Below are 57,671 nucleotides of genomic sequence, written 5' to 3'. Positions count from 1 at the left end.
ACTTCTTTGATAGTTCAGAAAAGCAAACCATCGAACTGGTTGCAAGAAAGACTATTGAGCATGGTTTTACTGGCCGAATGGGAGTCGGACATCTCACTAGTTTAGGAGATTGCTCTGGACAGAAGTTAGAAGAAATTATTGCTCTAATGTCTGGAGCAGGCATTAGTGTCATGAGCCTTCCTATGACAGATCTGCATTTAGGAGGACGCTCTGATGAGAAAAATGTGAGACGCGCTGTGACGCCAATCCGTAAATTGCGTGATGGAGGTGTCAATGTCGTTCTTGCTTCCAATAATATTCGAAATCCCTTTACTCCTTATGGAAATGGTGACTTGCTACAAGTCGCTATGCTAGCTATTCCAGTAGCTCATTTAGGTGGAGCGGATGATTTACCAACTGTCCTTCCAATGATTACCCATAAGGCTGCAGAGGCGATAGGAATCACCAACTACGGCTTTACCGTTGGCAATCCTGGAACAGTAGTTGTCCTCGATACGAAGAGATACCAAGATGCCATTATCGATATACCAAAGCGCCTATTGTCTATTTTCAAAGGAAACATCATCTTAGAAAATAAGGATCAAGTTTATTTAAATCTTCCTTAACGATAATGGCAAAAATATAATGGATGTATGACTGTTTGGACGATAAGTTTTTCCTAATTCTTGAATAAGACATAAGCGGAAAGGAATAGTGTATGAGTCAAGAAGAAATGTTATTAGTCACGATACAGGCCGAAGAACTACATGAATTGATTAAGAAAAAATTAGTTTCGGCTGGTCTAGAAGCTTCGCAAGCGGATGAAGTAGCCAATCACTTGGTTTATGCCGATTTGTCTGGTATTCATTCCCATGGTGCTGTCCGTGTAGAATACTATGCAGAGAGAATTAGCAAGGGAGGTGTCACTCTTCATCCTAAGATGCATTTTGAGCAGACTGGAGAGAGTACGGGTATCTTCCACGGTGATAATGGGATTGGTCAGTATGTCGTCAATGAAGCCCTAGAACCTATAATTGACATGGCCAAAAAATCTGGATTGGCAGTTGTAGGTATTTCAAAAATGAGTCATAGTGGCACCATGGCTTACTATCTCGAAAAAGTTGCCCGAGCAGGATTAGTTGGCATCTCTATGTGCCAATCCGACCCGATGGTCGTTCCATTTGGTGGACGAGAAAATTACTTCGGAACAAATCCAATTGGATTTGCAGCGCCACGTTCTGGTCACGAACCGATTGTCTTTGATATGGCAACAACCATTCAAGCCTGGGGTAAAATTTTGGATGCTCGCTCAAGAAATCAAGATATTCCTCCTACTTGGGCGGTTGATAAAGATGGTCTTCCGACCACTAATCCTCATGAAGTACAGGGGCTATTACCCATTGCAGGACCCAAGGGCTATGGTCTGATGATGATAGTCGATATTTTGGCAGGTAGTCTCCTTGGCCTACCTTTTGGTAAACACGTGACTTCCATGTATGCAGACCTGACCAGTCCACGAAACCTAGGTCAACTCTTTATCATCATTGATCCAAGCCGCTTTACAAATGCAGATGAGTTTTCAGAGCAGATAAATCGAATGGTAGAAGAGCTACATTCCATCGAACCTGCCGAAGGTTTTGAATCTGTCTTATATCCAGGCGAACGAAATAAACTCGTCTATTTGAAAAATCAAGAAAATGGTATTCCGATACCGAAATCAATTATTGACTATCTCAAATCGAATCAGGTACACAATGATCAATTTGGAGGAAAGGGTGCTTTTGCCTGATAGTAGAAAAAAGAGGAGGAGTGTATGCCACATAAAATTCTCGTTGCATTGGGTGGAAATGCTATTTTAACGGATGACCCGACAGCCCAAGGCCAGATTTCTGTTTTGGAAGCAACAGCAAACCAATTAGCAAAATTTGTTGAAGCGGGCTATCAATTGATTGTTACCCATGGTAATGGACCACAGGTTGGTAATCTTTTACTTCAACAGGCTGCGGGGCATTCTCAAAAAAATCCAGCACTTCCTCTTGACACCTGTGTCGCCATGACACAAGGTAGCATTGGCTACTGGTTGCAGAATCGTTTAAAAGAAGCACTGACAAAGAAAGGAATCCAACAGCCAGTTGTCAGTATTATTACACAGGTTGAGGTATCTCAAACTGATCCATCTTTTTCCAAACCTAGTAAACCAATTGGCCCCTTTTTTAGCAAGGAAGATGCAGAACAAATGGCTAAAGAAACAGGTGATACCTTTTTAGAAGATGCTGGTCGTGGTTACCGAAAGGTTGTTCCATCACCAAAACCAGTTTCTATTGTCGAATTTCCTATTATCCGCAATTTGGTAGAAGATGGAGTAATCACTATTGCTTCAGGTGGTGGGGGTATCCCTGTCATTCAAAACAATGGTACGACTTCTGGTGTCGAGGCAGTCATAGACAAGGATTTTTCCTCGGCAAAGTTGGCAGCGATGTTAGAAGTTGAACAGTTCATTATTTTGACTGGGGTAGACAATGTCTATGTTCACTACAATCAACCCAACCAAGAGAAACTAGAACAAGTCACAGTGAGTCAATTAGAACACTATATTCATGAAAATCAATTTGCTGCTGGTTCTATGCTTCCAAAGGTTGAAGCAGCTATTGATTATTTGAGACATTACCCAACAGGGAAAGCCATTATCACTTCATTGAACAATATTGAAAACTATCTGAATGGTGGAACAGCTACCATCATATCAGCTGATGAAGCGTCGAAAGGAGAAAGCTATGACGAAAATTCCAAATAAAGTCAACAATCGCTATTGTTCTTTCTATTACAAGGATGATCCAATCGATTATCAAATGGTGCTCGATAAGAGTAGAACAGCTCTTATGCTGATTGACTTGCAAAATCATTTTGTTTATGCACCTGAGGATGAAAGTCCAACCCATCAAAAAGACTGGCAGCCTTACTATGACCGTGTTCAACAAGTAGTGGTTCCTAATAGCCAACGCTTGCTAGAAAAATTTCGACAAGAATCTATGTACGTTGTGCATGTGATTATCCAATCCCATCTATCATCCGGTAAGGACCGCTCTCAGTCTCATCTGAGAGGACAGTTTAATGATATTCATCTGCTGAAAGACGGGCAAGGAACGATGATTATTCACGAATTGACTCCTGTAAAAGATGAAATTATTGTTACTAAAACAACTCACTCAGCACTAACTGGAAGCAATGTTCGTTTGATTCTAAATAATCTACAAATTACGGATGTAGTGGTAGGTGGCCTATTAACAGATCAATGTGTATCCAGCACAGTTCGTTCTCTCTCAGATGAAAATTATAAAGTATGGGTAGTAGAAGATGCTTGTATGGCAGGAAATTTAGAGCTCCATGAGCATGCCCTTGAAATCATGAACAATACTTATTGTAATGTTGTGAATACAGATGAAGTTTTATCTGTTTTATAGAGCAGAAAACCTCGTTTCATTTGAAACGAGGTTTTTGTCATTATTATTTCGCACCGACAATGCCGATGATGACATCAACAGCTTTCTCCATGGTCTGGAGACTAACAAATTCAAAGCGGCCATGCATATTCTCTCCGCCAGCAAAGAGGTTTGGCGTAGGAATTCCCATGAAGGAAATCTTGGAACCATCAGTTCCACCACGAATCGGTTCAATAATGGGCTGGATATCCAAGTCTTCCATGACTTTTTTGGCAATTTCGATAGGAGTCATATCCTTCTCAATTACTTTTTTCATATTGTAATATTGGTCATGAAGATGAACGATGATGCGCGGTGTATCGAAGGCAGCATTCATCTGGTCAGCAACGTCCAACAACAGCTGCTTACGAGCTTGGAAATCTTCCTCTTCAAAATCACGCACAATATAGCTGCTTTGCGCCTGATCGACACTGCCAGATAAGTCCATCAGATGGAAGAACCCTTGATAGCCTTCTGTTTTTTCAGGGCGATCAGCTTCTGGAAGTGCATTGTGAAAATCAATCGCTAATTGGAAGGCATTGATCATCTGGTCTTTGGCTGAGCCAGGGTGGACATTACGTCCTAGAAAATCAATTTTAGCCCCAGCCGCGCTGAACGTCTCATATTGGAGTTCGCCGAGCGGACCACCATCAACAGTATAGGCAAAGTCAACATCAAAATCTTCAACATCAAACTTATCTGCACCGATACCGATTTCCTCATCTGGACCAAAACCAACACGAATTTCACAGTGCTTGATTTCTGGATGTTGGACCAAATATTCGATAGCTGTCATGATTTCAGCGATACCTGACTTGTCATCTGCTCCTAAGAGAGTTGTTCCGTCTGTAGTAATCAGAGTTTGTCCGTGATAGTTATTTAACTGAGGGAAATCCTTTGGATCTAGAGAAAAGCCTGAAGTGCCCAGTTGGATAGGTTGACCATCGTAGTGTTCGATAATCTGCGGACTAACTCCATCAGCATTAAAATCAGCTGTGTCCATATGGGAAATAAAGCCGATTTTACGCGTTAAACTAGGGTCGTTAGCAGGCAAGGTTCCGATGGCAAAGCCATTTGGCAGATAATGCACATCCTGCAAACCAATTCGCTTCATTTCTGGCAACAAAATATTTTGAGCAAACTCAACTTGGTTTTGAGTGCTAGGTGTAGTAGTTGACCGTTCATCTGAACGGGTATTTTCTTTGACATAAACCAAGAAACGGTCTAATAGTGTAGGGTATTTCATCCTATCTCCTTACTTTTTTATAATCTATTTGTAGATGATGGTAGCGATGCTGTCCTCCTTGCAATAAGTGCAATATGCCAGGTTAGAGTTTTGGTATTGGTAGGACTATTCTACTTCCTATTACAGAGCATCCTACCATCTTTCATAAGGCTGGCAACAGTATTACAAGAACTTTCACATAGCTAGGCTATGACTAGAGAAGCCTAGCCTTAGTATATCACATTTTTAGGAATGCTTACAGCCTATCTCCAACTTTTTACGACAGCCTCTTTTTTTGGTATACTAGCATAGTAGACTCAGATATATTGTGAAATGAGGAAAAATATGTAGCGAATGATGAAAGTAGCTGACATATGTGAATAACTGACTGCCAATCAAGGTCATAGTCAATATCTGCATGCAAAGGAAAAAGATATGAATCAAATCAAATGCCCCCATTGTGGAACAGTTTTTCAAGTAAATGAAACAGAATACAGCGAGTTGTTAAGTCAAGTTCGTACCGCTGAATTTGAAAGTGAGATCCATGCCCGCCTGACCCAGGAGTTAGCTCTAGTAGAAGCACGAGCAAAGAATGAACAGCAGAAAGCCCTAGAGGAGAAAAATCTGGAAGTGCAGGCTCTAAAGCATCAAGTAGAGCAGTTTGAAGCGCAGAAAGAGTTGGTAAAAAAGACAACAGAGCAAGATATGTCTGCTCTGTTAGCTGAAAAGGACAAGGAAGTACAAGCCTTGCAAAACCAATTAGAGCAAGCCCGTCTCGAACACCAAAATGAACTCCAACGTAGCCTCACTAGTCTCGAGAGAGAGCGAGATTCAGTCAAAAACCAGCTAGCTCTCCAAGAAAAAGAAAGTGAGCTGGCCCTGTCTTCTGTTCGCAGTGATTATGAAGTCCAGCTTAAAGCAGCCAATGAACAAGTTGAGTTTTATAAAAACTTTAAGGCTCAACAATCCACCAAGGCTATCGGGGAAAGTTTGGAAATTTATGCTGAAACTGAATTTAATAAGGTCCGTTCCTACGCTTTTCCTCGTGCTCGTTTTGGCAAGGACAACGAAGTTTCAGCATCGGGTTCTAAGGGAGACTTTATTTTCCGTGATTTCGATGATACAGGCTTGGAATTTATCTCCATCATGTTTGAGATGAAAAATGAAGCTGATACCACCAAGACCAAGCACAAAAATACAGATTTCTTGAAAGAACTGGATAAGGACCGTAAGGAGAAAAAGTGTGAATATGCGGTCTTGGTAACCATGCTCGAGGCGGACAATGACTATTACAATACAGGTATTGTCGATGTCAGCCACGAATATGAAAAAATGTATGTTATCCGCCCACAATTCTTTATCCAATTAATTGGTATTTTACGCAACGCAGCTCTCAACAGTTTGCAATATAAGCAGGAACTAGCCTTGGTTCGAGAGCAAAATATTGACATTACCCATTTTGAGGAAGACTTGCAAATTTTTAAAAATGCCTTTGCCAAAAATTACCATTCAGCTTCGACAAACTTTAAAAAAGCCATTGATGAAATTGATAAGGCTATCAAGCGCATGGAAGAAGTCAAGCGATTCTTGACCACTAGTGAAAACCAACTCCGCCTAGCCAACAACAAACTTGACGATGTTTCTGTGAAAAAACTGACCCGCAATAACCCTACTATGAAAGCCAAGTTTGAGGAGTTGAAGGAAAGTAAGGAAAACTGATGACCGTAGAAAGCAGTATAGAAGAAAAGATTACTATTCGCCCTTTCCAAGTTAAAGATTGCCAAGCTCTTTCCTCAACTCAAATAGTAATAAACTACGTCATGCTCAATCAAATATAGCATAAGGGAGTCTCGTATGAAAAAAAGGATAGCAGGAATTCTCTTTAGTCTGATTGCTCTTTCCAGTCTGTTTATCTTTTTGCTGTTTCTTAAGACACCTGGAAATAAGCAAGTTGATTTTGGCTTGGACGACCAACTATATGGCATTACCATCGATGATTCGTGGTATGACAGTGTGGAGCTGGATGATATTGTCGCAGCAATTGAGGATATGCCAGTTAAGCCGATTGTTAGAATTGTCATGTCAAACGATACGGAGGCAAAAGACTATGTTGACTTATTCAAAAGGCTTCATCAGGTAGCCTATATTATGGCCTGTCCTGTCGATTCATACGATATGAATCAATATGACAGTGTCATCTCCTATCAAAAGCGGTTTGAGGATTCGTTTTCTCATCTATCAGACTACACAGACATATGGGAAATCGGAAATGAAGTCAATGGACTGGAATGGATTCAACAAGAGAATTCGTTAATTACCAGTAAATTAAAAGCAGCCTACCAAACTATAGTAGCTGCAGGTGGTCAAACTGCTCTGACTTTTTACTATGAAAAACCAAATAGTCAAAAAAGTATGTTTAACTGGATTGAAGAGAACATTCCCAATTCTATGCGACAAGGTCTTGATTATAGCTTTATCAGCTACTATGAAGACGATAATGATGGATTCCAACCACAATGGCAGTCAGTATTTGAGCAATTTCAGGTTCTCTTCCCATATTCAAGAGTTGGCATTGGTGAATGTGGCAAAACTGCCCTAAATGCGAGTGTGGAAAGCAAGATTGCCATGGTGGAGGAATATTATTCCATGCCCAAGTATACAGAAAATTATATTGGTGGCTATTTCTGGTGGTACTGGGTGCAAGATTGTCTTCCCCACCAAAGAAACCGTATCTATAAGGCAATCAATGAGCATATGAAATAGGCAAGACGACTGATTCTGGTTGTCTTTTTCTCTTGAAACCAGTATAATAACCCTATGCTAACAGGAATTATCAATTTGAAAAAAGAGGCTGGGATGACCAGCCATGATGCAGTGTTTCAGCTACGCAAGATTTTACAGGAAAAAAAGATTGGCCATGGTGGGACTCTGGATCCGGATGTGACGGGAGTATTGCCCATAGCGGTTGGCAAGGCTACTCGCATGATAGAGTACATGCAGGATGAAGGTAAAATCTACGAGGGAGAGATTACGTTAGGGTATTCAACAACGACCGAGGATGCTAGCGGTGAAGTAGTAGAGAAAACTCCAATTTCTGCTGATTTGACCTCTGAAATGGTGGATGAAGCGATGGCTAGCTTTATCGGTGACATCGTGCAGGTTCCGCCCATGTACTCAGCAGTCAAGGTAGATGGACGTAAACTCTATGAATATGCTCGAGCTGGCCAGAAAGTCGAGAGACCAAAACGTAGGATTCATATCTATTCCTTTGAGCGCACCAGTCCCTTGGAACGAGAAGGGGAGCTAGTTCGTTTTAGTTTTCGAGTGAGGTGTGGAAAAGGTACCTATGTCCGTACTCTTTCAGTGGATTTGGGTGTCAAGTTGGGTTACGCTAGCCACATGTCCCAACTAGAACGAACTGGTTCAGCCGGTATGACACTCATGGATGCCCTGACCTTGGCAGAGATTGTAGATTTGGTAAATAGGGATGACTTTTCTTTCCTTCGGCCGATTGAGCAAGGTATTGGAGACTTGCCAAAATATGAATTAACGAATGAACAAGTGAGAGAAGTTAGCTTTGGCAGACGAGTATTCTTAGATACCGATGTAGAGTTGCTAGCTGCATTTCATCAAGGCCAACTGGTGGCTATTATGGAAAAACGAGATAATCAATACAAACCTCGTAAAGTCATGCTGTAAGTGGACCTATGGTACGCTTTTTAAACTGTAATCTTGCTATAATAGCCTGAAAAAGATATAATGAATTGTTATGGAAATTGTACGAATAGATGATAAAAAAAAGATAGGCAAGACTCAGGATACTGTTTTGGTCTTGGGATATTTTGATGGTCTGCACTTAGGGCATAAGGCGCTGTTCGATCGAGCACGAGCAATTGCGGATGAGCGCGGTATCTCTGTGTCGGTGCTAACCTTCCCAGAAACACCGAAACTAGCATTCGTTCGCTATCACGCAGACTTGCTCTTGCAACTGACCAGTCCTGAAAAGCGTTTTGCCCTCATGGAGTCTTACGGTGTAGATCGGTTGTATCTGGCCGATTTTACTAGTTCTTTTGCTAAGCAATCTCCAGGGGAGTTTCTGGAAAATTATGTGTCGCCCCTACAAGCCAGTGTCGTGGTGACTGGTTTTGATTACCACTTTGGCAATAGCAGAGCAGATGTCAGCGTTTTGCAAGAACTTTTTGATGGTCAAGTAGAGGTGATTGACGAGGTTCAGCTGGATGGGGAGAAGATTTCCTCCAGTCGTATTCGGAAGGCTGTGAAAGAGGGCAATATTGCAGAGGCAAATCGTTTGTTAGGCTATAAGTTTACGACAGAAGGTATCGTCGTGCATGGAGATGCTAGAGGACGAACGATTGGTTACCCTACAGCCAACTTAGCTCCCTTTGAGCGAGTTCATCTGCCGGGTGAAGGAGTCTATGTAGCTGATGTGCTAATCGGTAGCAAACGTTACCGCTCTATGGCGAGTGTAGGCCGCAATGTGACTTTTGATGGTACGGAGATGCGGATTGAAGCCCATATTTTTGATTTTAACCAAGAAATTTATGGTGAAAAAATTACCATTATCTGGTTGGAAAAAATCCGAGATATGATTAAGTTTGACGGAATCGAATCACTCATGCTACAAATGCAGAGAGATGAAGAGGTTTCCCTGACTTGGGGGGAATAGTGAAATAGTTTGACCGGCCTCTGGCTGGTCTTTTTTCCTAGAAAAAATTATGCTATACTAATGAGAAATATTGTTGGGAGCGAGATATGGACTATCAAGAGAGTTTAGATTGGATTCACAGTAAACTAAAATTTGGGATAAAACCGGGTATTGAGCGAGTCAAGTGGTTACTCAATGAATTAGGTAATCCTCAGGAAAAAGTAAAAGGAGTCCATGTTATTGGCACAAATGGAAAGGGCTCTACAGTCAATTACTTACAACATATCTTTACGGCATCAGGCTATGAAGTAGGAACCTTTACTTCTCCTTTTATTATGGATTTTCGTGAACGTATCAGTCTGAATGGTCAGATGATTTCCAAGGAAGAATTGACCGAGATGGTGAATCGTATCGAGCCTATTGTTGAGCGCCTTCCCAAGGAGACTTCTTGGGAAGCTGCAACTGAGTTTGAAATTATCACAGTTCTCATGTTTCTCTACTTTGGAGAAGTGCATCCAGTAGATATAGCTTTCATAGAGGCAGGTATGGGTGGTCTCCATGACTCAACAAATGTCTTTCAACCTTTAGTTATTGTCTGTCCTTCTATCGGTTTAGACCATCAGGCCTATCTAGGAGAAGATCATGCGGCTATTGCCCGCAATAAGACAGGTGTTATGAAAGCAGGAGTACCAGTAGTTTATGCTACTGAGCGTCAGGATGTTGTGGGGGTTTTTGAGGAAAGAGCAAACATGTTAGCTAGCAAGACCTACCTACTGGAACGTGACTTTTCTTACCAAGAAAGGGGAGAGAAGTTTGATTTTATATACCAAGACGAGCGGGTTGACTCTATTCAGCTAGCTATGCCTGGTCAACACCAAAAAGCCAATGCCAGTCTAGCTATCATGACTACACTTTTGCTCAAGGAGAACTATCCAAACATTAGCAAGACTAAGATTTTATCTGCCTTGTCCACCAGCCGATGGTTAGGTCGGACAGAGTTTATCAGACACAATCTCATGATTGACGGTGCCCATAACAATGAAAGTGTCCAGGTCTTGGTGGATTTGCTGAAGTCTTCTTATTCTGACAAGGATATCCACATTCTTTTTGCAGCCATCGAAGGCAAGCCTGTCACGGATATGTTGGAAATGTTAGAAGAGTTTGCCAGCCTGACGGTGACCAGCTTTGATTTTCCTAAAGCCCTCCCCTTAGAGGCTTATCCCAGTCAGTACATCCGAGTTCCTTCTTGGCAAGAATGGGTTACGCAGATGGAGCCAGATGAGCAGAGACTTTACATCGTGACAGGTTCTCTCTACTTTATCTCAAACATTCGCCAAGCCCTATTAGAAAAAGACAAATAACTCAATTTTAAGTCTTTTGTGAAAAAAAGTACAGATTTGTGCACCTTGTCTATCAATTTCAACTTGTCAACAGGTCTATCCTAGTGTATAATAGATTTGAGAAAATTCTAGAAAGGGATGCTTATGATTACGTTATTTTTATCACCGAGCTGTACAAGTTGTCGCAAAGCGCGCGCTTGGTTAACAAATCATCAAGTACCTTTTACAGAGCACAACATTATGACCAGTCCCCTAACGGCGGATGAGTTAAAAAGTATTTTAGCCCTGACTGAAAATGGAACAGATGATTTGATTTCTACACGTTCAAAGGTTTTTCAAAAGCTCAATGTTGATGTGGATGAACTCTCTGTTTCTCAGTTGATTGATCTCATTGAGACTTATCCAAGTTTGCTTCGTCGTCCTATTATCTTGGATGATAAACGGATGCAGATTGGTTTTAACGAAGATGAAATTCGAGCATTTTTGCCACGAAATTATCGAAAACAGGAGCTGAAGAACGCAACGTTGAGGGCAGAGATAGGATAGATTAGATATGAACAAACAATATTCATATCCACTTGATTTTTCGTGGAGCACAGAGGAGATTTCCTCCGTGCTTTCTTTTTTAAATCAGGTGGAAAAAGCTTATGAGGGCGGTGTGAGTGCAGAAGCCCTTTTGGACCGTTATCAGCGATTTAAGTCCGTTGTAAAAAGTAAGTCACAAGAGAAGCAAATCGACCGTGATTTTGAAGCAGTGTCAGGTTATTCGACCTATCGGGCAGTGAAAGCTGCCCAAGAAAAGCAACAGGGGGTCATAAAGCTTGGACACTAAGTACACTTTTGCTAAAAAAATTGTAGTGGAAGCTGGTGAGTTTTTACGTCAGCATCTTTATGATAGTCTAGATATTCAGGTCAAGTCCCATTTTACAGATCTGGTCACCCAATTGGATCAGCAAGTAGAAGAAGACTTGAGTTGTAAAATTTTAACCCGTTACCCCGAAGATAAGATTTTAGGAGAGGAAGGTCATTCTCAGCCTTCTGTTTCAGAGGGAAATGTGTGGATTATTGACCCTATAGATGGAACAACCAACTTCATTGTTCAACAGGAAGATTTTGCAGTCTTATTGGCCTATTTTGAAAATGGTGTTGGAAAATTTGCCATCATCTACGATGTCATGAAGGATGAGATGATTCATGGAGGCTCACACTATCCGGTCTATCTCAATGATCAGCCGCTTGTGGCTTTTCAAGACAAGGAGCTAAAGGAAAGTTTGATTGGTCTCAATACAGGCCTTTATGCCCAAAATGTTGATGGGCTAGCCAATTTAGCCAACCATACTTTAGGAACCCGTTCCTTTGGTAGTGCGGGTATTGGTTTTGCGCGTGTGCTAAAGGGGCAGCTCTTGGCACAAGCATCTTATCTCTACCCTTGGGATTATGGAGCAGCCGCTATTTTAGGCGAATCGCTAGGCTATCATCTCATCACGACTGATGGTGGGCAACCTATATTTCAGGGGCGTGAGATGGTCATTTTGCTCCCTAAAGCTAAGGAAAAGGAAATTATAACCTTATTAGAATGATGATATTAAAAAAAGATTTTATAGAAAAATATACGGATTTGCTGGCTGCGGAAGCACCGGCATTTTTTGAGACATTTGAAAAAGAACCTGTTACTGCCTTTCGGACCAATCCACTCAAAGAAAGACAACAGGAATTCCCTGACAAGATACCCAATATGTCCTGGTCTTACTATGGAAAAATATCTGGTAAATCTCCTGAGCATGTCAGTGGACTAATATACTCTCAAGAGCCTGCAGCACAGCTGGTTGGTCACATAGCTAGTCCCCAAAAGGGTATGAAAGTTCTAGATTTGGCAGCGGCACCAGGTGGTAAATCGACTCATCTTCTGTCTTATCTAGACAATACGGGTCTCCTTGTCAGTAATGAAATATCCAGTAAGCGAGCAAAGATATTGGTTGAAAATATTGAGCGTTTTGGAGCTCGAAATGTAGTTGTAACAAACGAATCAGCAGAACGTCTAGCCAGTGTATTTTCAGCTTACTTTGATATGATTGTTTTGGATGCCCCTTGCTCAGGTGAAGGTATGTTCCGCAAAGACCCAGCAGCTATGGATTATTGGCATGCGGACTATCCAGCCCAATGCGCTCAATTGCAAAAAGAGATTTTAGCTTCTGCCATGAAGATGTTGGCGCCAGATGGGCAGTTGATTTATTCAACCTGTACTTGGTCACCCGAAGAAAACGAAGAAATAGTGTCTTGGCTCCTTGAACAGTATGACCTTGAATTGATTCCGATTGATAAAATCAATGGTATGGTAGACGGGATTGGCTATCCTGAAACCGCTCGGATGTATCCCCACTATTTCAAGGGAGAAGGCCAGTTTGTAGCTAAGTTTCGCAATCTTGCTGCACCATCCGTAAAGAAAATCAGACAGGGGAAATCAAACCTTAATAGGGAACAGGTCCAACTCTGGCAAAACTTCTGTAAGGACAACCTAAGAACCAACTTGGAGGGGGTCTTACAGGTCTTTGGAGAACAACTCTATCTTTTGCCACAAGGTTTACCAGATTTATCCAAGCTGAAAATCGCACGTAATGGTCTTCACTTAGGTACATTCAAAAAAAAGCGCTTTGAGCCAAGCTTTGCTCTAGGACTCGCTCTCATCAGTAAAGAAGTTGTGCATCGAGTCGAGATTTCTGAGGCAGATTTTGTCCAGTATGTTGCAGGAAATACAGTATCCGTCCCTAAAGAGTTGCCGAATGGCTGGTACCAAATTACCATTAAAGAAAATGGTTTAGGCTTTGCAAAAGTTGTGTCAGGCGTCCTGAAAAATAACTTTCCAAAAGGCCTTCGCTTCCGGTCATAATGGTGGATGAAAATAGTTTGCAAGTTACTACTGTATATGTTATATTTGAATTGTTAATTTTTATAAAAAACTAAATATTTTTTAGGAAAATTAGCATGTTAAAATGAAAAGGATTAAAAATATGAAGAAAAAGCATAAGCTTGGAATGGCAGCTCTATTTCTAGCGGCAAGCCTTTCATTATCAGCTTGTTCCTCTTGGATTATTCGTGGAGAATCCATTACTGCAGTTGGGTCTACTGCACTGCAGCCACTGGTAGAAGCAGCAGCGGATGAGTTTGGGAGTGTCAATGTCGGAAAAACTGTTAATGTACAAGGAGGAGGTTCTGGTACAGGACTTTCTCAAGTTCAATCAGGAGCTGTTCAAATTGGTAACAGTGATGTTTTTGCCGAGGAAAAGGAAGGAATTGACGCATCTATTCTCGTTGACCATCAAGTAGCGGTTGCTGGTCTAGCAGTCATTGTCAATAAAAAGGTTACAGTGGATGATTTGACAACAGAAGAACTACGTAAAATCTTTACTGGTGAAATCACAAACTGGAAAGAATTGGGTGGTAAAGATCTGGAAATCTCTATCATCAACCGAGCTGCTAGTTCTGGTTCTCGCGCCACCTTTGACAGTGTGATTATGGATGGTCACGAAGCAACACAAAGCCAAGAGCAGGATTCAAACGGAATGGTAAAATCTATCGTAGCTCAGACTCCAGGCGCTATTTCCTATCTCGCTTTTGCCTATGTTGATGACTCTATCAAATCAATCAAACTTAATGGCTTTGAACCAACAGCCAAAAATGTTGCCACCAATGACTGGCCAATATGGGCATACGAACACATGTATACAAAGGGTGAGCCAACAGATTTAACCAAGGAATTTTTGGACTACATGTATTCAGATGAGGTTCAAAATGGTATTGTCCAGACCATGGGGTATATCTCTATCCGTGATATGAAGGTGATCAAGGATGCCGAAGGCATGGTAACACCAAAAGAGGAGTAAGTATGAAAAACGAAGATTTAGCCAAAAAATTAGTTTCTCCTTCTAAAAATTCTCGCTTGGAGAAATTTGGAAGGATAATCACTTTTCTTTGCTTGGCCCTGATTGTCTTTATTGTAGCCATGATTTTGCTCTTTGTAGCTCAGCGTGGTCTATCTACTTTCTTTGTAGACGGTGTCAGCATCAAAGATTTCTTGTTCAACACTAAGTGGGAACCAAATTCCAAGTCATTCGGTGCTTTACCGATGATTGCAGGCTCCTTTATTGTTACGATTTTATCAGCCTTGATTGCAACACCAGTTGCGATTGGTGCAGCAGTCTTCATGACAGAAATTTCACCACGTTATGGAGCTAAAATTTTACAGCCTGTTATCGAATTATTGACGGGTATCCCATCTGTTGTTTATGGATTTATTGGTCTTCAAGTAGTAGTACCTTTTGTTCGCTCTATTTTTGGTGGTACAGGTTTTGGTATCTTATCGGGTGTATTTGTTCTGTTTGTCATGATTCTACCGACAGTGACCTTTATGACAGTGGATAGTTTACGAGCCGTTCCACGCCATTACCGTGAAGCTAGTTTGGCAATGGGTGCGACTCGTTGGCAAACGATTTGGCGCGTCATTCTTAATGCTGCCAAGTCAGGTATCTTCACTGCTGTTATCTTTGGGATGGCCCGTGCCTTTGGTGAGGCCCTTGCGATTCAGATGGTAGTCGGAAACTCAGCTGTCATTCCTCAATCATTGACAACACCGGCAGCTACTTTAACATCTGTTCTTACCATGGGGATTGGTAATACGGTTATGGGAACAGTACAAAACAACGTATTATGGTCTTTGGCACTGGTCTTATTGATTATGAGTTTAGGTTTCAACATGTTGGTCAAATTTATTACGAGAGAGAGAAAGAGAAACTATGCACGCTAAAAAATTTGATAAACTGGCAACTGGTGTTTTGTACACGATTGCAGGGGTTATCGTCACTATCTTGGCTTCTTTAATCCTCTATATCTTGGTACGTGGTTTGCCACATATTTCTTGGAGTTTCTTAACTGGAAAATCTTCTTCGTATCAGGCTGGTGGTGGTATTGGAATTCAATTGTATAATTCCTTCTTCCTTCTCGTCATTACCTTGATTATTTCTATCCCTTTATCAACGGGAGCTGGAATTTACTTGGCAGAGTATGCCAAGAAGGGACGCTTAACTGATTTCATTCGGACCTGTATCGAGATTTTGTCCTCCTTACCATCTGTTGTCGTTGGTTTGTTTGGTTACTTGATTTTCGTAGTTCAGTTTGAATATGGATTTTCTATTCTTTCTGGTGCCTTAGCTCTGACCGTTTTTAACTTACCGCAGATGACTCGTAACGTAGAAGATAGTTTACGCCATGTGCATCACACTCAACGCGAAGCAGGACTTGCTCTAGGTATTTCACGCTGGGAAACAGTCCTACACGTTGTTATCCCTGAAGCACTACCTGGTATCGTAACGGGTATTGTCTTAGCTTCTGGGCGTATTTTTGGTGAGGCGGCGGCCTTGATTTATACCGCTGGTCAGTCAGCACCAGCTCTTGATTGGTCAAACTGGAATCCTTTCAGTGTCACCAGTCCCATCTCTATCTTCCGTCAGTCAGAAACTCTAGCTGTGCATATTTGGAAAGTGAACAGCGAAGGAACTATTCCAGATGGAACTCTTGTCTCTGCAGGAAGTGCAGCTGTATTGCTTATCTTTATTTTGATGTTCAACCTTGCAGCTCGCCGTATCGGTAAGTTCTTACATAAGAAATTAACATCTGCTTAATAATCATAGCGCTAGTTTTTGAAGAAAAAACCAATCATAAACAACTAATTAATAGGAGAATACATGGCTGAATACAATTGGAATGAACGCCATATCATCACCTTTCCGAAAGAGATTGTAGCACTTGAGACCAAAGATCTCCATGTCTACTATGGTCAAAAAGAGGCAATCAAAGGTATTGATATGCAGTTTGAAAAAAATAAAATCACAGCCCTTATCGGTCCTTCAGGATGCGGGAAGTCAACGTTTTTACGTAGTCTAAACCGAATGAATGATACAATTGACATAGCAAAAGTTACTGGAGAAATTCTCTATGAAGGGATTGATGTCAATGCCCCTAACATCAATGTCTATGAGATGCGTAAGCACATTGGCATGGTTTTCCAGCGTCCAAATCCGTTTGCTAAATCCATTTATAACAATATTACATTTGCCTATGAGCGTGCTGGTGTTAAGGATAAGAAAGTCTTAGATGAGATTGTTGAAACCTCACTCAAGCAAGCAGCCCTTTGGGAGCAAGTTAAGGATGATCTGCATAAGTCAGCCTTCACTTTATCAGGTGGTCAACAGCAGCGTCTATGTATTGCACGTGCTATCTCTGTAAAACCAGATATCTTGCTCATGGATGAGCCAGCTTCTGCTTTGGACCCAATTGCCACCATGCAGTTGGAAGAAACCATGTTTGAGCTGAAGAAAAATTATACCATTGTCATCGTCACACACAATATGCAGCAAGCAGCCCGTGCGAGTGACTATACAGGCTTCTTTTATCTGGGTGACTTGATTGAGTATGATAAGACAGCCAACATCTTCCAGAATGCGAAATGTCAATCGACTAGTGATTATGTATCTGGACGATTTGGATAGGAGGAAGCCATGACAGAACCAATTGTACAAGTGAAAGACTTGTCTGTTTATTACAATAAAAAGAAAGCCTTGAACAATGTGTCGATAGATTTCTACCCTAATGAAATCACAGCCCTCATCGGACCATCAGGATCTGGCAAATCCACTCTCTTGCGTTCCATCAATCGTATGGGAGATTTGAATCCTGAAGTAACCTTGACAGGCGCTATCACTTATAATGGACACAATATTTATAGTCCACGTACAGACACAGTTGATTTACGTAAAGAAATCGGTATGGTCTTTCAGCAACCAAATCCATTCCCTATGACCATTTATGAGAATGTTGTCTATGGACTCCGTATCAAGGGCATTAAAGACAAGCAGGTTTTGGATGAGGTTGTCGAAAAATCTTTAATCGGTGCATCTATTTGGGATGAGGTTAAGGATCGGCTTCATGATTCAGCCTTGGGGCTATCAGGTGGTCAGCAGCAGCGTGTTTGTGTGGCCCGTGTACTAGCAACCAGTCCTAAAATCATCCTTCTGGATGAACCTACTTCAGCCTTGGATCCTATTTCAGCAGGAAAAATTGAGGAAACTCTTTATAATCTGAAAGATATGTATACTATGGTCGTGGTCACTCGTTCTATGCAACAGGCATCACGGATTTCTGATCGAACTGGCTTCTTCTTAGCCGGTGATCTGATTGAATACAATACCACTAAGGAAATGTTTATGGGACCAGTGCACAAGGAAACAGAAGACTACATTACAGGTAAGTTTGGATAGGCTTTTTGCTTTTCCGACTAAGAAAAGAGGTTATTATGTTACGAACTCAATTTGAGGAAGAATTAGATAAATTGAACAACCAGTTCTATGCAATGGGAAATGAGGTGTTGGGACAAATCAACAAGACTGTCCGTGCCTTTATCACTCATGACCGTGAATTGGCCAAAGAAATCATTGAAGCAGATGCTAAGATCAATGAGTTTGAATTGAAATTAGAGCAAAAATCACTAGAAATTATTGCTTTGCAACAACCTGTTTCTGCGGATTTGCGCACTGTTATCACCGTTTTGAAAGCTACAAGCGATCTTGAGCGGATGGGTGACCATGCAGTTTCTATTGCAGAAGCAACCATTCGAATGAAGGGCGAGGTTCGTATCCTATCAGTCGAAGCAGAAATCAACAAGATGGGCCGTCAAGTGCGTCAACTGGTGGAGTCTGTATTGGAACTCTACTTGCACAAGGGAGATAGTGATCAGGCTTACGATATTGCTGCAAAAGATGAGTTGGTTAACCAATATTTCGAACAAATCCGTGAACTAGCAACGGAAGAAATCAAAAAGGATCCGGATTTAATTGTAACTGGTCGTGATTATTTCCAAGTTATTTCATCCTTAGAACGTATCGGCGACTACGCTAAAAATATTTGTGAATGGGTTGTGTATCTCAATACAGGAAAAATTACTGAATTGTAGAGCTAAACATACACTACATGAGAGGACGAAGATTTTCGGCCTCTTTTTTAGTATTGTTTAAGGAAGTTGACTTATACTAAGGAAAGTCAGAAAGAGCTGGAAACATTTTGAATGGCCTAGCAGCTGTCAGTAGACAGCACTAGTAGAAGATTATCTAGTATAGTCAACTAATATAATTTTATGAAAGAAAAATGTTTCATGATATAATAGAAAGTACTAGTCAGTAGAAGGAGTAGCCTATGATAAAGATTTTGCTCGTGGAAGATGATCTCAGTTTGTCCAATTCAGTCTTTGATTTCTTGGATGATTTTGCAGACGTCATGCAGGTTTTCGATGGGGATGAAGGATTATATGAAGCAGAGTCTGGTGTTTATGACTTGATTCTGCTAGATTTGATGTTGCCAGAGAAAGATGGTTTTCAAGTTTTGAAAGAATTGCGAGAAAAAGGCATAACGACTCCAGTCCTCATCATGACAGCTAAGGAAAGCCTGGATGATAAGGGGCATGGCTTTGAATTGGGAGCGGACGACTACCTGACCAAGCCATTCTATCTAGAAGAGCTTAAAATGCGTATTCAGGCTCTTTTGAAGCGCTCTGGGAAGTTTAATGAAAATGTCTTAACATATGGAGATGTGACGGTCAATTTAGCTACGAATACAACTTTAGCAGGTGAAGAAGAAGTGGAGTTGCTGGGAAAGGAGTTTGATTTGTTGGTCTATTTCTTGCAAAATCAGAATGTCATTCTACCTAAAACTCAGATTTTTGACCGTATTTGGGGATTCGATAGTGACACGACTGTCTCAGTAGTAGAAGTTTATGTATCAAAAATCAGAAAAAAATTGAAAGGAACGGCATTTGGTGAGAATCTTCAAACCCTTCGCAGTGTCGGCTATATCCTAAAAGATGCTTAGTAGATTGAAACGCCTATACGGAACAGAAAATTTCTCTTATTTCATCCGTTACTTTGCAGTTTTTACATTGATTTTTAGTTTAATGACAATGATTATTTTTCAGCTGATGCGATCAACCATGTACCAGCATTCAGATGAAAATTTTAAGGAGTTTCGTGAGGAACCGAGTCTCATTGTTAATTTCGCTCTAGCAAGAGGGATTTCTTCCAATGCAGAAGTGATTTTGGAACAGGAGGGAAAAACGGTTGATGCTGACCAATCGGGTCAAGCAGATGGCAATTTCAAACCCTTTAAGCCATCGAAGTTACGTTTGAATACTAATTATCATGTTATCCTCTACGATAAAAAAGGCAATATCATCAATAATCTCGACACTATGTCTGGCCTAGCCAGCATTAAACCAGAAATAAAAAAATTAAATGAAATCGTCGAATCAACTGTAACAACTGCCTTTGGTGATGATGAAACTTATCGGATGATGACGATAGATATGTCCAACGAAGAAAGTGTGAGAAGTATGGGGATAGATATCCAATATGCGACCATTCTCTTCAACACAACTCAAATCAGAGACTCATTGGTTCGTTATGAGTCAACTGTCTTCTTGGTCATGGTTAGTTTTTGGCTCATCTCTATCTTTGCTAGTTTCTATCTCGCTCAGATCAGTGTCAAGCCGCTCCTGATTAGTTTTCAGAAGCAGAAAGATTTTGTAGAAAATGCTAGCCACGAACTACGTACACCACTTGCTGTGCTACAAAACCGTTTAGAAAGTCTGTTTCGCAAACCAGAAGCTACCATCCTCGAATCTAGCGAAAAGATTGCATCTAGCCTAGAAGAAGTCCGTAATATGAGGCTGCTAACAACAAATCTCATGAACCTAGCTAGACGAGACGATGGGTTAAAATTAGAAATTGTACCTATTTCTCCAAGTTACTTTGATACGATTCTTGAAAATTATAAAATTATAGCCAAAGAAAATAACCGTCAACTTACTGCTCAAAATCGTATCCACCAAACAGTTTATACAGATAAAACATTATTAAAACAAGCGATGACTATCCTCTTTGATAATGCCATTAAATATACAGAAAATGGTGGTCATATTCAGATTGACTTGGTCCTTCGGGATAAACAACTCTTTTTTTCTGTTACAGATGACGGTCTTGGTATCAGTGATAGTGATAAGAAGAAAATTTTTGATAGGTTTTACCGAGTGGATAAGGCAAGGACAAGGCAAAAAGGTGGCTTTGGCTTGGGGCTTTCTCTTGCCAAGCAGATTTTAGATAGCCTAAATGGTAGTATATCTGTCAAGAATAACCAGCCTAAAGGTTCTATTTTTGAAATCCGTTTGCCTATTAAGACAAAATAATAAATAGCCAGAGTTACGAACTCTGGCTATTTTAGATGCCTCATAAAGTTATCTATCTCTTTTTGGGAATGTAGAACAATGATTTTTTTGGAATAAGTTTGACAAATTTGTTGGTACATTTTCTTGCGTTTTGGTTGGCGTGATGTGAAAAGGACGAACTTGACGAAGGGCCAATCTAGCTTTTCCTGACAACCAACTGGACCAGATGGTCGAATCGTCCCTCGAAAGCAAAAGTAGCGCTTGAGGATTCTCCCAAATGTTCTCCATCTAGGAAAGTCAAGGAAGATAATCTGATCAGCAGCTTCTAATCTTTCTCGAAAAAGAAAACGGCTAAATACCCCATCTATGATCCAATCTTGATTAGACTGTAAAAAGGCCTGTAGGCGATTAGTAAAGTCTATTTCAGTGCGTGGCTGCCAATTTTCCAGAAAAAATAGTTGGTCTAAATGGAGTTTTGGAATCTGATAGTAATCTGATAGTAGCTGTGTTAGTGTGGACTTTCCACTACCAGAATAACCAATAACCGAGATTTTCATAATATCTTTTCCCTTCTGTGAAAAGAAAAAACGACCGAAAAAGGTCGTTTAGTCATTAAGCAAGTTTAGCAGCAAGACGTGCCTTGTCGCGGCTCGCTTTGTTTTTGTGAATCAAGCCTTTTGTTTCTGCTTTATCGATAGCTGAGCTAGCAGCACGGTAAAGTTCTTCAGTAGGATTTGCTTCGAATGCTTTGATTGCAGTACGCATAGCTGATTTTTGAGCTGAGTTTTTTTCGTTTTGTTTTACGTTCAATTCAGCACGTTTAATAGCTGATTTAATGTTTGCCAATGGTTTCACCTCCACCTTTTCTATACTAACCATACCATTATATCTGAAAATCGATCGTTTGACAAGAGAAATTTATTTTTTTAGATAAATTTCATCAATTTCATGGTTGTGTCCCTTATGAAGGATAATATCTGCTCGACTCCGAGTTGGCTCAATGTATGTTTCTAAATTAGCTAGGTTGATATTTTTCCATGTATCTTGCGCAATGGCTAAGACCTGATTGAAAGGCATTTTAGTAAAACGGTGGTAGTAGTTGTTAGGATCCTTTTCAGCAAGTTTTAGTAAGGTTTGGAAGCGTTCCAGATACCAGGTCTCGATATTGGCGACATCAGCATCTACATAAATTGACAAATCGAAATAATCACTGACATAGAGAGTTTGGTTTTGCGGATTTTGAAACACATTGATTCCCTCGACAATTAAAAAGTCTACTGGCTGAATAGTCACTTTCTTATCTGGTATAATGTCGTAGACCTCATGAGAGTATACCGGAATTTCAAATTCTTCACCGTTTTTGATGGAATCTAGGAAATCCAACAAAAGTTCCATGTCATAGGATTCGGGAAAACCCTTTCGATCCAGTATATTTTTTTCTTCTAAAATTTTATTTGGGTACAGAAAACCATCCGTAGTCACCATTTCAACAGTAGCCCATTTGAAACGTCGTGATAAAAGGATTTGCAACAGCCGACTAGTTGTTGATTTGCCAACAGCCACACTGCCTGATATACCGATGATAAAGGGGCGCGTACGATTTTTTTCCTGTAGAAAGATACTTTTAAAGAAAGACAGGTCTTCACTAGATTTTTTGTAGATGGAAATAAAGTTAAGGAGAGGGAGATAGATATCTAGGACTTCCTTGAGGCTAATTTTATCGTTCAAACTCTTGATAGAATTGAGTTCTTCCTGGGTTAAGGGGACAGTAGTATCCCGATGCAATCTTTGCCAGGTTTGACGGTTAATTTTTTCAAAATTAATTAATTCTTGTTTCATAGCCCTATTCTAGCACGAATTTTTAGATTTGAGAAGAAATAACCAGTCATATTCATGCAGAAATAAAACTTTGAAGCGTATAATAAAAAGTGTTGAAAACGTTTTTTCATAGTGGTATAATAAGAACATGACAAATATGTACTATGAGAAAAATCCTACAGCAGACCATGATATTCATGAGCTGCATGTGCGATTATTGGATACTCCTATGGTCTTCCTCACGGATGCTGGGGTATTTAGCAAGAAGATGGTGGACTATGGCAGTCAGGCCTTGCTCAACACCTTAAACTTAGAATCAGGTAAAACATTATTGGATGTGGGCTGTGGATATGGCCCACTTGGTTTGACTTTGGGCAAAGTTTTTGGAGTTCAAGCTACTTTGATTGATATCAACAGTCGTGCCGTAGATTTAGCAAAAACCAATGCGGAAAAAAACTGGGTTGATGCCAAGGTTTTTCAGTCCAATATTTATGAAGATGTGGAAGGGAAATTTGATTATATCATATCCAATCCACCCATTCGTGCAGGAAAAGTTGTAGTACATGAGATAATAAAAGGCGCCTTTCATCATTTGGAGGACCGAGGTAGTCTAACCATTGTTATCCAAAAAAAGCAAGGGGCACCGAGTGCCAAGAGCAAGATGGAAGAAGTTTTTGGAAATTGTCAAATTCTTAAGAAAGACAAGGGTTACTATATCCTTGAAAGCGTGAAAGAATGAGAGCAGTTGACCTTATTCAAAAGAAAAGAGATGGGCTCGAATTAAGTAAGGCAGAAATTGAATGGCTCATCAATGGTTACGTAGCAGGAGATGTCCCAGATTACCAAATGTCAGCCTTTGCTATGGCTATCTATTTCCAAGGTATGACAACGAGGGAAATTTCTGATTTAACCATGGCTATGGTAGCAACTGGTGAGCAGATTGATTTGTCAGCAATTGCTGGTATAAAAGTTGACAAGCATTCAACTGGTGGTGTTGGAGACAAGGTAACTTTAATTCTAGCACCTCTAGTAGCGAGTTTCGATGTCCCAGTCGCCAAGATGAGCGGTCGAGGGCTAGGACATACAGGTGGTACGCTAGATAAGCTTGAATCAATCAAAGGATACCAAATCGAAATTGAGCAAGAGCAGTTTATCAAGCAGGTTCAAGATATTGGTGTTTCGGTCATCGGGCAATCTGACAAGCTAGTAAAGGCGGACAAACTTCTCTATGCCTTGCGTGATGTAACAGCTACAGTAGACACCATCCCGCTTATTGCTAGCTCGGTGATGTCCAAAAAGATTGCTGCAGGGGCTGATGCTATTCTCCTTGATGTAACCGTTGGGGAGGGAGCCTTTATGAAGAATATCGAGGATGCGAGACAGTTGGCTCAGACCATGGTGGAATTGGGTAAGGCAGTTGGCCGTAAGACTGTTGCAGTTTTGACCGATATGTCCCAACCAGTAGGCACTAGTATTGGAAACCGTCTGGAAATATTGGAAGCCCTGGATATTTTACAGGGGAAAGGCCGTGAAGATGTTACTCATTTTATCTGTGAGTTAGCACAAATCATGCTTGGTCTAGCCAATATTGAGAAAAGTATTGACGAAGTACGCCAGCATTTGGAAAATGGAGCTGCACTCCAGAAATTTGAAGAGATGGTTGCAGCCCAAGGTGGAGACCTTGACGATCTTTACCGTCCAGTGAACGTGGCATATCAAGTAGATATTTTGGCAGAGCAAGTAGGGACAATCTCTGCTCTACCAGCTTTAGAATTCGGTTTGTTTGCCATGAAATTGGGCGCAGGTAGAGCTGTCAAGACAGACCAATTAGATTACGAATCAGGAATTGTATTCGCTAAAAAAGTCGGACAAAGCATTAAGAAAAACGAAAAAATTGCAACCATTTTCAGCAATATCAAAATTTCGGATGAAATGCTTTCCGAATTTCAAAAAAATGTTAAAATAGAAGATGTTGTGGTAAAGACGAAAGAAATATTAGAAATCGTCTCATAACGTACGGAGAAAAAAATGGAATTAAACAAGTATATTGATCATACCCTTTTGAAGCCAGAAGCAACTGAAGAGCAGATTCTAACTTTGATTGAGCAGGCTAAAAAATATGATTTTGCAAGTGTCTGTGTCAATCCAACTTGGGTTTCTCTGGCTGCACATGAATTAAACGGAACAGATGTCAAAGTCTGTACAGTGATTGGCTTCCCCTTGGGAGCAACTACTTCAGCAGTCAAGTCATTTGAAACAAAAAATGCGATAGAAAATGGCGCTGATGAAATTGATATGGTTATTAATATTGGTCGCCTTAAAGATGGAGATGATGACTTTGTTGAAGCAGACATTCATGCTGTTGTCAAAGCTAGTGGTGATAAGCTAGTGAAGGTTATCATTGAAACATGTCTTTTGACAGATGAAGAAAAAGTACGTGCATGCAAGCTAGCTCAGCGTGCTGGTGCCGACTTTGTCAAGACTTCAACAGGCTTCTCTACAGGAGGTGCTACGGTAGCTGATATAGCACTTATGCGCCAAACAGTTGGTCCAGAAATGGGTGTCAAAGCCTCTGGAGGTGCTCGCTCCCTAGAAGATGCTCTTGCTTTTATTGAAGCAGGTGCGACACGTATTGGTGCCTCATCAGGTGTTGCTATCATGGAAGGACAAAAAGCAGATGGCGGATACTAAACTGATTGATTTAGCCATCGAAGCTAGTAAATTTGCCTATGTTCCTTATTCCCATTTTCCAATTGGTGCAGCCTTAGTAGCAGCAGATGGTCAAGTTTTCACAGGATGCAATATTGAAAATGCCTCCTATCCTCTAACAAACTGTGGGGAACGCACAGCCATTTTCAAAGCCATTTCAGAAGGCGTAACTGATTTCAAAGAGTTGGTTGTGTATGGGGAAACGCAAAAACCTATTTCGCCATGTGGTGCTTGTCGCCAAGTTATGGCAGAATTTTTTAAACAGGATTTACCAGTAACATTAGTTGCTAAAGATAAATCGACAGTCGTGATGACAGTCGGGGAATTACTTCCATATTCTTTTACAGATTTGAAATAATCTGTGAACAGTCCTCAGACTGTAAACTTTATATTACGCAACAGTAGTTGCAAAAAATTATTAGGAGGTTCAGAAATGAACAAGAAACTTGTCGGACTCGGTTTGGCTACAATCGCAGCATTGTCACTTGCTGCATGTGGAAGCCGTACTGCAAAAAAAGATGCAGGCTCTTCAGATAGCGCTGATTCAAGCTTGAAAGTAGCTATGGTTACAGACATCGGTGGTGTTGATGACCGCTCCTTTAACCAATCTGCTTGGGAAGGCCTTCAAGAATGGGGTAAAGAAGCAGGACTTTCAAAGGGTAAAGGCTTTGACTACTACCAATCAGCATCAGAATCAGATTATATTACCAATCTTGATTCAGCAGTAGCAGGTGGCTACAACCTTATCTTTGGTATTGGTTTTGCATTGGAATCTTCCATTGCTGAAGTAGCTCCAAACAACACTGATACTCACTATGTCATCATTGACAGTGTTGTTCCAGACCAAGACAACGTAGTGAGTGTTGGCTTTGCCGATCATGAAGCATCTTACCTTGCCGGAGTGGCAGCTGCTAAAACTACCAAAACTAAACAAGTTGGCTTTGTTGGCGGTATGAAAGGTGAAGTTATTGACCGCTTTGAAGCTGGATTTGTAGCTGGTGTTAAATCAGTTGATGATTCAATCAAAATTGACATCCAATATGCAGGTTCTTTTGGTGACTCAGCTAAAGGTCAAACAATTGCAGCAGCACAATATGCAGCAGGTGCAGATGTAATCTTCCACGCATCAGGTGGTACAGGTAACGGTGTCTTCGCAGCAGCAAAAGCTGAAAACGAAACTCGTAATGAAGCGGATAAAGTTTGGGTAATCGGTGTTGACCGTGACCAATCAGCAGAAGGTGCATACACTTCTAAAGATGGTAAAGAGTCTAACTTTGTATTAGCATCTACCTTGAAACAAGTTGGTGCAGCTGTAAAAGACATTTCAACTAAAGCTGCTGATGGCGAGTTCCCTGGAGGTGAAGTTGTTCGTTACTCACTTAAAGATAAAGGTGTAGAATTGGCTGAAACAAATCTTTCAGAAGATGCCGCTAAGGCAGTTGCTGATGCTAAACAAGCTATTCTAGACGGAAAAGTAGAAGTTCCAGAAAAACCATAAAAATACAATGAACCGAAAAGGCGACTAAATCGGTCGCTTTTTTGGTAACTGGGAGATTTTCTCTCAGTAAAGCCTATCAATTTTGGTAGGTTTTACTGACAAAAAATGACAGTTTTGAAAGGAATAGATTATGACACAGGATTATGTCATCGAGATGCGAGACATAACAAAGAGATTTGGTGAATTTGTTGCAAATGACCAAATCAATTTGAATGTCAAAAAAGGCGAAATCCATGCCCTCCTCGGAGAAAATGGTGCGGGTAAATCGACCTTGATGAATATGTTAGCAGGACTTCTCGAGCCAACAAGTGGTGAAATTGTAATCAATGGGCAAACTGTTACCATTGAATCACCATCAAAAGCTGCCCAATTGGGGATTGGCATGGTGCACCAGCACTTTATGTTGGTGGATGCTTTTACTGTTACTGAAAATATTATTCTGGGTAGCGAATCAACCAATGCAGCTGGCATGATTGATTTAAAAAAAGCTATGGAAGAAATCACAGATCTTTCTAAAAAATATGGTCTTGATGTAGATCCTACTGCCAAGGTTGCAGATATTTCAGTCGGTGCCCAACAGCGTGCTGAGATTTTGAAGACCCTTTATCGTGGGGCTGACCTACTCATTTTTGATGAACCGACAGCTGTTTTAACACCAGATGAAATTACAGAACTTCTAAAGATTATGAGGGTCTTGGTGTCAGAAGGAAAATCTATCATTCTGATTACTCATAAGTTGGATGAAATCCGTGCGGTCGCTGATCGCGTGACCGTTATCAGACGTGGTAAATCCATAGAGACTGTTGAAGTAGCTGGTGCGACAAATGATGACTTGGCTGAGTGGATGGTTGGACGTTCTGTTTCTTTTAAAACTGAAAAAATTCCAGCAAATCCTAAGGAAGTTGTTCTATCCATTGAAAACTTAGTTGTTAACGAAAACCGTGGAATTCCAGCTGTTAAGAATTTGTCTCTTGAAGTGCGAGCAGGTGAAATTGTTGGTATCGCAGGTATTGATGGAAATGGTCAAAGTGAGTTGATTCAAGCCATCACTGGTTTACGCAAGGTCAAGTCTGGAAAGATTAGTATCAAGGGAGAAGATGTAACCCATTATTCTCCACGTAAGATAACAGAACTCAGTGTTGGCCATGTTCCTGAAGATCGTCACCGTGACGGAATGATTTTAGATATGACTGTAGCTGAGAACTTTGCTCTTCAGACCTACTATAAAGAACCTATTTCTAAAAATGGTATTCTAAATTATTCTAAAATCAATGAAAAAGCACGCCAGCTCATGGAAGAATTTGATGTTCGTGGTGCTGGAGAGTTAATTTCTGGAAAATCACTTTCTGGGGGAAACCAGCAGAAGGCTGTTATTGCTCGTGAAATTGACCGTAATCCTGATTTGTTGATTGTTAGTCAACCAACTCGTGGACTAGATGTAGGTGCTATTGAGTATATTCGTAAGCGCTTGATTGCGGAGCGTGATAAAGGAAAAGCTGTTCTTGTTGTCAGCTTTGAACTGGATGAAATTTTAGATGTGTCGGACCGTATCGCTGTTATCCATGATGGTAGCATCCATGGTATTGTGTTACCGGCTGAAACCACTAAGCAAGAACTTGGTAAGCTCATGGCTGGTGGGCACCTCAAGTAAGAAAGGAAATCAACATGCTAAAAAAATATGAAAGTATCCTGATTCCCTTGATGGCAGTCTTGGCAGGCTTGTTACTTGGGGCAATCATTATGTTAGTCTTTGGATATGACCCTATCTGGGGATACGAAGAACTCTTTTATACTGCTTTTGGATCTATTAAAAATATCGGCGAAATCTTCCGTGCCGTTGCTCCTCTTGTCTTTACAGCACTTGGTTTTGCGGTAGCCAGTCGTGCTGGTTTCTTCAACGTTGGTTTATCAGGCCAAGCACTCGTTGGATGGGTATTTGCAGGCTGGTTTGCTCTGGCAAATCCTGATATGCCAAGACCTCTCTTGATTCTAGCAACAGTGCTTATTGCCATGCTAGCTGGTGGAATCGCTGGAGCCATTCCTGGATTTTTGCGGGCATTCTTGGGAACCAGTGAAGTTATCGTGACCATCATGATGAACTACATCTTGCTCTATTTTTCAAATTATATCATTCGCGATGTTTTCTCAGATAAGTTGATGAAAAATACTGACTCCAGTATCAATGTTTCTGCCAATGCTTCTTATCAAACAGCTTGGTTGCGGGCTTTAACGGATAATTCTCGGATGAATATTGGTATCTTCTTTGCCATTATAGCAGTAGTAGTCATCTGGTTCTTGTTTGCTAAAACGACACTAGGTTTTGAAATTCGCGCTGCCGGTCTTAATCCCAATGCTGCAGACTATGCAGGAATGAGCACCAAACGGACGATTGTTATGTCCATGGTCATCTCAGGAGCACTTGCAGGTCTTGGAGGAGCTGTACAGGGGCTCGGAACTTTCCAAAATGTCTATATTCAAGCAGCTAACTTGGACATCGGTTTTAATGGTATGTCAGTTGCTCTATTGGCCTCCAATTCACCACTTGGTATTCCATTTGCAGCCTTCCTCTTTGGTGCCTTATCTGTTGGTTCATCAGGGATGGTTCGAGCTCAAATTCCACCGGAATTGGTCAATGTTGTCACAGCCTCCATCATCTTCTTCATTGGCGTGAAATTCATCTTTGAACAAGTTTTACGATCCAAACGTTTTGCGAAAGGGGGTAAGTAAAATGAGTTTGAACTTACTAACATTACTCATTTCGCAAATGCTCATCTACTCAGCACCTTTGATTTTCACCAGTCTGGGTGGAGTGTTCTCTGAGCGTGCTGGTATTGTTAACGTCGGTCTTGAAGGAACAATGGTTATTGGTGCCTTCGCTGGTGTTGTTTTCAATATCGAATTTGCAGAACAGTTCGGTAAAATGACACCGCTTATGGCTGTTTTGCTAGGTGGGTTGGTAGGAATTTTATTCCAGCTGATTCACGCTACAGCAACTATTATTTTCCGAGCTGATCATGTCGTATCTGGTACAGTTCTAAACCTTCTAGCACCTGCCCTGTCTGTTTTCTTGGTTAAAGTTATTTACGGCAAAGGTCAGACAGACTCTATCCGCCAATCATTTGGTAAGTTTTCATTCCCTGGATTATCTAAGATTCCAGTCATTGGAGACCTATTCTTCAAGAATACTAGCTTAATGGGCTATCTGGCGATTTTAACAGCCTTCGTTGCATGGTTTGTACTTTATAAGACACGCTTTGGTCTTCGTTTACGTTCTGTTGGTGAACACCCACAGGCTGCTGATACTTTGGGAATTAACGTCTACAAAATGCGTTTTGCTGGTGTTATGATTGCTGGTTTCCTTGGTGGAATTGGTGGAGCAGTGAGTGCCCAATCAGTCAATATCAATTTCTCAGCAACAACCATTGTTGGTTCAGGCTTCATTGCCTTAGCTGCAGTTATCTTCGGCAAATGGAATCCACTTGGTGCTATGTTAGCTAGTCTCTTCTTTGGACTTTCCCAAAGTTTAGCAGTTATCGGAAGTCAGTTACCAGGGCTACAAAATGTCCCAGCTGTTTACCTTCAAATGGCTCCATATTTGATTACGGTGATTGCTTTGGCAGCCTTCTTTGGTAAAGCAGTAGCACCTAAAGCTGATGGTATCAATTATATAAAATCAAAATAAAAAAGCTCGAGACTTTGTCTCAAGCTTTTTTTGATGAGATACAAAAAGCTATCTCCTAATGTGGAAGATAGCTCATAACAATTATTGTTTTACGCCTTCAGCGATTTCTGGATTAGCGAAAGCATCATCAATGATGTCTTTCAATTGTTTAGCTGATGCTTGCATTTTTTGCAATTCAGCATCATTTAGTGGAAGATTAACTGGACGTACAATACCGTGAGCACCAACAATGGCAGGTTGTCCGATAAAGACATCTTCAACACCTTCATATTGGCCTGATTGGTATACAGAAAGCGGTAAGACAGTCTTTTCGTCATCAAAGATAGCTTTAGTAATACGTGCCAAGGCTACACCGATTCCGTAGTAGGTAGCACCTTTTTTATTGATAATAGAGTATGCAGCATCACGGACGGAGATGAAGAGATCTACCAAGCCTTGTGCATCAACATCACGGTTGTCTTGTAACCATTGTTCCAATTTAACACCTGCAACATTGGCATGAGACCAAACGGCAAATTCTGAGTCCCCATGTTCACCCATGATATAAGCGTGGACAGAACGTGCATCAATACCGATTTTGTCAGCCAAGGCTTGACGGAATCGAGCTGTATCAAGAGATGTGCCTGAACCAATGACGCGTTCTTTAGGGAAACCAGAGAATTTCCAAGTTGAGTATGTCAAAATGTCAACTGGGTTAGCTGCAACAAGGAAGATACCATTGAAACCTGAAGCAACAATCTCGGTAACAATTTGCTTGTTGATACGAAGGTTTTTTTCTACCAATTCAAGACGAGTTTCACCTGGTTTTTGTGGCAATCCTGCTGTCAATACAACAAGATCAGCATCGTGCGCATCAGCATATTCAGCAGAATAGATTTTTTTAGGTGAAGTGAAGGCAAGAGCGTGGCTCAAATCCTCGGCATCTCCTTGAGTACGATCTTTGTTGATATCAACAATACCCAACTCTTGACCAATTCCTTGGTTAACAAGAGCATAGGCATAAGCGGAACCTACGGCACCATCGCCGACCAGAATTACTTTTTTGTGTTGTTTTGTTGCAGTCATGGCTACACATCTCCTTAGATTTGGTATGGGAAAGATCCCAATCACTAAGTATTGTAGCATTTTTTACGTGCTTTCACAAGCAAAGATAGTAATTTGAAAATGTTTACATTGATAGCTAGAAGACACTTAAAACCTTATATTTAAACCAATTTATGGTATAATAGTAATAGTATTTTCAAGAGGAAATGAGGCTTGTTCAGTGCAAGATAAGAATTTAGTAGATATTAATTTAACCAGTGAAATGAAAACAAGTTTCATTGATTACGCTATGAGTGTCATCGTGGCACGGGCTCTCCCGGATGTTCGAGATGGCCTCAAACCAGTACACCGTCGTATTTTGTATGGAATGAATGAATTGGGAATCCTACCCGATAAACCCCATAAAAAATCTGCTCGTATCACTGGTGATGTCATGGGTAAATACCATCCTCATGGTGATAAAGCTATTTATGAAGCGATGGTCCGGATGGCCCAATGGTGGTCCTATCGTCACATGCTAATTGACGGTCATGGGAACTTTGGTTCTATGGATGGAGATGGTGCTGCGGCCCAGCGTTATACAGAAGCACGCATGAGTAAGATTGCTCTTGAGATGCTTCGAGATATCAATAAAAATACGGTTAACTTTGCAGATAACTATGATGCGAGTGAGCGTGAGCCTGAGGTGCTACCTGCTCGTTTTCCAAATCTATTGGTTAATGGTACAACTGGTATTGCAGTTGGAATGGCGACCAACATTCCACCTCACAATTTAGGTGAAACCATTGATGCCGTTCATTTACTTATGGACAATCCAGAGGCGACAACTCGAGACATTATGGAGGTTTTACCTGGACCTGACTTCCCAACAGGGGCTTTGGTTATGGGGAAATCTGGTATTCATAGAGCTTATGAAACAGGTAAAGGCTCTATTGTTCTTCGATCCCGTACAGAAATTGAAGAATTTGGAAATGGCCGTGAGCGAATTATTGTGACTGAGTTTCCTTATATGGTGAATAAGTCCAAGGTTCACGACCACATTGTCCATTTGGCTCAAGAAAAACGGATTGAGGGGATTACGGCCGTTCGTGATGAGTCTAACCGCGAAGGGGTTCGTTTTGTGATCGAGGTACGTAGAGACGCCTCAGCGAATGTAATTCTCAACAATCTTTTTAAGTTGACCCAGTTGCAGTCCAATTTTAGTTTTAATATGTTGGCCATTCAGGGTGGCGTACCAAAGATTCTCTCCATTAAAGAAATCCTATCTGCTTATATTGAGCATCAGAAGGAAGTGGTCGTTCGTAGAACCCAGTTTGATAAGGAAAAAGCAGAAGGTAGAGCTCACATTTTAGAAGGTTTACTGATTGCCTTAGACCATATTGATGAGGTTATCCGAACCATCCGAGATTCAGAAACAGATGCTATTGCTCAGGCTGAGTTGATGAGGAAATTTGAACTCAGTGAGCGTCAAAGTCAGGCTATCCTAGATATGCGTCTTCGTCGTTTGACAGGCTTAGAACGCGATAAGATTCAATCAGAATATGATGAGTTATTGGCTCTTATTGCTGATTTGGCGGATATTTTGGCAAAACCAGCAAGAGTTGTTCAAATTGTTAAAGACGAGTTGTCAGAAGTGAAGCGCAAGTATGCTGATAAACGTCGTACTGAGCTTATGATTGGTGAAGTTCTAGCGCTAGAAGATGAAGATTTGATTGAAGAGACAGATGTACTCATCACACTTTCTAACAAGGGCTATATTAAACGCTTAGATCAAGATGAATTTCGTGCCCAGAAACGTGGAGGTCGTGGTGTTCAGGGCACTGGTGTCAAAGATGATGATTTTGTCAAGGACTTGGTGTCTTCCTCTACACATGATCGTCTCCTTTTCTTCACCAACAAGGGGCGTGTGTATCGTCTCAAAGCCTATGAAATTCCAGAATATGGTCGTACAGCTAAAGGTCTACCAATCGTGAATCTTCTCAAGTTGGAGGATAATGAATTTGTTCAAACCATTATCAATGTTGGTCGTGAGAAAAATGAAGAACAATACCTCTTCTTTGCTACTCGTCAAGGAGTTGTTAAAAGAACAGGTGTATCTGAATTTGGTAATATCCGCCAAAATGGTCTAAAGGCTTTGAACTTGAAAGATGATGATGAGTTGATTACAGTCTTTCTGACAGATGGTCAATCTGATGTTATCATGGGAACTCGACTTGGTTATTCTGTTCGCTTTAATGAGGCAGTCGTCCGCAATATGGGCCGTACCGCAACAGGTGTCCGCGGTGTCAATTTACGAGATGAAGATTGCTTGGTTGGTGCAACAGTAATTTCTGACGATCAGGAAGTTTTAGTGCTGACAGAGAAAGGCTTTGGTAAGCGTACAGCTGCTAGCGAATATCCAACCAAGGGTCGCGGTGGTAAGGGAATCAAAACCCTCAACGTAGCAACCAAGAATGGTCCGTTAGCAGGTCTGGTAACTGTTTCGGGTAATGAGGATATGGTTGTCATGACGGATACTGGCGTTGTCATTCGCACCAATGTTTCCAACATTTCTCAAACTGGTCGCTCAACCATGGGAGTTAAAGTCATGCGCTTGGATGATGATGCGAAAATTGTAGCCTTTGCCTTGGTAGCACCTGAAGAAGAAAAAGAAGAAATTGAGGGTGAAGCGTAAAATATGATGAGAAGGCAGAGAAATCAAAAAAAGAAAAAGTTTCATTTTCTGAGAAGCACATTCATCTTTCTCTTGATTCTTATTTCTTTAGTTTTAATCTTTAATACCTCTATCCGTAATATGATTATTGCTTGGTATTCCAATCATTACCAAATAAGCAAAGTGTCTAAAGAAGATATCGAAAAAAATAAAAATGCGGATGTTACTTTTGACTTCAACCAAGTTGAATCTATCTCAACAGAGGCTGTGCTGAAGGCTCAGTGGGAAGCACAGCAACTACCTGTTATTGGTGGTATTGCCATTCCTGATCTTGGGGTTAATTTACCGATTTTTAAAGGCTTATCTAATGTTGCTCTTATGTATGGAGCAGGCACTATGAAGGAAAATCAAGTCATGGGCCAAGGAAACTACACTTTGGCTAGCCATCATATCTTTGGCATTGCTGGAGCTAGTGAGACTCTTTTCTCTCCGCTCTACAAGGCTAAAAACGGGATGAAAATTTATATAACGGACAAGCAAAATATCTATGTTTATGTCATTACTGCTGTTGAAACAGTAGAACCTGAGCGAGTGGATGTCATTGATGATTATCCTGATAGAAACCAAATCACATTGGTTACTTGCGAGGATGCAGAAGCAACCATGCGGACAATCGTTTTTGGTGATTTGGAGACTAGCCTTCCTTTTGAAGGTGCTCCTCAGGATATCTTGAAGCATTTTGAACGTTCTTATAATCAAGTTCAATTATAAAAAGAAGCGAGATACATTTGTGTATCTCGTTTTTTTCGAATAGATTAGGTAGGAGGGTTATTATGTATAGTATTCAATTTAAGGAAGAAGCGCTATTGCCAAGGGAGCGTTTGATGGCAGTTGGAGCTGAAAAGCTCAGTAATCAGGAACTCTTGGCCATACTCATTCGAACGGGAACAAAGAATGAGCCTGTCTCTGTTTTATCCCAACATTTGTTGCAAAAATTGGATAGTCTGGCTTCCCTAAGGGAACTTTCTATCGAAGAACTGCAACAATTGACTGGAATTGGGCGAGTTAAAGCTATAGAAATTAAGGCGATGGTTGAACTTGGTAAGAGAGTGCATCAATCGGAGCTTCTCTTAGAAGAACGAGTCTTAGGGAGTGAGCGCTTGGGACGCAAGATGATTGCGGATATTGGGCAGGAGAAGCAGGAACATCTAGTGGCCCTTTATCTAGATACACAAAATCGTATCATCTCACAAAAAACTATTTTTATAGGTTCCGTCAATCGCAGCATTGCAGAACCGAGGGAGATTTTACATTATGCTGTCAAATGTATGGCTACATCAGTTATTATTGTTCACAATCATCCATCGGGCTCTATCGATCCCAGTCGTCATGATATCCTATTCACAGAAAAATTAAAAGAGTCCTGTGAAACTCTAGGACTCGTTTTATTAGATCACTTGATTGTCGGTCACTCTTCGTATTATAGTTTTAGAGAAGAGAGTGAGCTATTTTAACCCTTTCGCATAAAGTATAGTAGAGTCTGTAGCTCACTAGTCAAATCAACATATTGGACAACGACATCTTTGGGCACACTGAGGTTGACGGGGGAGAAGCTAAGAATCCCCTTGACGCCAGCTTCAACTAAGGAATCAGCAACACTTTGTGCAGCACTACTTGGTACAGTTAAAATAGCAGTTTTTGCATTTGCTTCTTTAATTTTGTCTTCAATTTGCGAGATACTGTAAATGGGAACGTTTTGGTCTATGGTTCCGACAGCTGGGTTATCATCTTTTTCAAATGCCATGACAATCTTCATTTTATTGCGCTCGTGGAACCGGTAGTGAAGGAGGGCGCGACCCATATTACCGACTCCGACCAACATGACATTGGTAATGGAGTTGTCATTAAGAATTTCTGCGAAGAAGTTCATGAGTTTTTTAACATCGTAACCAAAGCCACGGCGGCCTAGTTCACCAAAGTAAGAAAAATCTCTGCGGACAGTCGCAGAATCAATACCGATGGCCTCTGCAATCTCCTTAGAGCTCGCTTTTTCAATATTTTCACGGTGAAATCGCTTAAAAATTCGGTAATAGAGCGAAAGCCGTTTGGCAGTTGCGCGTGGGATAGCTGCATTTTTATTGCTTTTCACAATCTTTTCTCCGTTTCTATAGGGTAAATTTTATCCTTTTATATTGTAAAGTATGTTTGTGAAAAAATCAATAAATTGCTCTCGGAAAGAGAAAAAACAAGGGGATTCCCTTGTTTTTTCTCTTTAAATCAATAATCTAGAGAGCTTTGAATTTTCTCATTATTTTTCTTCTTTTGTGAAAATTCCGCGATCTACTAGACTGTCCATTAGGAAATAAAATTTCTCTTGAATCACCTTATTGCCATCTGGTTTAAAAATATTCACAAGACGAAGCCCTGACTGGTCAGTGATGTTAATTTTAAAGCCATTAAGCTCACTATTGATGATGATTTTCAATAAGAAGCCTTTATTTGAATTGGGAACTTCTTCAAGGATACGGCTAAGTTGATAATTACCAGCTTTGGTAACTTCAAATGTATTATCACGGAGTGTAAATTTTTTGACAGTAGGCGTGATTTTGTAAGAGTAGCGACAATCTTTTAGAGCTACTTGTGGTTCGAATGCCATGTTGGGGCACCTCCAATAATTTCTTTTATAGTTTGACTAAGTGTATGAATTTCTTCAGCAGTATTTTCTTCTGAAAAACTGATACGGATAGATTCTTTTAGTCGCTGAGAATCTGTTCCATATAGGGCTTCTAGGACATGACTGTTCTGGATAACACCAGCTGTACAGGCTGAACCGCTAGAGACAGCTATTCCAGCAAGGTCCAATCGCATGAGGAGTTGTTCGTTTAAGTAACCTGGGAAGCCAATGTTAAGGATGTGAGGCAGAGTGTGTTCACTTTGGTTGATATAATGGTCAATCGTGGCAATTTCTGTTAAAAATTGTTCTCTCAGTTGCCTGATGTAGTCTAGATTTCTTTGATATTGTTTGATCTGGTCTGTTAAGGCTCTTGCCATGGCAGCAATAGCTGGCAAGTTTTCAGTTCCGGCACGGTGCTGATTCTCCTGTTTTCCTCCATTGATAAGAGAATCCAACTTTGCATGTTTGCTATAGAGAAAACCAACCCCTTTTGGGCCATGGAACTTATGAGCTGAAGCAGCAAGAAAGTCAATACCAAGCTCCTCTGGAAAGAGGGGAACTTTTCCGACAGCTTGAACAGCATCTACATGGAAGGCTACCTGATGTGATTGTAACAATTCTCCAATTTCCTGAATTGGTAAAAGTTGACCTGTTTCATTATTGGCATACATGATGCTAACAAGAATCGTATCTGGTTGTAGAGCTTCCTTAACTTGTTGAGCTGTGATTTGCTGATTGACCGGTTGGAGATAGGTCACTTCAAATCCAAAGCGTTCTTCCAAGTACTCCATAGTATGCAGAACGGCATGATGTTCTATAGCGGTTGTAATCAAATGTTTGCCCTTGTTCTGATGGGCCAAAGCATAACCTTTGATAGCCAAGTTATCAGCCTCAGAACCGCCAGAGGTGAAGATGATTTGGTCTGATTTGACTCTTAGGGAATGTGCAATATCTTGACGTGCTTGTCGAAGAATCTGGTTGGCCTTACGACCAAAAGTATGAATGCTGGATGGATTCCCATAAACTTCTTGTGATACAGAAACCAAGGTTTCTAAAGCCTTGGTCGAAAGGGAAGTGGTTGCCGCATTATCGAGATAAATCAAGATAAGACCTCCCTATTTTTTATCTAGATGGATAGTAGCATTAAAGAGTGGGCTAACTGGGCGGCGTTCATGGATACGGATAATCGCATCGGCAATGAGTTCACTGGCAGATAAGAACTGAATATTTTTTGGTAATTGTTCCTTGCTATCAACGGAATCTGTCACAAGAATTTCCTGAATAGGAGCAGCATCTAAAAGCTGAGTAGCTTTTCCTGCAAAGAGTCCATGACTGGCTACGGCATAAATATCGGTTGCACCATTATTTTGTACAATCTTAGAGGCCTCAGAGAAGGTTTTTCCTGTATTAATAATATCATCAATCAGAATAGCTTTTTTACCTGCAACATTACCGATGATATAGCCCTCTTCGCGTTCTGAATCATCTTGAGCATAGTCAATGATAGCGATTGGGGCATTGAGTGACTCTGCAAGGCCACGCGCACGTTTGATACCAGAATTTTTAGGACTGACAATCACAACATCGTCGCCAACTAGTCCCTTTCTTGCATAGTAATCTGCAAATAGAGGGACGGTGAAGAGATTATCAACTGGAATATCAAAGAAGCCTTGAACCTGAACGGCATGTAAATCTAAGGTAACAACACGTGTTACCCCAGCCTTAACGAGCATATTGGCAACTAGTTTAGCAGTGATTGGTTCACGGGGGGCGGCTGTTCGGTCCTGTCTAGCATAGCCAAAGTAAGGCATGACAACGGTCACAGAATTGGCACTAGCTCGGATACAGGCATCCACCATGATTAAGAGTTCCCATAGGTGGTCATTTACTGGATAGCTAGTTGATTGAATCACATAGACATCCACACCACGGACACTCTCTTCGATGTTGATTTGAATTTCTCCGTCAGAGAATTGCCGGGAAGATACTTTACCTAGGGGAATACCAGCTGCTTTGGAAATTTTTTCGGCAATGGCTTGATTCCCTGTCAAAGAGAACAGTTTAATTTGTTTGTCAGCATATGGTTGAACCATGGCTAATTGACTCCTTTTGTGTGTAGAGGATAAGCTTCAAGAGGCCTTGGGCCAGAAAGCTTGTTTGTAATTTATTGACTAGAACTATTTTACCAAAAAAAAGACAAATTTTCAGTAAGTGAAAGCAAAAAAATCAGCACTTATTTGGCTGATTTAAGAGACGCAGCAGCACGAGCTACCTTGCTGCTAGCATATTTGAACTTAACAGAATGTTTTTTGAGGAAAAAATCAAAGGAAATCTTACCTTCTTCAGCATCTTTTACTTCAACCTCTAATTCATAATCCCTCTTACCGTTATAGGAATTTTCATCCAGTGCCATGAGACCAAAGGAGACTTCTTTTTCATAGCGCTTAGTAGTCAGTTGGCCCCAAATTTGCAATTGTGAAATAGGAATTTGGGTTGCTGTAACCAAATCATGGATATGCCCTTTTGGAAGCTGAAATGTTTCAAGTAAATCCTTTGTTTCTTCCAGAGACAAAAACTGATTGTACTCCATATTTCCCACATCTTGAGGACATTTGAGGGTCAACTCGCCAGCATCTGGAAGTAGGCGGATGCGGAGAGAAAAACGATGCTTTTTCATATCTAAATGAGGTGTGTCAATGTAATAATTGGTCTGGATAACCGGCTCTGTGTCTGAAAAAATTTCCAGTAGTCGGATATACTCAGCCTTGTTGAGGAGAGTTTTGTATTCGATTTCCAATTGGTTCATTTTTACTAGAGTAAAAGCCTTTCATGTGGTATAATAATCTTTGTGCTATTCTATAAAAAAAATCAGATTTTGACAAGGAACAAGCTGAATTTTCTATGGAAGTAAAAAATGTTAAAATGAAAGGGGATATGAAATGAATTGGGAAGAATTCCTAGACCCCTATATTCAAACAGTCGGTGAATTGAAAATTAAGTTTCGTGGTGTGCGCAAGCAATACCGAAAAGCTAATCGTCATTCGCCTATAGAATTTGTAACTGGTCGGGTCAAGCCCATTGAGTCCATTCGTGAAAAAATGATTCTGCGCCATATCAAGTTGGAAAATTTGAGTCAGGATATGCAGGATATTGCGGGCATTCGCATTATGGTCCAGTTTGTGGATGACGTAGAAGAAGTACTCGAAATTATTCGCAAGCGAAAAGATATGCGAGTAGTGCAGGAGCGTGATTACATTAAAAATATGAAGGCTTCGGGATACCGCTCTTACCATGTTATCGTCGAATATCCTGTTGATACTATCAATGGGAACCAGACTGTTCTAGCAGAGATTCAGATTCGGACCTTGTCAATGAACTTTTGGGCGACAATTGAGCATTCCCTTAACTACAAGTACAGGGGAAATTTTCCAGAAGAAATCAAGAAACGTTTGGAAATCACAGCTAAAATCGCTTACCAGCTAGATGAGGAGATGCGCAAAATCCGCGACGACATTCAGGAGGCTCAGGCCATGTTTGACCCTGCCTATCGTAAGCTGAATGATGGTGTTGGAAATAGCGATGATACAGATGAAGAATACAGATAGAAAAAAAATTGCACTATTAAGCAGTCGCAATCCTAAGAGTGAGGCTGTGTCAAAAGAATTATGGAGCAAGCTAAAGGAAGCTAATTTTATCCTAACTCCTAAAAATCCAGATATCGTAATTTCTATTGGAGGAGACGGGATGTTGCTGTCTGCCTTCCATAAATACGAATCGATCATTGACCGTGTCCGTTTTGTAGGGATACATACTGGGCACTTGGGTTTTTACACTGATTATCGTGATTTTGAGGTGGATAAACTAATTGCCAATTTGAAACTAGATACAGGGGCCAAGGTTTCTTATCCTATTCTAAACGTCAAGGTCAAGATGATGGATGGTCGTCAAGTCACGGCGCGTGCCCTCAATGAGGCTACTGTTAAAAGGCTCTCAAAAACGATGGTTGCAGATGTTTTTATCAATAATGTTCACTTTGAACGGTTTCGAGGAGATGGCATTTCAGTCTCTACACCAACGGGGTCGACTGCTTACAACAAGTCTCTAGGAGGAGCCGTTTTGCATCCAACAATTGAAGCTCTTCAAATTGCGGAAGTGGCTAGTCTTAACAATCGAGTTTATCGCACACTGGGATCTTCCATTGTCGTTCCAAAGAAGGATAAGATTGTCATCGAGCCTAAGCATGACGACCGGTATTCCTTATCCGTGGACAATCGCACATTTGTCTATGACAATATTGATCGAATTGAATACCAGCTTGACAATAGCAAGATTCATTTTGTTGCCACCCCTAGCCATACGAGCTTTTGGAATCGAGTCAAAGATGCTTTTATTGGAGAGGTGGAGTAATGCGCTTTGAATTTGTTGCGGACCAGCATGTCAAGGTGAAAACCTTTCTCAAGAAACATGAAATCTCTAAAAGCTTACTTGCCAAGATCAAATTTAGAGGTGGTGATATCCTAGTCAATGGAGTGCAACAAAATGCGACCTATCTCTTGGATATCGGGGATAGGGTTGCGGTGGATATTCCTAGCGAAGAAGATACGACAGGAAAACTAGCTCCGATTGACTATCCGCTGGATCTTATTTTTGAAGATGAGCATTTTCTAGCTATCAATAAGCCAGTTGGCTATGCTTCTATTCCTAGCGCTCTTCATTCGTCAACCATTGCTAATTTTGTCAAGGGTTATTATCTAAAAAATCAGTATGAGAACAAACAGGTTCATATTGTTACACGCTTGGACCGCGATACATCTGGTCTCATGCTCTTTGCAAAACATGGTTATGCCCATGCCCGTCTAGATAAACAATTGCAGGCTAAAACGATACGAAAACGTTACTATGCCTTGGTTCGTGGTCGGGGAGACCTAGGACCGTCAGGTGATATTATAGCGCCGATTGGTAGGCCGAAGGATAGTATCATCACACGAATCGTCACTCCCTCAGGCAAGTATGCTCATACTTCTTATAAGGTGGTCCAATCATGGGGAGATGTCCATCTGGTGGATATTCAACTACATACAGGTCGTACCCATCAGATTCGTGTTCATTTTTCTCATCTTGGCTTTCCTCTTTTAGGGGATGATTTGTATGGGGGAAGTTTGGATTTTGGCATTGAGCGTCAAGCCCTTCACTGCCAAAACTTGTCTTTTGTTCATCCTTTTATGGAGGAACAACTCAACTTAACTAGTCCATTGCCAGCCGATTTTCAGGCTGTAATAAAAAAATTAAATAATTAAGGAGATTTACAATGGAAATTCGGAATTTATTCGGTGAAATGAAACAAACAATCGTAGGTAAAAAACTACGTATTGTTTTCCCAGAAGGAAAAGATGAGCGTGTGGTTCGTGCTGCTGCTCGTTTGAAATTTGAAGGTTTGGCTGAGCCGATTATTTTAGGTGTTCCTACAGAAGTTCACTCTCTTTTGACTGATTTTGGCTTCTCAAACCCTGGTATTACAGTTATCGACCCAAATAATTATGCTAACTTTGATGCTATGAAGCAAGAATTTTTGAACATCCGTAAAGGGAAAGTTGATGAAGCTCAAGCTGATCAAATCTTGCGTGATGTCAACTACTTTGGCGTGATGCTGGTTCAACTTGGTTTAGCAGAAGGAATGGTTTCTGGAGCAGTTCATTCTACTGCTGATACAGTGCGTCCAGCTCTACAAATTATCAAGACCAAACCAGGTGTTAAACGTACTTCTGGAGTATTCTTGATGGTAAAAGATGAACACAAGTATATCTTTGGTGACTGTGCAATCAATATTGACCCAGATGCAGAAGCTCTTGCTGAAATTGCTATCCAATCAGCAGCCACTGCTGAAACATTTGGCTTAGAACCAAAAATTGCTATGATTTCTTATTCTACTAAAGGTTCAGGTTCAGGTCCTCATGTAGATAAAGTGGTAGAAGCTACTCGGTTAGCCAAAGAAGCTCGTCCAGATCTTTTGATTGATGGTGAATTGCAGATGGATGCGGCTTTGGAGCCAAATACAGCTCGTTTGAAAGCTCCAGACAGCCCAGTTGCAGGTCAGGCAAATGTCTTTATTTTCCCAGCCATTGAAGCAGGTAATATTGCCTACAAGATTACGGAGCGTTTGGGTGGCTTCGAGGCTGTTGGTCCAGTGCTCCAAGGTTTGAATAAGCCTGTTAATGATCTTTCTCGTGGTTGTAGTTCGGAGGATGTATACAAACTTGGCATCATCACGGCTGCACAAGCGGTAGATGCTCTCTAATCATGACAGCACTTTTTCGGTATTTTAGGGACTATCTTAAGGAGTCAATCCTAGGGCCGCTCTTTAAGCTTCTCGAGGCTGCTTTCGAGTTAACAGTTCCCTTAGTCATCGCTTTTATCGTTGACTCTATTATTCCGCATGGCAATCAAGGAGACTTGGTTGCTATGATTTTACTATTAGTTTGCTTGGCTTGTGTAGGTGTTTTGGTAGCTATCACCGCTCAATATTATTCAGCCAAAGCAGCAGTGGGCTATACGAGAAATTTGAGTCAGGATTTATATCGGAAAGTCTTGGCTTTGCCAAAAGAAAGTCAGGATAGGCTATCAACATCCAGTCTTCTGACACGTCTCTCAAGCGATTGTTTACAAATTCAAACAGGTATCAATAGTTTTCTCCGTCTCTTTTTAAGGGCTCCAATTGTTGTTTTTGGTGCTCTCACGATGTCCTTTTATATCAGTCCTCGCTTATCTATTTTATTTCTCATTATGATTGGTGTTTTGCTTATCATTGTGACAGTGATTTCACTAATCTCAGCAAAACTATTTGAGCAAATGAGAAAAACTTTAGACAAATTGGTTGCGCTCGTTAGAGAGGCAGTCACAGGTAGTCGTGTCATTCGGGCATTTGGCCAAACCAGACGAGAAATTAAGCATTTTGAGATAGAAAATCAGGTTTATCTGGCTCAGCAAACACAGGCTGGATGTTGGTCTGTTGCACTAGCTCCTTTGACTTATTTAGTTGTCAATCTCACTTTGATTATCTTAATCTACCAAGGAAAATTAGCTATTGCCGATAATGCATTGGAGCAAGGCCAACTCATCGCTCTAATCAATTATCTACTCCAAATCTTGGTTGAATTAGTTAAGTTAGTTATGGTAGTCATGACAATGAACCAAACTTTTATCTCTGCCAAACGAGTTCAAGAAGTCTTTGACGAAGATTCAGAGGACATTGAGGCACATTTACCATCAGAAAAGGCTAATGATCCTTCTTTGATTGTGGAAGCAGAAAATTTATCTTTCGCCTATTCCAATTCGGGTGATAGAGCACTTTCTGGTTTAAATTTTTCAATTTACAGTGGTGACTTTTTTGGAATCATTGGTGGAACAGGATCGGGTAAATCCACCCTAGTTCAACTTTTGTTACGACTCTACCCTGTGACTACAGGTCGTCTATCTCTTTTTCTAGCTGGTCAAAGTCCGAAAAGTTTAAAACATTGGCGCCAGCAAATAGCGATTGTTTCTCAAACTGCTCAACTTTTTAAAGGCGATATTCGTTCGAATCTGAGCCTTGGTTTAGAATATGTTTCTGATCAGGATATGTGGCAAGCATTAGATATTGCTCAAGCCAGAGAGTTTTTGGAGGCCAAAGAAGGGCTAAGTAGTCCTGTTGAAGCAAGAGGACAAAATTTTTCTGGAGGTCAACGTCAGCGTTTAACAATTGCTAGAGCGCTCTTGCAACCTGCACCTATCCTCATTTTGGATGATGCGACATCTGCTCTGGACTATTTGACGGAAAGTCGTCTCTTAGAAGCGATTCGGAAAAGATTAGCTCATAAGACTGTCATTATGATTTCACAGAGAAGTAAAAGTTTGGCTACAGCCCAGCAAATCTTGGTATTGGATCAGGGGCATCAAGTGGGTTTAGGCAGTCATGAAAAATTGCTGGTTTCTTGTTCTGTCTATCAAGAGATTGCAAGATCGCAAGAGAGCCAGGAGGTGCTAGAATGAAATCCCTAAAAAGTACCACTTTAAGGAAAATTCTGTTTCTTTTTTTGCAGTATCCTATCTCCATCATCTTCTTTCTTTTGTTGACTGTACTACATGTCTTATTAACCGTTTACCTACCAATCCTAATTGGTCAAGCAGTGGATGTCACCTTAGGATTTGGTTTTAGTCAGACACTAAGGACAGTTCTTTTACAAATGGGAATTGTCGTCATTGCAAACACCCTTTTACAGTTCTTGGGTCCGCTATTAACCAATAAAATAGTCTATCAAATGGTAGCTGGTTTGCGTCAAAAAGTGTTTGAGAAGCTCCATACTGTACCGTTGGCTTATTTAGATCAGCAAGGACTAGGAGATTTGGTTGCCCGTATTTCTAGCGATAGTGAGCAATTAACCAATGGTTTGCTTATGGTCTTTCATCAGCTTTTTTTGGGTATACTGACTATTTTTTTCATGATATTGGCCATGGCTGATTTGGACTTCGTGATGATGATAGTAGTGGTAGCCCTCACTCCCTTATCCCTCTTCGTTGCACGTTATATTGCGCAAAAAAGTTATCTTTACTATCGCAAACAAACTCAGGCAAGGGGAGAGCAGGTGTCTATGTTGGAGGAAAGCATCAGCCAACTACCCTTAATTCAGACTTTCAATGCTCAGGAAACATTTGCCAATCGCTTTGATAAAATCAATGCACAATATGCCGATTATTCTCAAGTCGCCATTTTTGCCTCATCAACTGTCAATCCAACCACTCGTTTTATCAATGCCTTGATTTATGCTCTTCTAGCTGGACTAGGTGCTCTAAGGATTATGCAAGGACGGTTTACTGTAGGTGGTTTGACTACCTTTCTAAACTATGCCAGTCACTATTCGAAACCCTTTAATGATATTTCTTCTGTCCTATCGGAATTGCAGAGCGCTCTAGCCTGCGCAGAGCGATTGTTTGATATTTTAGAAAAAGATTCTATAGTAGAGGAGAGTATAAAGGAATTTGATGAGCAAGCTGTAATGGGGAATATCGAGTTTCAAGATGTGTCTTTTTCCTATCTGGTGGACAAGCCTTTAATCAAGAATCTCAATCTGTCAATACCAGCAGGTAGTAAGGTGGCCATTGTAGGACCAACTGGAGCGGGTAAGTCTACCCTCATCAATCTCCTTATGCGTTTTTATCCTTTAGATAAAGGAGCAATTTTGTTAGATGGACAGCCGATTTCAGACTATAGCAGTGACTCTTTGAGAAGTCTAGTAGGTATGGTTTTACAAGAAACTTGGCTCAAGTCAGCCACGATTCATGACAATATTGCCTATGGCTATCCCAATGCTACTCGGGAATTGGTCATAGAGGCTGCTCAGGCTGCTAATGCTGACTTTTTTATTCGTCAGTTACCACAGGGTTACGATACCTATTTAGCTGATGCGGGCCAATCCTTATCGCAAGGGCAACGGCAGTTATTAGCTATTGCGCGTATCTTTGTCAAACTTCCCCGTATTCTTATTCTGGATGAGGCGACGTCTTCTATTGACACGCGTACAGAGCTTTTGATTCAGGGGGCGTTTGAAAAGCTCATGCAAGGCCGAACCAGCTTTATCATTGCCCATCGTCTATCCACTATCCAAACAGCCGATTTGATTTTGGTGATGGTAGAGGGTGATATTGTAGAGCAGGGTAGTCATAGCCAACTCATGCAAAAAAAAGGTTTTTATTACCAAATGCAAAAGAGTCAGGGAAGCCTTACTTAAAGGGCCTTCCGTGGCTCTTTTTTTCGGTCTATGCTATACTAGTAATATGTTAGATTTAAGAGATTATGGTATCGAAATGTGGGACAAAGATAAGATTGAAGCTTTTAGAAAAGCTCTCCTAGATTGGTATGATGCAAATAAGCGCGACCTTCCGTGGCGTCGAACCAGTGATCCCTATGCTATCTGGGTTTCAGAAATCATGCTTCAGCAGACACGAGTTGACACAGTTATCCCATACTACGAGAGTTTCCTCCATCGCCTACCAACTATTGAAGATTTGGCACAGGCGCCTGAGGAAGTTTTGCTTAAGGTTTGGGAGGGGCTAGGCTATTATTCACGTGTCCGAAATATGCAGAAGGCTGCTCAACAGATGATGCTAGAGTTTAATGGGCAATTCCCAAAAGCTCACAATCAGATCTTGACCTTAAAAGGAATAGGGCCTTATACAGCTGGTGCGATTGCCAGTATCGCTTTTCAATTACCAGAACCAGCAGTAGACGGGAATGTCATGCGGGTTCTTAGTCGACTCTTTGAAGTCGATCATGACATCGGAATTCCAGCAAATCGGAAGATTTTTCAAGCCATGATGGAGATTTTAATCGATCCTGTTAGACCAGGTGATTTCAATCAAGCTTTGATGGATTTGGGGGCGGATATAGAAGCACCTGTTAATCCTCGGCCAGAAGACAGTCCAGTCAGGGAATTTAGTGCTGCTTATCGTAATGGCACTATGGATAAATACCCCATTAAAGCTCCCAAGAAAAAACCTGTCCCTGTATTTTTTAAAGGCTTTATTATTCGAAACCAGCAGAATCAATTTTTATTGGAAAAAAATACGAGTGCAGGACTCTTATCTGGATTTTGGTCCTTTCCTCTGATTGAAAGTGAACCGGTAGCACAGAATGAATTAACTTTATTCCAAGTTGCAGAGGACTCACATATTGAAAGTCCCCAATATACCTTTGAAAAAGAATACCAGTTACATGTGGAATGGAAACTGAGAAATTTTCCCACTGTTCAGCATATTTTTAGCCATCGCAAATGGCAAATTGAACTACTAGAAGGGATTGTTACAGATAAGGGAGAATCACTAGTAACCGATAAAGAAATGGTATGGGTTAGTCCAGAAGACTTTCATCAATATCCCTTTGCCAAGCCCCAACAGAAGATGTGGGCATCTTTTCAATCGACTTTAAAATAATTAAAATCATGGATTCTACGATAAATCATGATTTTTCTAGATCATTGAGTATAAATGCTTGAAAGCGCTTTAAAAAAGTGTTAAAATAAAACTGTAGAGGAAGTTATAAATTCTTCCTAGTGGTTGCAACCACAGTTTAAATTTAGCAAGGTTATCTTTCAAGGACCGATCAAAGGAAGGAGTAATAAGGAAAAGAAATGTAGCTAAATCAGTCGAGAGATTCGTTTAGTTATGTAGAGTCAGAGGACTCATGTTTGTTGTAAGTAATTATAGTAAATTTATTCTTAGCTCAAAATGAGTGGTCCTATTCTTTCTGTGGTGAAGGAAAGAATTTTTGTACAAAATATTCGTTTCGTGTGTTGTCCTTGCAAATGATAACTTGCTAATGAGGAAAAGTCTGGTAACATCGCTTTTAGTCTGCTATCAAAAACGATAGTTTCTTGTTAAGAATGATACATCTAGCATATTAGCCTAGCTACCCTAAGAGTTGGAAAGAATTAAGGCTAATCCAATCTTTTAAAATCTTCCCTAATCTGACTCGATTCTTTATTTCAGTTAAAGTTTCAGTTGAGCCTTAAGGAGTAGGGAAGGGTTGATAATAATGTAGTTGAAATTTTAACGAACGTGATGTTATAAGTTAAAAAGTAGTATCTATAATAAGTATCTAAATAAGATGGGGTAGTGAATCATTTGAATTTAGGTTGTAAAACCATTGTTGTATGTGGTACTTAGACTTTTCCTCTATAATAGTTATGAGCACCCGCCGAGTAAGGCGGGTGTTTCTGCGCTTTTCTATCAAAAAAAGAGGCCGAAGCCTCTTATAACTGATTAGTTGACAAAATCATTGATTTCTTTTTCAATGTTAGCAATCTTTTCTTCTGCTTTAGCAAGGGTTTCACCAACTGTAGCAATATAGAATTTGATTTTTGGTTCAGTTCCTGATGGACGAACAGCAAACCAGCTATCATCTGCTAGAGTATATTTGAGTACATCACTTGGTGGAGTAGTAAGAGAAGTCACATTACCATCTTTATCTGTTGCGGTTTGAAGGGCAAAGTCTTCAAAGAGGGCAATGTCTGTTCCGTTAAACTGCTCAGGAGCATTGTCACGGAACTTAGCCATGATGGCTTTGATTTGCTCCGCTCCATCCTTACCAGAGAGAGTGACAGAGATAGTTTTCTCAGCAAAGTAGCCGTATTCCTTGAAGATTTCGTCAATACCATCCGCAAGGGTGAGACCACGTGAACGGTAGTAGGCTGCAATCTCAGCCACTAACAGCACAGCTTGAATAGCGTCCTTATCCCGTACAAATGGTTTAATCAGGTAACCAAAGCTCTCTTCAAAACCAAACATGTAGGTGTAGTTGTTTGTATCCTCAAATTCTTGGATTTTCTCAGCGATAAATTTGAAACCAGTGAGGACATTGAACATGGTTGCGCCGTAGCTTTCTGCAATCTTAGTGACTAGTTCAGTAGATACGATAGATTTGCATAGGGCTGCGTTGGCTGGAAGAGTGCCAGCTTGTTTGTGAGCTTCTAAGATATATTTCGCAATAATAGCTCCGATTTGGTTTCCTGATAAATTCCAGTAAGAACCATCGGCTTGGCGAACCTCTACCCCCACACGGTCAGCATCTGGGTCAGTAGCTAGGAGAACATCCGCACCGACTTCGCGACCCAATTCTTCAGCTAAGGCAAAAGCAGCTTGGCTTTCTGGGTTTGGTGAGGATACAGTTGAGAAGTCAGGGTCCGCAGTTGCTTGAGATTCAACAATTTGAACGGAATTAAAACCAGCTTGTGCTAGAGCTCGACGGGTCAGCATTTCACCTGTACCATGAAGAGGGGTGTATACAATCTTCATATCTGCACCAAATTCTTTGATAAGTTCAGGATTGATAGAGAGATCTTTGAGTTCTTCTAGATATTGGATATCTGTTTCTTCTCCCAAAACCTTGATAATTCCAGAAGCTTTAGCCTCTTCTAGGTCAGCTAATTCAATAGCAAAAGGATTGTCAATAGCACGGATATAATCTGTCAGGGCATTCGCATCGGCAGGAGGCATTTGTCCGCCATCTTCACCATAAACTTTGTAGCCATTAAACTCTTTTGGATTGTGGCTAGCTGTAACCATAATTCCGGCAATAGCGTTGTAGTGGCGAACTGCAAAAGACAATTCAGGTGTAGGACGTAGGCTTTCAAAGACATAAGATTGAATACCGTGAGCTGCCAAGACTTGAGCAGATTCAAAGGCAAATTCTGGAGAGAAGTGGCGTGAATCATAGGCGATTGCAACACCGCGTTTTTTTGCTTCTTCCCCTTTTGAGGCAACCAATTTTGCTAAACCTTCAGTTGCTTGACGTACGACATAGATGTTGATTCGGTTGGTTCCAGCACCGATATAACCGCGCATACCAGCCGTACCAAATTCTAAATTAGTATAAAAGGCATCTTCTTTGGTTTTTTCATCCATCGAGACTAAATCTTGACGCAAATAGTCTGGAAGATCGGCATAATCAAGCCAGGATTGGTATTTTTCTTGATAGGTCATTGACAGATTCCTCCTGAAATGGTTTTTGTTATATTTAAACGTTTTTATTATACCATTTTTGAGTAAAAAAAGCACGCCTTGGCGTGACTTTTTAGTTTATTTTTTTAGTTTTTCCATCACAGGGACGATGGCTACGGTCAAGGCAGATGAAATGACCATCTCAGCCAGGGCATTGGTACCTAGTATTGTTGCCAACATGGCTTGTAAATTACCATTGTAGACAGTAGAGAATAGAATAAAAATTCCTCCCAGTACGAACACTGTATTGGTCATGGAACCAATAGCGCCAGCTAGAATCAGACCAGGTTTATTTTTCACGAATTTATAAACATAGTAGGGAGTGATACCAATCAGGATACGGGGAATCATAGCAATGATGAGGGAATAAAGATTTCCGTTTTCAACGAAGGGTGAAAAGAGGTAGCTGCTTGGAAGTAGGACGAAGGTATTTGTCACAACACTAATAATTCCCATGAAAGCGCCGAGTGTAGCTCCGATTCGTGGCCCGTAGATGATGGATGCAATAATGACAGGAATATGAACGATGGTCGGCTTTATTGGAAAAGGTAGGACATTAAAGAGAACAGAGGTTAGTAGGTGAATGACCAACATAGCTGCAAAGAACATGGCCACAGTTGCAATATGATTAGAACGATTATTTTTCATAATATCTCCTTTATGGTTTTGAGTATGATGTCAATTTCGGCTAAGGCACCAGTACCAAAGTCTCCGCAGGCCAGAAGGGCTTCTCTGGGTTTGATTTCAGTATAGCCATAACGAGCTAACTTTTCAAGATTATCTTGGGTAGATAGATTGAGATACATGTTCGTATTCATGGCTGGAGCAATCAGTTTTGGTATACCTACTGGAATGGCTAGGGCTACTGCGGACAACATATCATCGGCTAACCCATGAGCCAGTTTGGCGATAGTATTGGCAGAAGCAGGAGCTACTAGGAAAAGGTCGGTTTCCTTAGCAAGATCGATATGTTTGATTGAGGCTGGATTTTCCTCCAGCATGATATCTGTATGAACTAGATTTTTTGATAGGGCTTGTAAGGTCAAGGGAGTAATAAAAGCTGTAGCCGCTTTGGTCATGATCACAGTCACTACATGGCCAGCCTTTGTCAGTTGACTCGTTAAATCTGCAGCTTTATATGCTGAAATAGAACCCGATACAGCAAGTGTAATCTTTGCCATGCTAAAATTCCTTTCTTTGAGAGACAAGCTCTAAGATCATTTGAGCGATTTGAGACTTGGTCTCCAGCTGAATTTCCGTGTCTTTACCAATCAGATAGGCACGATGTTGACCATCTTTGATGTCCATTAAGTCGTTGGCCAAGATGTAGTCAGCTTGATTTTTCTTCAGACTGTCTCGAGCCACAGCCCACAATTCTTCTTTACTAACCCCTACCAGTAGTTTGAAGCCGATGAGTTGAATGTTGGGATTCCATTTTTTGATAGAGGAGATAAGCTTTGGTGTTTTTTTAAGGAAAAGTACCTGATAGTCATCCGCAGATGAGATTTTATTTTCTGTATTCTTTTTTTCTAGAAAATCATAAATATTTTCTACATCAGCCACTTCCTTGATACCAGCCATATAGACAGGTGTATAGTCAGATACAGCCATGCTATGGATGAGAACATCATGATTTTTTACTAAAGGCTCTAGTGTTTGTTGCAGACTGTCTACATTGCTAACTTCCATAATAGTCAAGTTAGGATGGATATTCGGTTTGATAGCAGATTTTGTTGTCACTAGCGATACTTGGTATCCAGCTTTAAGAAAGGTTTCAGCAATCTCTTTTCCCAGACGGCCAGTTGAGTGATTGGTGATAGACCGAACTTGGTCAATAGCTTCCCTAGTTCCACCAGATGTGATTAAAATTTTCATGCTAATATTTTACAAGAAAAAAGACTTTTCGTAAAGTTTTTGCGACCTCTAGCTACTTTGGAAAAAGACTAAAAATTTTCTGAAAAACGAACTATATTAATGAAATATCAGTTAAACGTGCATTTTTTTCTTGACTTTGATACAATAAAATCAGAAAAATGTTGAGGTGAAGTATGAAAACGGATATTGAAATTGCACAAGAGGTTACGCTCAAGCCGATTACAGAGATTGTTGCACCCTTCGGGATTGATTTTGATGATATTGAACTTTATGGAAAATACAAGGCCAAACTAACTGCTGAAAAAATCAAGGCCTTGGAAAATCAATCACCTGGTAAATTGATTTTGGTTACAGCTATCAATCCAACTCCAGCTGGTGAAGGTAAATCAACTATTACAATTGGCTTAGCAGATGCTTTGTCTAAAATCGGAAAGAAAACTATGATTGCACTACGCGAGCCGTCTCTAGGGCCTGTTATGGGAGTGAAGGGTGGCGCAGCAGGTGGTGGGTATGCTCAAGTCTTACCTATGGAAGATATCAATCTCCATTTTACAGGTGATATGCACGCTATCACCACAGCTCATAATGCCCTTTCAGCTTTGATTGATAACCATCTTCATCAAGGAAATGAGATTGGAATTGATCCTCGCCGAATTATCTGGAAACGGGTAGTGGACTTGAATGACCGTGCTCTTCGTCAGGTGACTGTTGGTCTTGGAGGTCCTTTAAATGGAGTACCACGAGAGGATGGTTTTGACATTACCGTAGCTTCTGAAATCATGGCTATCTTATGTCTAGCTACAGATTTGAATAATTTAAAAGAGCGGTTGGCTGACATTGTAATTGGCTACCGCTATGATAAGACACCAGTCTATGTCCGTGACTTGAAAGTTGAGGGGGCCCTGACCCTGATTCTGAAAGATGCCCTCAAACCCAATTTGGTTCAAACTATTTATGGCACACCAGCCTTTGTTCATGGAGGTCCCTTTGCTAACATTGCCCACGGTTGTAATTCCGTTTTAGCTACAACCACAGCCCTGCGTTTAGCTGATTATACAGTGACAGAAGCCGGCTTTGGAGCGGATCTCGGCGCCGAAAAATTCCTCGACATCAAGACACCAAATCTACCGAAAAGTCCGGATGCCATCGTAGTAGTAGCTACCATTCGGGCTCTCAAGATGAATGGCGGTGTTGCTAAAGATGCTCTATCAACTGAGAATGTCTCAGCTGTTGAGACTGGCTTTGCCAATCTAGCTCGTCATGTGGAAAACATGCGCAAGTACGGTATCCCAGTGGTCGTTGCCATCAATGAATTTGTCACTGATACTCCAGCAGAAATTGCAACATTAAAGAAACTCTGTGACCATATCCAGGTACCTGTTGCCCTAGCTAGTGTCTGGGCCAATGGAGCTGAAGGTGGTGTAGAATTGGCCAAAACCGTTGTTTCTACTATTGCTAACCAAGCGCCAAACTATACTCGTCTATATGACGATCAAGACTCCATTGAAGAAAAAATCAGCAAAGTAGCGCGTGAAATCTATCGAGCGGATAAGGTAATTTTTGAGAAAAAAGCTAAGAATCAAATTGCCCAAATCGTCCAAAATGGCTGGGATAAGTTGCCTATCTGTATGGCCAAGACTCAATACAGTTTTTCCGATGACCCAAGTCTTCTAGGAGCACCAACTGACTTTGATATTACCATTCGCGAGTTAGTACCGAAGTTAGGAGCAGGTTTTATCGTTGCTCTAACTGGAGATGTCATGACCATGCCAGGTTTACCAAAAGTACCTGCTGCCCTAAAAATGGATGTTGATGTGAACGGTCAAGCCCTTGGATTATTCTAAAAATAGCTTAAAAATCCGTAGAAAAGCGGATTTTTTCTATTCTTCAATATCTAGATAGCGTGATAACGGATCGCTGATTTATCTGATTTTCTCAATCCATGGTACAATAAGATATCATACTTAGGAGGTGTTTGTATGAAAAAGAAATTCACATTATCGCTGATGCTTATTTTGAGCCTCGTCTCATTATCTGCCTGTCAATCCGTTCAAAATTGGTGGAAAAATACCAAGGAAGAATGGATTGGACTGGAAATGACTGTTCGGACCTTTGATGAAAATGCTCAATTGATTGATGAAATGGACGGTAAATCCCTATCCATCGAACGAAATCAGGAGTTTGATTCAGAGGATGCAGAAGGGAATTCTAAGGGGGATTCGTCTGTTCTCAAGGTAACAATCGGGAAATACGAAATAGACCACGTTGGCTCTTCCTTAATCGCTGCAGAAGATGGTTTGGAAGATCTCTTTGCTAAATATCAAAAAACAGTTAATATTGAAGAAGAAAGCCGGGCCATCCCTATGGTCAACCGAATGGTTTCTAAACTGAAAAATGATTTTACAGGCAAGGCCAAAGTGATTTTAATTCGTTCGCAAAATGGAACGCCACTGGCAACCTATGCTGGGGATAAGGTTTCTCTTTATACTTCTGATGCACCTAAGACTTCAGAGTTATTGATTGATGGCAAACGTTTAATCATCTACCGTTGTGACTACACTATTTATGATCGTCCATTATTGGAGAACTAAATGCACATTCGACAAGCAAAAGTGGAAGATGCGGAGCAGTTATTGGCTCTCTATACTCCCTATGTTAAGGAGACCACCATCACTTTTGAAACTCAAGTACCTAGTGTTCAAGAGTTTCAAAGTCGTACTCAGACTATACTCGATAAATTTCCCTATTTAGTGGCAGAGGAGGCAGATACGATTCTCGGCTATGCCTATGCTCATACATACTATGATCGTGCTGCTTATGATTGGACTGTCGAATTATCCATCTATGTCGATACAAAAAAGACACAAGTAGGCATCGGAAATGCTCTCTATGACGCCTTGGAAGAAAAATTGACTCAGCAGAATATCATCAATTTCTTAGCTTGTATCTCTTTACCAAATGAAGCATCCATTTGCTTTCATAAAAAGAGAGGCTATGAGCAAATTGGTCATTTCAAAAAAGTTGGCTTTAAGTTTGGTCAATGGTGGGATACAGTTTGGATGCAAAAATCTCTTATCAAGGAGGAAAAGGATGGATAGTCATTTATTAGAAACCAGTTTAAGGGAAATAGCCAATCCCAAACAGGCTATTCCAATGGCAGCTTATATGAAGAATCAGTTTCCCTTTTTAGGGATTAAGACTCCCGAAAGAAGAAAACGATGCCGGTCTTTCTTTAAAGAATATAGGCACGAGGGGATTGATTGGGAATTTGTAGATACTATGTGGCAGTTGCCTGAACGTGAATTTCAGTACGTAGCGATTGACTACCTGACCAGTAAGAAAAAAGATTTGACAAATGAGCACCTGCCAAAATTGAAGCAGTTGATTCAGACCAAGTCTTGGTGGGATAGTGTGGACAATCTGGATACCCTGGTTGGTGAAATTGTAGCGAAGAATCCAAAAGCCAAGGCTACCATGTTAGCTTGGAGTCAGGACGAGGATTTCTGGTTGAGACGAATTGCCATTGACCATCAACTTTTGCGTAAAGGGGATACGGACACAGAACTTTTAGAACAAATTCTTGTGAACAACCTCAATCAGACAGAATTTTTTATCAATAAGGCCATCGGCTGGAGTTTGCGAGATTATTCCAAGACCAATCCCAGTTGGGTAAGGGATTTTCTAAACAAATACGGAGAAGAGTTAGCCCCTCTCAGTATCCGTGAAGCTAGTAAATATCTTTAGGAGCCTATATGAGTAAGGTCTACAAGTTTTGACGCTACCATCTATCCTGTTCCCGATAAGGGAGGGGCCTATCTTATTTTTCCCTACGATATACGCAAGGAGTTCAGTAAAGGGCGGGTCAAGGTACATGCGACCTTTGATGGCCATCCTTATGACGGTTCTATTGTCAATATGGGAGTTAAGGATGAGCAAGGGAATATCTGCTACATTATCGGTATTCAAAAAACCATTCGAGCAAAGATTGGTAAGGATGTTGGGGATGAAGTTCGAGTCACAATAGAAGAAGTACCAGCAGATAAGACCTAGCACTTGCAATTTAAACTGATTGTGATAAAATAAGTTCATGCGATGAGTCGATTTGGTCGTAAGACCATATTGCGCTGGGGAGGTCATAACGCAGGAGCGGACCTTGATGACTTGTGTGAACCTTTTCATCTCATGGAAACATGCCCCTAAACCTTCTTTCTTTTGAGAGGAGGTTTTTTCGTTTCTAAAAGGGACGAAAATATTGAAAAGTCATTGACAAAGCTTTAGATACTGATATAATAAAATCTATCAAGGGAATGAGGCACTCCCTAAATTCAGAAAAAGAATTTAAACCGCGTTTTGCGCTGATGGCTTCTATGATGCCTTTTGTGGTGTCATGGAGGCCATCTTTTTATTCTTTTGACACAGTTTTTGACTAGATTGGAGTTAGCAATGTTAACGTCTTTGGCTTATGTATTTCTAGGTGGTCTTTTGATGGCTCTCTTATCAGAGAGAATTGGACTTCCAAGGATTATTGGTATGTTACTGGCTGGTGTGGTTCTAGGGCCTTTCATGTTTAATTTGCTTGATGCTAGCCTTTTAGAACACTCTACATCCTGGCGCCAGATGGCCCTCGTCATTATTCTGATTAAGGCAGGTTTGACCATCAACCTCAAAGATTTGAAACAAGTAGGTCGTCCAGCTCTTTTAATGTCCTTCTTACCAGCTAGTTTTGAGCTGTTGGCTTATATCTTTTTTGCTCCTCTTTTATTTGGAATGTCCACCATAGATGCAGCCCTTTTGGGAACTGTCATGGCGGCAGTATCGCCTGCAGTAGTGGTGCCACGGATGGTTTATCTGATTGATAAGGGCTATGGTATAAAGAAATCAATCCCTCAACTAATTCTGGCTGGCGCTTCTTTAGATGATATAGTAGTGATTGTTCTCTTTACCAGCTTTCTTTCAATGGCGAATGGTGGTAGCTTGAACCTGTTTCAATTCTTGAATATTCCATTATCAATCGTATTGGGAGTTCTTCTTGGTGCTTTCATTGGATTTGTTGCTATTCATTTCTTCAAGCAAGTACCCACTCTCCATCTTGCTCAGAAGATGATTATCTTACTAGGGTTAGCTTTTATGTTATTAGCTTTGGAATCTTGGTTGAAGGCGCGAATTGCTCTTTCAGGACTTTTGGCTGTCATGTCTATGGCTGCCGTTATCAAGATAAAGAGTCCAAAAGAAGACACAATG

At 40.8% G+C, this 57,671-nt stretch carries 59 protein-coding genes and 1 riboswitch (2 of these 60 only partly in view); of the genes, 45 read left to right on the top strand and 14 right to left on the bottom strand.

Translation table 11 applies throughout. From position 1 onward, the window contains the following. The 4 genes from F602_RS0108010 to F602_RS0107995 form a co-directional block, all read left to right on the top strand. Positions 1–605, top strand: the 3' end of a protein-coding gene (locus tag F602_RS0108010; RefSeq protein WP_018167455.1) for an amidohydrolase family protein. It extends 640 nt beyond the left edge of the window; the window shows 605 of its 1,245 coding nt (coding positions 641–1,245); its start codon lies off the left edge, out of view; its stop codon occupies positions 603–605. 92 nt (positions 606–697) lie between these two features. Then, positions 698–1,768, top strand: coding sequence for an ureidoglycolate dehydrogenase (allD, locus tag F602_RS0108005; RefSeq protein ID WP_018167454.1), 1,071 nt, complete (start codon positions 698–700; stop codon positions 1,766–1,768). 24 nt (positions 1,769–1,792) lie between these two features. Next, positions 1,793–2,773, top strand: a complete 981-nt coding sequence (gene arcC, locus F602_RS0108000) for a carbamate kinase (RefSeq protein ID WP_018167453.1) — start codon at positions 1,793–1,795, stop codon at positions 2,771–2,773. Continuing rightward, positions 2,754–3,440 carry a cysteine hydrolase family protein gene (locus F602_RS0107995; RefSeq protein ID WP_018167452.1) on the top strand — a complete coding sequence of 229 codons (687 nt, stop codon included), beginning with the start codon at positions 2,754–2,756 and terminating at the stop codon, positions 3,438–3,440. The genes arcC and F602_RS0107995 overlap by 20 nt, the downstream gene beginning before the upstream one ends. Before the next feature lie 43 nt (positions 3,441–3,483). Here the strand turns inward: F602_RS0107995 and pepT are convergent, their stop codons facing one another. After that, complete coding sequence (gene pepT, locus F602_RS0107990; RefSeq protein WP_018167451.1) at positions 3,484–4,704, bottom strand: peptidase T; 1,221 nt, start codon at positions 4,702–4,704, stop codon at positions 3,484–3,486. 414 nt (positions 4,705–5,118) lie between these two features. Here pepT and F602_RS0107985 point away from each other — a divergent pair, with 414 nt between their 5' ends. The 17 genes from F602_RS0107985 to F602_RS0107900 all read left to right on the top strand — a co-directional run bounded on the left by F602_RS0107985 (position 5,119) and on the right by F602_RS0107900 (position 20,971). Continuing rightward, the gene (locus tag F602_RS0107985; RefSeq protein ID WP_018167450.1) at positions 5,119–6,402 is read left to right on the top strand and encodes a DUF2130 domain-containing protein; all 1,284 of its coding nucleotides are present in this window, start codon (positions 5,119–5,121) and stop codon (positions 6,400–6,402) included. 135 nt (positions 6,403–6,537) lie between these two features. Further along, entirely contained in the window at positions 6,538–7,446 is a 909-nt protein-coding gene (locus F602_RS0107975; RefSeq protein ID WP_018167448.1) for a hypothetical protein, read from the top strand. Positions 7,447–7,500: 54 nt separating this feature from the next. Continuing rightward, a complete protein-coding gene (gene truB, locus F602_RS0107970) occupies positions 7,501–8,382 on the top strand; it encodes a tRNA pseudouridine(55) synthase TruB (protein WP_026183378.1) in 882 nt (293 codons plus the stop codon). 70 nt (positions 8,383–8,452) lie between these two features. Beyond that, positions 8,453–9,370, top strand: a complete 918-nt coding sequence (locus tag F602_RS0107965) for a bifunctional riboflavin kinase/FAD synthetase (protein WP_018167446.1) — start codon at positions 8,453–8,455, stop codon at positions 9,368–9,370. Positions 9,371–9,456: 86 nt separating this feature from the next. Continuing rightward, positions 9,457–10,710 carry a bifunctional folylpolyglutamate synthase/dihydrofolate synthase gene (locus F602_RS0107960; protein ID WP_018167445.1) on the top strand — a complete coding sequence of 418 codons (1,254 nt, stop codon included), beginning with the start codon at positions 9,457–9,459 and terminating at the stop codon, positions 10,708–10,710. A 123-nt stretch (positions 10,711–10,833) separates the two neighbouring features. Further along, positions 10,834–11,235, top strand: a complete 402-nt coding sequence (spxA, locus tag F602_RS0107955) for a transcriptional regulator SpxA (protein WP_026183377.1) — start codon at positions 10,834–10,836, stop codon at positions 11,233–11,235. A gap of 7 nt (positions 11,236–11,242) precedes the next feature. Next, on the top strand, positions 11,243–11,521 hold the full coding sequence (locus tag F602_RS0107950) for a UPF0223 family protein (RefSeq protein ID WP_026183376.1): 279 nt from the start codon (positions 11,243–11,245) through the stop codon (positions 11,519–11,521). Then, the gene (locus tag F602_RS0107945; protein ID WP_018167442.1) at positions 11,511–12,269 is read left to right on the top strand and encodes an inositol monophosphatase family protein; all 759 of its coding nucleotides are present in this window, start codon (positions 11,511–11,513) and stop codon (positions 12,267–12,269) included. The genes F602_RS0107950 and F602_RS0107945 overlap by 11 nt, the downstream gene beginning before the upstream one ends. Beyond that, positions 12,269–13,576, top strand: a complete 1,308-nt coding sequence (locus F602_RS0107940) for an RsmF rRNA methyltransferase first C-terminal domain-containing protein (protein WP_026183375.1) — start codon at positions 12,269–12,271, stop codon at positions 13,574–13,576. The genes F602_RS0107945 and F602_RS0107940 overlap by 1 nt, the downstream gene beginning before the upstream one ends. Positions 13,577–13,679: 103 nt before the next feature. After that, the gene (locus tag F602_RS0107935; protein ID WP_018167440.1) at positions 13,680–14,570 is read left to right on the top strand and encodes a phosphate ABC transporter substrate-binding protein PstS family protein; all 891 of its coding nucleotides are present in this window, start codon (positions 13,680–13,682) and stop codon (positions 14,568–14,570) included. A gap of 2 nt (positions 14,571–14,572) precedes the next feature. Next, positions 14,573–15,490 (top strand): phosphate ABC transporter permease subunit PstC, encoded by a 918-nt coding sequence (pstC, locus tag F602_RS0107930; RefSeq protein ID WP_018167439.1) that lies wholly within the window; start codon positions 14,573–14,575, stop codon positions 15,488–15,490. After that, positions 15,480–16,364: a phosphate ABC transporter permease PstA gene (gene pstA, locus F602_RS0107925; RefSeq protein ID WP_018167438.1), complete on the top strand. Its 885-nt coding sequence runs from the start codon at positions 15,480–15,482 to the stop codon at positions 16,362–16,364. The genes pstC and pstA overlap by 11 nt, the downstream gene beginning before the upstream one ends. A 63-nt stretch (positions 16,365–16,427) precedes the next feature. Beyond that, entirely contained in the window at positions 16,428–17,231 is an 804-nt protein-coding gene (gene pstB, locus F602_RS0107920; protein WP_018167437.1) for a phosphate ABC transporter ATP-binding protein PstB, read from the top strand. 9 nt (positions 17,232–17,240) lie between these two features. Continuing rightward, positions 17,241–17,999 carry a phosphate ABC transporter ATP-binding protein PstB gene (gene pstB, locus F602_RS0107915; RefSeq protein WP_018167436.1) on the top strand — a complete coding sequence of 253 codons (759 nt, stop codon included), beginning with the start codon at positions 17,241–17,243 and terminating at the stop codon, positions 17,997–17,999. Positions 18,000–18,034: 35 nt separating this feature from the next. Beyond that, positions 18,035–18,691, top strand: a complete 657-nt coding sequence (gene phoU / locus F602_RS0107910; RefSeq protein ID WP_018167435.1) for a phosphate signaling complex protein PhoU — start codon at positions 18,035–18,037, stop codon at positions 18,689–18,691. A gap of 239 nt (positions 18,692–18,930) precedes the next feature. Next, positions 18,931–19,602, top strand: coding sequence for a response regulator transcription factor (locus F602_RS0107905; protein WP_018167434.1), 672 nt, complete (start codon positions 18,931–18,933; stop codon positions 19,600–19,602). Further along, positions 19,595–20,971 (top strand): sensor histidine kinase, encoded by a 1,377-nt coding sequence (locus tag F602_RS0107900; RefSeq protein WP_026183373.1) that lies wholly within the window; start codon positions 19,595–19,597, stop codon positions 20,969–20,971. Before F602_RS0107905 ends, F602_RS0107900 begins: the two co-directional genes overlap by 8 nt. 26 nt (positions 20,972–20,997) lie before the next feature. Here the strand turns inward: F602_RS0107900 and F602_RS0107895 are convergent, their stop codons facing one another. Genes F602_RS0107895 through coaA form a run of 3 tightly spaced genes read right to left on the bottom strand, consistent with a single transcriptional unit; the run spans position 20,998 to position 22,789 of the window. Further along, complete coding sequence (locus F602_RS0107895; protein WP_018167432.1) at positions 20,998–21,507, bottom strand: P-loop NTPase family protein; 510 nt, start codon at positions 21,505–21,507, stop codon at positions 20,998–21,000. Positions 21,508–21,562: 55 nt separating this feature from the next. Further along, positions 21,563–21,811: a 30S ribosomal protein S20 gene (rpsT, locus tag F602_RS0107890; RefSeq protein ID WP_083915257.1), complete on the bottom strand. Its 249-nt coding sequence runs from the start codon at positions 21,809–21,811 to the stop codon at positions 21,563–21,565. A 57-nt stretch (positions 21,812–21,868) separates the two neighbouring features. Next, positions 21,869–22,789, bottom strand: coding sequence for a type I pantothenate kinase (gene coaA, locus F602_RS0107885; protein ID WP_018167430.1), 921 nt, complete (start codon positions 22,787–22,789; stop codon positions 21,869–21,871). Positions 22,790–22,916: 127 nt separating this feature from the next. Between coaA and F602_RS0107880 the strand changes: the two genes are divergently transcribed. The 8 genes from F602_RS0107880 (at position 22,917) to F602_RS0107845 (ending at position 30,657) form a co-directional block, all read left to right on the top strand. Next, positions 22,917–23,507 carry a class I SAM-dependent methyltransferase gene (locus F602_RS0107880; protein ID WP_040840087.1) on the top strand — a complete coding sequence of 197 codons (591 nt, stop codon included), beginning with the start codon at positions 22,917–22,919 and terminating at the stop codon, positions 23,505–23,507. Further along, on the top strand, positions 23,504–24,781 hold the full coding sequence (locus tag F602_RS0107875) for a pyrimidine-nucleoside phosphorylase (RefSeq protein WP_018167428.1): 1,278 nt from the start codon (positions 23,504–23,506) through the stop codon (positions 24,779–24,781). Before F602_RS0107880 ends, F602_RS0107875 begins: the two co-directional genes overlap by 4 nt. A 15-nt stretch (positions 24,782–24,796) precedes the next feature. Then, positions 24,797–25,459, top strand: a complete 663-nt coding sequence (gene deoC / locus F602_RS0107870; RefSeq protein WP_018167427.1) for a deoxyribose-phosphate aldolase — start codon at positions 24,797–24,799, stop codon at positions 25,457–25,459. Next, on the top strand, positions 25,365–25,835 hold the full coding sequence (locus F602_RS0107865) for a cytidine deaminase (RefSeq protein ID WP_245537568.1): 471 nt from the start codon (positions 25,365–25,367) through the stop codon (positions 25,833–25,835). The genes deoC and F602_RS0107865 overlap by 95 nt, the downstream gene beginning before the upstream one ends. A 75-nt stretch (positions 25,836–25,910) precedes the next feature. Continuing rightward, entirely contained in the window at positions 25,911–26,975 is a 1,065-nt protein-coding gene (locus F602_RS0107860) for a BMP family lipoprotein (RefSeq protein WP_018167425.1), read from the top strand. Positions 26,976–27,105: 130 nt separating this feature from the next. Beyond that, positions 27,106–28,626, top strand: a complete 1,521-nt coding sequence (locus F602_RS0107855) for an ABC transporter ATP-binding protein (protein WP_018167424.1) — start codon at positions 27,106–27,108, stop codon at positions 28,624–28,626. Between the two features lie 14 nt (positions 28,627–28,640). Then, positions 28,641–29,702: an ABC transporter permease gene (locus F602_RS0107850; protein WP_018167423.1), complete on the top strand. Its 1,062-nt coding sequence runs from the start codon at positions 28,641–28,643 to the stop codon at positions 29,700–29,702. Between the two features lies 1 nt (position 29,703). Next, positions 29,704–30,657 carry an ABC transporter permease gene (locus F602_RS0107845; protein ID WP_018167422.1) on the top strand — a complete coding sequence of 318 codons (954 nt, stop codon included), beginning with the start codon at positions 29,704–29,706 and terminating at the stop codon, positions 30,655–30,657. Positions 30,658–30,738: 81 nt separating this feature from the next. Here the strand turns inward: F602_RS0107845 and F602_RS0107840 are convergent, their stop codons facing one another. Next, complete coding sequence (locus F602_RS0107840; RefSeq protein ID WP_018167421.1) at positions 30,739–31,722, bottom strand: L-lactate dehydrogenase; 984 nt, start codon at positions 31,720–31,722, stop codon at positions 30,739–30,741. Between the two features lie 199 nt (positions 31,723–31,921). Here F602_RS0107840 and gyrA point away from each other — a divergent pair, with 199 nt between their 5' ends. The 3 genes from gyrA (at position 31,922) to radC (ending at position 35,868) form a co-directional block, all read left to right on the top strand. Next, positions 31,922–34,375, top strand: a complete 2,454-nt coding sequence (gene gyrA, locus F602_RS0107835) for a DNA gyrase subunit A (protein ID WP_018167420.1) — start codon at positions 31,922–31,924, stop codon at positions 34,373–34,375. A 6-nt stretch (positions 34,376–34,381) separates the two neighbouring features. Then, positions 34,382–35,125 carry a class A sortase gene (locus tag F602_RS0107830; RefSeq protein WP_018167419.1) on the top strand — a complete coding sequence of 248 codons (744 nt, stop codon included), beginning with the start codon at positions 34,382–34,384 and terminating at the stop codon, positions 35,123–35,125. 62 nt (positions 35,126–35,187) lie between these two features. Next, complete coding sequence (gene radC / locus F602_RS0107825) at positions 35,188–35,868, top strand: RadC family protein (RefSeq protein WP_018167418.1); 681 nt, start codon at positions 35,188–35,190, stop codon at positions 35,866–35,868. On the opposite strand, the gene F602_RS0107820 is transcribed toward radC, so the two are convergent. The 5 genes from F602_RS0107820 to F602_RS0107800 form a co-directional block, all read right to left on the bottom strand. Further along, on the bottom strand, positions 35,865–36,503 hold the full coding sequence (locus F602_RS0107820) for a redox-sensing transcriptional repressor Rex (RefSeq protein WP_018167417.1): 639 nt from the start codon (positions 36,501–36,503) through the stop codon (positions 35,865–35,867). The two genes, radC and F602_RS0107820, sit on opposite strands and share 4 nt — an antisense overlap. Positions 36,504–36,662: 159 nt before the next feature. After that, complete coding sequence (locus F602_RS0107815) at positions 36,663–37,010, bottom strand: DUF1831 domain-containing protein (protein ID WP_018167416.1); 348 nt, start codon at positions 37,008–37,010, stop codon at positions 36,663–36,665. After that, positions 36,989–38,131 carry a cysteine desulfurase family protein gene (locus tag F602_RS0107810; protein ID WP_018167415.1) on the bottom strand — a complete coding sequence of 381 codons (1,143 nt, stop codon included), beginning with the start codon at positions 38,129–38,131 and terminating at the stop codon, positions 36,989–36,991. Before F602_RS0107810 ends, F602_RS0107815 begins: the two co-directional genes overlap by 22 nt. A 12-nt stretch (positions 38,132–38,143) precedes the next feature. Further along, positions 38,144–39,121, bottom strand: coding sequence for a ribose-phosphate diphosphokinase (locus F602_RS0107805; protein ID WP_018167414.1), 978 nt, complete (start codon positions 39,119–39,121; stop codon positions 38,144–38,146). 140 nt (positions 39,122–39,261) lie between these two features. After that, on the bottom strand, positions 39,262–39,834 hold the full coding sequence (locus F602_RS0107800) for a CYTH domain-containing protein (protein ID WP_018167413.1): 573 nt from the start codon (positions 39,832–39,834) through the stop codon (positions 39,262–39,264). 133 nt (positions 39,835–39,967) lie between these two features. Here F602_RS0107800 and yjbM point away from each other — a divergent pair, with 133 nt between their 5' ends. The 7 genes from yjbM to mutY are packed head-to-tail and all read left to right on the top strand — an operon-like array spanning position 39,968 to position 47,990. Next, positions 39,968–40,633, top strand: a complete 666-nt coding sequence (gene yjbM / locus F602_RS0107795; protein ID WP_018167412.1) for a GTP diphosphokinase — start codon at positions 39,968–39,970, stop codon at positions 40,631–40,633. Further along, a complete protein-coding gene (locus tag F602_RS0107790) occupies positions 40,617–41,435 on the top strand; it encodes an NAD kinase (protein ID WP_026183372.1) in 819 nt (272 codons plus the stop codon). The genes yjbM and F602_RS0107790 overlap by 17 nt, the downstream gene beginning before the upstream one ends. Further along, positions 41,435–42,325, top strand: a complete 891-nt coding sequence (locus F602_RS0107785; RefSeq protein WP_018167410.1) for an RluA family pseudouridine synthase — start codon at positions 41,435–41,437, stop codon at positions 42,323–42,325. The genes F602_RS0107790 and F602_RS0107785 overlap by 1 nt, the downstream gene beginning before the upstream one ends. Positions 42,326–42,336: 11 nt before the next feature. Beyond that, positions 42,337–43,323: a phosphate acetyltransferase gene (pta, locus tag F602_RS0107780; RefSeq protein ID WP_018167409.1), complete on the top strand. Its 987-nt coding sequence runs from the start codon at positions 42,337–42,339 to the stop codon at positions 43,321–43,323. Positions 43,324–43,325: 2 nt separating this feature from the next. Continuing rightward, the gene (locus F602_RS0107775) at positions 43,326–45,053 is read left to right on the top strand and encodes an ABC transporter ATP-binding protein (RefSeq protein ID WP_026183371.1); all 1,728 of its coding nucleotides are present in this window, start codon (positions 43,326–43,328) and stop codon (positions 45,051–45,053) included. After that, positions 45,050–46,789 (top strand): ABC transporter ATP-binding protein, encoded by a 1,740-nt coding sequence (locus tag F602_RS0107770; RefSeq protein WP_018167407.1) that lies wholly within the window; start codon positions 45,050–45,052, stop codon positions 46,787–46,789. Before F602_RS0107775 ends, F602_RS0107770 begins: the two co-directional genes overlap by 4 nt. 46 nt (positions 46,790–46,835) lie before the next feature. Beyond that, complete coding sequence (gene mutY / locus F602_RS0107765) at positions 46,836–47,990, top strand: A/G-specific adenine glycosylase (protein ID WP_026183370.1); 1,155 nt, start codon at positions 46,836–46,838, stop codon at positions 47,988–47,990. An 828-nt stretch (positions 47,991–48,818) separates the two neighbouring features. Here the strand turns inward: mutY and F602_RS0107760 are convergent. The 4 genes from F602_RS0107760 to F602_RS0107745 form a co-directional block, all read right to left on the bottom strand. Next, a complete protein-coding gene (locus F602_RS0107760) occupies positions 48,819–50,537 on the bottom strand; it encodes a phospho-sugar mutase (RefSeq protein WP_018167405.1) in 1,719 nt (572 codons plus the stop codon). Between the two features lie 96 nt (positions 50,538–50,633). Next, positions 50,634–51,203, bottom strand: a complete 570-nt coding sequence (locus F602_RS0107755) for an ECF transporter S component (protein WP_018167404.1) — start codon at positions 51,201–51,203, stop codon at positions 50,634–50,636. Continuing rightward, positions 51,200–51,736, bottom strand: a complete 537-nt coding sequence (gene coaC, locus F602_RS0107750) for a phosphopantothenoylcysteine decarboxylase (RefSeq protein ID WP_018167403.1) — start codon at positions 51,734–51,736, stop codon at positions 51,200–51,202. Before coaC ends, F602_RS0107755 begins: the two co-directional genes overlap by 4 nt. Before the next feature lies 1 nt (position 51,737). After that, positions 51,738–52,430, bottom strand: coding sequence for a phosphopantothenate--cysteine ligase (locus tag F602_RS0107745; protein WP_018167402.1), 693 nt, complete (start codon positions 52,428–52,430; stop codon positions 51,738–51,740). Between the two features lie 173 nt (positions 52,431–52,603). Between F602_RS0107745 and F602_RS0107740 the strand changes: the two genes are divergently transcribed. The 6 genes from F602_RS0107740 to F602_RS0107715 form a co-directional block, all read left to right on the top strand. Beyond that, a complete protein-coding gene (locus F602_RS0107740; RefSeq protein WP_018167401.1) occupies positions 52,604–54,274 on the top strand; it encodes a formate--tetrahydrofolate ligase in 1,671 nt (556 codons plus the stop codon). Between the two features lie 135 nt (positions 54,275–54,409). Then, complete coding sequence (locus F602_RS0107735; protein WP_018167400.1) at positions 54,410–55,021, top strand: DUF5052 family protein; 612 nt, start codon at positions 54,410–54,412, stop codon at positions 55,019–55,021. Continuing rightward, on the top strand, positions 55,022–55,528 hold the full coding sequence (locus tag F602_RS0107730) for a GNAT family N-acetyltransferase (protein WP_018167399.1): 507 nt from the start codon (positions 55,022–55,024) through the stop codon (positions 55,526–55,528). After that, positions 55,521–56,174, top strand: a complete 654-nt coding sequence (locus tag F602_RS0107725; RefSeq protein ID WP_018167398.1) for a DNA alkylation repair protein — start codon at positions 55,521–55,523, stop codon at positions 56,172–56,174. The genes F602_RS0107730 and F602_RS0107725 overlap by 8 nt, the downstream gene beginning before the upstream one ends. Positions 56,175–56,213: 39 nt before the next feature. After that, on the top strand, positions 56,214–56,480 hold the full coding sequence (locus tag F602_RS0107720) for a DUF1905 domain-containing protein (RefSeq protein WP_026183368.1): 267 nt from the start codon (positions 56,214–56,216) through the stop codon (positions 56,478–56,480). Positions 56,481–56,724: 244 nt separating this feature from the next. After that, a riboswitch (Fluoride riboswitch) is annotated at positions 56,725–56,805 on the top strand. Between the two features lie 68 nt (positions 56,806–56,873). Further along, on the top strand, positions 56,874–57,671 hold the 5' portion of the coding sequence (locus F602_RS0107715) for a cation:proton antiporter (RefSeq protein WP_018167396.1). The gene runs 390 nt beyond the window's last position; 798 of the gene's 1,188 nt are visible here — the first part of the coding sequence; the start codon lies at positions 56,874–56,876; the stop codon falls past the right edge of the window.

The sequence above is a fragment of the Streptococcus minor DSM 17118 genome, from assembly GCF_000377005.1.
Taxonomy (GTDB): Bacteria; Bacillota; Bacilli; order Lactobacillales; family Streptococcaceae; genus Streptococcus; species Streptococcus minor.
Note: the sequence above shows the minus strand (reverse complement) of the source record. Positions and strands in the feature narration are given on the sequence as shown.

Coding starts and splice junctions, on each gene's coding strand:
- allD (WP_018167454.1), top strand. CDS start 698: ATGAGTCAAGAAGAAATGTTATTAGTCACGATACAGGCCGAAGAACTA.
- arcC (WP_018167453.1), top strand. CDS start 1,793: ATGCCACATAAAATTCTCGTTGCATTGGGTGGAAATGCTATTTTAACG.
- F602_RS0107995 (WP_018167452.1), top strand. CDS start 2,754: ATGACGAAAATTCCAAATAAAGTCAACAATCGCTATTGTTCTTTCTAT.
- pepT (WP_018167451.1), bottom strand. CDS start 4,704: ATGAAATACCCTACACTATTAGACCGTTTCTTGGTTTATGTCAAAGAA.
- F602_RS0107985 (WP_018167450.1), top strand. CDS start 5,119: ATGAATCAAATCAAATGCCCCCATTGTGGAACAGTTTTTCAAGTAAAT.
- F602_RS0107975 (WP_018167448.1), top strand. CDS start 6,538: ATGAAAAAAAGGATAGCAGGAATTCTCTTTAGTCTGATTGCTCTTTCC.
- truB (WP_026183378.1), top strand. CDS start 7,501: ATGCTAACAGGAATTATCAATTTGAAAAAAGAGGCTGGGATGACCAGC.
- F602_RS0107965 (WP_018167446.1), top strand. CDS start 8,453: ATGGAAATTGTACGAATAGATGATAAAAAAAAGATAGGCAAGACTCAG.
- F602_RS0107960 (WP_018167445.1), top strand. CDS start 9,457: ATGGACTATCAAGAGAGTTTAGATTGGATTCACAGTAAACTAAAATTT.
- spxA (WP_026183377.1), top strand. CDS start 10,834: ATGATTACGTTATTTTTATCACCGAGCTGTACAAGTTGTCGCAAAGCG.
- F602_RS0107950 (WP_026183376.1), top strand. CDS start 11,243: ATGAACAAACAATATTCATATCCACTTGATTTTTCGTGGAGCACAGAG.
- F602_RS0107940 (WP_026183375.1), top strand. CDS start 12,269: ATGATATTAAAAAAAGATTTTATAGAAAAATATACGGATTTGCTGGCT.
- F602_RS0107935 (WP_018167440.1), top strand. CDS start 13,680: ATGAAAAGGATTAAAAATATGAAGAAAAAGCATAAGCTTGGAATGGCA.
- pstC (WP_018167439.1), top strand. CDS start 14,573: ATGAAAAACGAAGATTTAGCCAAAAAATTAGTTTCTCCTTCTAAAAAT.
- pstA (WP_018167438.1), top strand. CDS start 15,480: ATGCACGCTAAAAAATTTGATAAACTGGCAACTGGTGTTTTGTACACG.
- pstB (WP_018167437.1), top strand. CDS start 16,428: ATGGCTGAATACAATTGGAATGAACGCCATATCATCACCTTTCCGAAA.
- pstB (WP_018167436.1), top strand. CDS start 17,241: ATGACAGAACCAATTGTACAAGTGAAAGACTTGTCTGTTTATTACAAT.
- phoU (WP_018167435.1), top strand. CDS start 18,035: ATGTTACGAACTCAATTTGAGGAAGAATTAGATAAATTGAACAACCAG.
- F602_RS0107905 (WP_018167434.1), top strand. CDS start 18,931: ATGATAAAGATTTTGCTCGTGGAAGATGATCTCAGTTTGTCCAATTCA.
- F602_RS0107900 (WP_026183373.1), top strand. CDS start 19,595: ATGCTTAGTAGATTGAAACGCCTATACGGAACAGAAAATTTCTCTTAT.
- F602_RS0107895 (WP_018167432.1), bottom strand. CDS start 21,507: ATGAAAATCTCGGTTATTGGTTATTCTGGTAGTGGAAAGTCCACACTA.
- coaA (WP_018167430.1), bottom strand. CDS start 22,789: ATGAAACAAGAATTAATTAATTTTGAAAAAATTAACCGTCAAACCTGG.
- F602_RS0107880 (WP_040840087.1), top strand. CDS start 22,917: ATGACAAATATGTACTATGAGAAAAATCCTACAGCAGACCATGATATT.
- F602_RS0107875 (WP_018167428.1), top strand. CDS start 23,504: ATGAGAGCAGTTGACCTTATTCAAAAGAAAAGAGATGGGCTCGAATTA.
- deoC (WP_018167427.1), top strand. CDS start 24,797: ATGGAATTAAACAAGTATATTGATCATACCCTTTTGAAGCCAGAAGCA.
- F602_RS0107865 (WP_245537568.1), top strand. CDS start 25,365: ATGCTCTTGCTTTTATTGAAGCAGGTGCGACACGTATTGGTGCCTCAT.
- F602_RS0107860 (WP_018167425.1), top strand. CDS start 25,911: ATGAACAAGAAACTTGTCGGACTCGGTTTGGCTACAATCGCAGCATTG.
- F602_RS0107855 (WP_018167424.1), top strand. CDS start 27,106: ATGACACAGGATTATGTCATCGAGATGCGAGACATAACAAAGAGATTT.
- F602_RS0107850 (WP_018167423.1), top strand. CDS start 28,641: ATGCTAAAAAAATATGAAAGTATCCTGATTCCCTTGATGGCAGTCTTG.
- F602_RS0107845 (WP_018167422.1), top strand. CDS start 29,704: ATGAGTTTGAACTTACTAACATTACTCATTTCGCAAATGCTCATCTAC.
- F602_RS0107840 (WP_018167421.1), bottom strand. CDS start 31,722: ATGACTGCAACAAAACAACACAAAAAAGTAATTCTGGTCGGCGATGGT.
- F602_RS0107830 (WP_018167419.1), top strand. CDS start 34,382: ATGAGAAGGCAGAGAAATCAAAAAAAGAAAAAGTTTCATTTTCTGAGA.
- radC (WP_018167418.1), top strand. CDS start 35,188: ATGTATAGTATTCAATTTAAGGAAGAAGCGCTATTGCCAAGGGAGCGT.
- F602_RS0107815 (WP_018167416.1), bottom strand. CDS start 37,010: ATGGCATTCGAACCACAAGTAGCTCTAAAAGATTGTCGCTACTCTTAC.
- F602_RS0107805 (WP_018167414.1), bottom strand. CDS start 39,121: ATGGTTCAACCATATGCTGACAAACAAATTAAACTGTTCTCTTTGACA.
- F602_RS0107800 (WP_018167413.1), bottom strand. CDS start 39,834: ATGAACCAATTGGAAATCGAATACAAAACTCTCCTCAACAAGGCTGAG.
- yjbM (WP_018167412.1), top strand. CDS start 39,968: ATGAATTGGGAAGAATTCCTAGACCCCTATATTCAAACAGTCGGTGAA.
- F602_RS0107790 (WP_026183372.1), top strand. CDS start 40,617: ATGAAGAATACAGATAGAAAAAAAATTGCACTATTAAGCAGTCGCAAT.
- F602_RS0107785 (WP_018167410.1), top strand. CDS start 41,435: ATGCGCTTTGAATTTGTTGCGGACCAGCATGTCAAGGTGAAAACCTTT.
- pta (WP_018167409.1), top strand. CDS start 42,337: ATGGAAATTCGGAATTTATTCGGTGAAATGAAACAAACAATCGTAGGT.
- F602_RS0107775 (WP_026183371.1), top strand. CDS start 43,326: ATGACAGCACTTTTTCGGTATTTTAGGGACTATCTTAAGGAGTCAATC.
- F602_RS0107770 (WP_018167407.1), top strand. CDS start 45,050: ATGAAATCCCTAAAAAGTACCACTTTAAGGAAAATTCTGTTTCTTTTT.
- mutY (WP_026183370.1), top strand. CDS start 46,836: ATGTTAGATTTAAGAGATTATGGTATCGAAATGTGGGACAAAGATAAG.
- F602_RS0107760 (WP_018167405.1), bottom strand. CDS start 50,537: ATGACCTATCAAGAAAAATACCAATCCTGGCTTGATTATGCCGATCTT.
- F602_RS0107755 (WP_018167404.1), bottom strand. CDS start 51,203: ATGAAAAATAATCGTTCTAATCATATTGCAACTGTGGCCATGTTCTTT.
- coaC (WP_018167403.1), bottom strand. CDS start 51,736: ATGGCAAAGATTACACTTGCTGTATCGGGTTCTATTTCAGCATATAAA.
- F602_RS0107745 (WP_018167402.1), bottom strand. CDS start 52,430: ATGAAAATTTTAATCACATCTGGTGGAACTAGGGAAGCTATTGACCAA.
- F602_RS0107740 (WP_018167401.1), top strand. CDS start 52,604: ATGAAAACGGATATTGAAATTGCACAAGAGGTTACGCTCAAGCCGATT.
- F602_RS0107735 (WP_018167400.1), top strand. CDS start 54,410: ATGAAAAAGAAATTCACATTATCGCTGATGCTTATTTTGAGCCTCGTC.
- F602_RS0107730 (WP_018167399.1), top strand. CDS start 55,022: ATGCACATTCGACAAGCAAAAGTGGAAGATGCGGAGCAGTTATTGGCT.
- F602_RS0107725 (WP_018167398.1), top strand. CDS start 55,521: ATGGATAGTCATTTATTAGAAACCAGTTTAAGGGAAATAGCCAATCCC.